Source organism: Mucilaginibacter sp. P5_A6 (assembly GCF_056400585.1).
This window is the reverse complement of sequence record NZ_JBFUKZ010000025.1, coordinates 1-57671: the sequence shown is the minus strand read 5'-3', so window position 1 is coordinate 57671 and position 57671 is coordinate 1. Positions and strand designations below refer to the sequence as shown.

Sequence of the window (57671 nt, the reverse complement as noted above, 5' to 3'; positions counted from 1 at the left end):
TGTTTCAGGATGATCTGCTTAGCACGATCTGATGTCTCATCGCCATAACCGGCTTCTTTCATTAAACGCCCGGCAATAGCAGCATGGTGCAGGGCAAGGTTTTTACGCCATTTAAGATAGGGATCACGCCCGTCCGGGTAATCTTCACGCGGGATTTCCCATCGACCGATATGCTGACTTCTGGATGCTAATAATAGTTCATCATTTGCATCGGGATCCAGTTTTAAAACCCACTCATATAATTTAACAGCAAAAAAATACTCCTGTGGCTCACTTACACCTTCCCATGTAAAACTACGGGGATCTTGCTTATTATAAGCATCAAAAAGCTCGAATGCCTTATTTAATCTACTCATTGGTTGAAAATAAGCTTTTTATTTATAAAGCCATCATAGTTTTTTCAATTAGCATAGGTTTACCTTGTGGGAAAGCCGGGCAAAATCATATCAACAAACTGCACAAAAAGTAGAGGAGTATGATGATAAAACGCTGACGTCTATTATTCAGGTAGTTGGTCTACTATTTTTCTACTTCATTTCCTGTTTGCTTAATATTGTTATCAGAAAATAATCAGGGATTTCATTTAAAATTTATATTATGCAACACACAACATTCAATCATGCGTTTATTAAGATGTTTACGCTGATTACACTATGCTTCACTGCATTTGGTTTCACAACAAAGTTCGGATTGGACAGTTACGAGATCTATCTTAATAGCAAGCTCATCCTAAAACAGGCGGTGAACCAACCATTGAGTTTAAGAGTACTACAACTGGATAAGGCAAACGACAATGACCAATTACGTATCACTTACAAACACTGCACTGTAAAGGGCGCTGGTACCAACAGGAGCATAGCCATAAAAGACGAGAAAGGGAATATATTGAAGAAATTTGAATTTGCTAATGCCACCGGTTCCGATTTAAATATGGTAATATCGGTAAAAGATCTGTTGCAGTTAGAAAGGAACAATGTTAATCATGAGCTCAGCCTTTATTATACTGCACGGGAACTCCCTAAAGGCGAAATGCTTGCATCTCTTCGTTTTAAATGATGAGATACTTTCGGGAGAAATGGCTATGCATTAGGTAGCATAATATACGGATCAGTTAGTACCTATTTGGTGAACGCTGGGTGAGTCGGGCAGATAACCAGGGTAATGATATTGAAAAACAGCCGGTTGTGCCAAAGTTTATGTTCACTCGGGCTTCACGAAAAAGCTCTTGGATTAGTTTCTGAGGGCTTTTTTATATAAAATATATGGGCATAGTTATCAGAGGTCACAACATTACGGTTTTTATATCATTTTTTAATTCGTTCAGTGTTACATTCCAGTAAAAAGCAAAATGTTTATATATGATTTCCGTCGTATTGCTAATAACTGTTTAATTTATTGTTTTCTTAAAAACAATAAATTAGTAAATAAGAAGATTTTATTAACTTAGGCTCAAAATTATAATAGTAGATTTGACCCTAAGCCATTACATATTTCAATACATGTTTTTTCTAAAAAAGTATCTTAAACCAAAACCTAAAAGGTCATTACAGGCTTTTTCATTAATGGAGGTTCTTGTGGTGCTCATCATCATCGGTATATTGGTATTGCTGGTTTTACCAAACCTGCTCCCTGTAATTACAAGGGCAAAAACCACCGAGGCCAAACTACAGCTTGAACATGTACAGATGCTGGAAAAGACCTATTTTTACGAACACTCAAAATATACCAACGACCTGAACGAACTGGGCTTTATCCAGGAGAAACTAACCACCGAAGGTAAAGACGCCCGGGCCAATTACCGGATAGAAATTTCCAGTGCCTCCAATTCGGGTTTTACTGCCAGGGCCACCGCAGTAGTTGATTTTAACCAAAACGGTACCTTTAACGTATGGGAAATGAACCAGGACAAGATCTTAAAAGAAGTTACCCCGGATTAAGGTGCTGCTGACTATACAGATTTTTCTTTTGCTGCTTTTATCCCTCATTTTAATTCAGGATATATTGTACCGGGCGGTACATTGGCTAGCGTTTCCTTTGTTGGCTGCAGGGTTATTGTATCTACATGTACCGGAACATCATGATTTTGCCATTGTGTTTCAGCAGGCTATAAATAATATATGTTTTCTTGTATTGGTGCTGGCGGTTTTAACGCTTTATTTTTATTTTAAAAAGGGTAGGTTTATCAATATAACCGATAGTTTGATAGGGTGGGGGGATGTTTTGTTCCAACTTGTTATTGCTGTTTACCTGTCGGTACTTAACTATATATTTTTTTATATAGCGAGTATGCCTGTTGTTTTATTAATGTGGATATTATGGCAATCTGTAACAAAAAATAAAAATAAATATATTCCGCTTGCCGGGTTTCAATCCTTATTATTTATTGTATTTTTAGCAGGCGACTGGTGGTATTTTCATGTAAATATTACCGATGATTACTGGCTGCTTCGTTACCTAATACCATGAACACAGACCTACAGATTGTTTTATTAACCGAACATATCCATATTCTTACCAAAGATATGGCCTGGCATTACCGTGTGCTTCCAAAGGGCAGTGCACATGGTCATGTTTGGTTATACTGTGATGATGATGTAGATACAGACGCCCTTGCCGCCGAGTTGGAAGTATTGCTGGGCATAGCGGTTTCGCTTGAGCCTATAGCTGCTGCCGATATTTCCCGGTTACTATCCAAGTATTATATAAAAGACACCACGATAAAGGGATCTGCCCAGGTTAGTGTACATCATGATGAGGATAACTTCCTGATGAACCTGATTGGGGAGGCCAAAAACCTGAAAAGCAGTGATATTCATATTGAGAGATATGAAAACAAGTGCCGCGTCAGGATCCGTATAGATGGCAATATGGTGGAACGCTACCTGCTGAAGGAAGATGACTATCCCGCGCTCATTAATAAGGTGAAGATCATGGGTAACCTGGATATAGCCGAAAAACGGCTCCCGCAGGATGGCAGGATCAATTTTAGTCACCAGGGGCACCAGTTTGATATCCGGGCCTCTGTTTTGCCCACTCTGTATGGCGAAAAGGTTGTGCTGAGGTTATTGAATAACGACGCTACCGATATCGATCTGAACAGCCTGGGGTTTTCTGCTTTCGACCTGGATAATTACCTGCAAGGAGCAAAAAGGCCTAACGGTATCCTGCTGATTAGCGGGCCCACAGGCTCCGGTAAAACCACAACCCTTTACGCCACCCTGAAGCTGCTGAATAAGGAAACCCGTAACATACTCACAATTGAGGATCCTGTTGAATATACATTGGAGGGGGTTAACCAGGTGCAGCTGAAAGAATCTATCGGGCTCACTTTTGCCGCGGCATTACGTACATTTCTGCGGCAGGATCCGGATGTGATCATGGTAGGAGAGATCCGTGATACCGAAACCGCCAATATGGCCATCAGGGCGGCGCTTACCGGTCACCTGGTATTATCAACCATACACACCAATTCTGCCTGGGGAACCGTTTCCAGGCTTATTGATATGGGCATTCCATCCTACATGGTGGCCAATACCTTAAACACAACTGTTGCACAGCGCCTTATCCGTTTATTATGTCCGCATTGCAAGCTCCGGAAGGATTTTGATGATTCCCTTTATCCCCGCCAGTTTAAGCCTTACCATGAGGTGTCCCAGCACTATACCCCCCGGGGCTGCGAAAAGTGTTACTATACCGGCTATAAGGGCAGAAAAGCGGTTTATGAAGTTATTCCGGTAGACCTTGACCTGGCAAGGGAAATAAAAAATGGTAACATGAATGTTCAGGGCCTTTTAGAAGAAAGAGGTATCCGTACCCTGGCAGAGAACGCCTTTAGTCTGTTTAGCGATGGATTAACATCCATTGATGAGATATATCCCCTTTTATTTAACTATTGATTTACTGCATGGTGAAAAAATTTACATATCTGCTTTGTTGCTTTTTTATTTTAACCGGATCATTAAAACTATATGCCCAACAGCAGGATAGGATAGAGATCATCAAACAACGACTGGATGACCTGGCCGGCAATGTTCCGGGCCTTAACCAAAAAGTTCAGCTGCTGGTTACCGGCGTTCCCATACACGAATACCTGAACGCCATAGCGCGGTCCAATAACCTGAGCATCAGCTCGGACCCTGGTATGAATTTTAGTATCTCAGATACTTTTACGGGTGTTACAGCCTCCAATATATTGGTGCTGCTGGCCCAAAAGTACAACCTGGATATTACCGTGATTGGGTCCATTATAAATATTACACCATATAAAGACCCTAACCAGTTTTTAAAGCCTCCTCCCAAGGAGATAGGGGTGAAGTATAATGCAGCTAATAACACGCTGTCGTTGTCATTAGCTAATGATAGCCTGCCGGCAGTAGCCAGGAAAATAACCCAGGTATCTGGTAAAAACATTGTGGTACCGGGTTCATTGCAAAACAAAATGGTTACCGCTTACATTGCGGATGCTCCGTTTGATGCTGCCCTGGGCAAATTGGCTTATGCCAATGAGATAAAAATGGTGCACACTGCTGACGACTTTTACCTTTTTCAACCTTTGGATGAAAATGAGGAAGTATATATAAATGGGGATAAAAATACTGCGGTACGCAAAACGTTTCGCAATGCCGGTCAGCAGGGAGTAGGTGCGGCTACCGGTTTATTTGTCAGGGTAGTTAACGGGCAGAAACTGATCTCTGCAGATGCGGTCAATTCGCCCATCATCGACCTGGTTAAACAGGCATCGCAGGAAACGGGTAAAAATTATTCTATTTATTCGGATATTAAAGGCACCATCACGCTTCACGTAAATGATGTGAGCTATGATGCCCTTTTAAGCCTGTTATTTAAAAGTACCGAGTACACCTTTCATGCTGATAACGGTATCTATGTTATTGGCGACCGTAAATTGGAAGGCTTACGTACTTTTAGGGCAATTCACCTGCAAAACCGTGCCATTGATACCATTTTAACCATGATCCCCAGCGACTGGAAAAGAGGTATCGAGATCAAAGAGTTTCGTGAGCAAAATACCCTGTTGCTTTCGGGTTCAGGTGCGCAGATTGATGAAGTGGAAGGATTTATCAAACAACTGGATGTATTGGTGCCTGTAGTAATGATAGAAGTGACCATGATAGATGTGCACAAAAGCAGGACTGTTTCTACAGGAATCTCCGCCGGCGTTTCGGATAGCGTAAAAACAGGAGGGACGGTATTGCCCGGTCTGGATTATACCTTTGGAACCCGGGGAGTAAACGATTTCCTGAACAGTGTAGGTAAAATGACCTCGCTCAACCTCGGTCATGTGGTCCCCAATTTTTATGTCAGGTTACAGGCTTTGGAAGCCAATAACAATATAGATGTACGCTCCGTTCCGAAGCTAACCGCTCTGAACGGTCATTCGGCCACTTTAAGTATTGGTAGCAAGCGCTATTATAAAAATACCACGCAAAACGTGATCCCCTCTATTCAAAGCGCGCAATCCATATTTACCAATGTTTACCAGGAGGTTAATGCCGATCTGTCAATCGCGATCAAACCCGTGGTCTCAGGCGATGACCAGGTTACTTTGGGAATCAGGGTAAATATATCCGATTTTACATCCATCCCAACTGATGGTTCACCACCGCCACAGGCGATCAGTAAATTTGAGACCAGTTTGCGGGTGCATAACGAGGATACAATAGTATTAGGTGGCCTGGAACGGACAGAAAGCGACGACAGCGGTTCGGGAATCCCCTTGCTGTCAAGAATTCCTATTTTAAAATGGATCTTCAGCAGCCGCTCCAAAACCAATTCAAAGGTGGTTACCGTGTTGTTTATCAAGTCCACTATTATCCGCTAAGCAAATGGATCTGTTAGCGCAATATTATAGCATCAGTCAGGCGGCCGGCGTCGCAGTAAATATCCAGAAGGATGGTTCCTGTGAGATCAGTTGTTGCCAGGTTATTACAGACCATAAGCAGCTCACCATCGAAAAAAAGGTTGTTGAGCTGGATGCTATAGATGTGCTTCCACGGCACCTTGATATCAAAATTCCAATCGCGTTAAATTTATCGGGGAAGGGGATCCTGTTTAAACAGCTTACCGCGATACCTGAAGATAACCAGCATGATATCTCCAGGATATTACCCGATTTGAATAGCAATGATTTTTACCTGCAACAGTTTATTTCCGGCGATCAGGTGTTTGTGGCAATGATCAGGCGAACAGTTGCAGACCATTGGATCAATATTTTGCAGCAGCAGGGGTTTACGGTACTGATGCTGAGCCTTGGGCCTTTCCCGGGGGCGCATATTTTAAACCAGCTCAATATTTATGAAAACGAGGTGGTATTTAACGGCAATAAGATCAGCCGCGATGAAGCCATGAACTGGACGGGTTTATCCCTCGATCCATCATTCACCGCTCCGTTTACCTTAAAGCTTGATTCGGAAGTTATCGATCAAAAACTGGTACTGCCTTACGCCACTGCTTTTCAATTGGTTTTGGCTGCCAAACTCGAGCTGATTAGGGCAAATGTAGAATCGCTCGAGGCGCGGTTTCAGCAAACTATCGATGCCAAAAAGTTCAAAGTAAAGGGTGCCCTGGTGCTTGGCGTTTTCTTTGTTCTTTTACTCATTAATTTTGTGTTTTTTTCCTGGCTAAATTCCGCAAACATACAGTTGAACGAAAAGGTAAGTCTCTCGGCGAACAGCAGCAGCGATATGCAGGCTTTAACAGATAAAATTAAGGAAAAGGAAACATTGCTTAATGATTTGGGATGGGATGGCGGTGTCAACAAAGCCATGTTGGTAGACCAGCTTGCAGCACTGCTTCCGGGCGAGATCACTATGAAGGAGATAGCCATTAACCCGGTAGACGACCTGGGCAACCGCAACCGGCAGGAATTAAAGTTTATAGATCACCGGATCAGGATGGCTGGAAGTTCTGCGCGGATAATTGAGGTAAATGAATGGATAGCCCGGATAAAAACGAAAAAATGGGTTAAAAACGTTCAGTTAGAAAACTATAACTATAATAATGAGTTGAGTACCGGGAAATTTAACATTATAGTAGATTATTGATATGCTTAAAAACCTGCCGATAAAAAAGAATTATATATTGATAGCCGGTATTGTGCTGTTTTTAATGATCAGCTACCAGCTTTCGTTCAGGAAAACGGTTGAAGCCTGGCTATTGCACACGCAATTAACCGGGCAGGCTGCGAAAGCCAATAACCTTGATTACCAACCCGGGTACCTGGAGCGAAAAAGCACCAACCTGGATAACATCCTTAACCTTTATAAAGCCGATACCAGTTTACTGCGCAGCAATATTATAAGCACCATAACGCTTGTGGCCGAAAAGCAAAACGTTAAACTGATAGAAGTACCAACCCAGGATGCTTTTTACCATACCGATAAATTTATCATCCAAAAATTAAACTTTGAGGGCGACTTTTTTAATTTGAATAAGTTTTTAAATCAGTTACATTCTTTAGACCAAATAGGGATCATCCGCTCTGTTGATTTTAAACTAATAACCCCAGGATCGGGCGCCGAAAATGAAAAGAAACTCACCATGCAGATTTACCTGGAATTGTCGACTGGTAAGGGGTGATAGGGGCGATTTTAATTATTACTTTTTAAACTCTTAAAAATTAATTAATAACATAACTGAATTAATTATTGATTTATTTTAATATATTATTATTAAAAATTCAATTAATTAATGAATATTAAAATGTCTTTTTTATAAGTATTATTAAAATTGTATTTTGCCGGTGCTTAAAAATAACCTTATCGCAATTTATGAAACGAATAATATTTATCACTGCTGTATCCATTTCCTGCCTTACAATCTTACTTTCCGCCGCCGTTCCCGACCTCTCGGGCAAATGGACCGGACAACTATTAACCGCCGACAGCACGGTCTATCCGTTGACCTATAACTTTACCCTGCTTGGTGATTCTGTTGCCGGTACGGCCGCGAGTCCGCTGGGTGAATTCCCAATTGACCAGGGCAAACTGGATACCGCCGGGCTCCATTTTAAAGTGACTGTGAACGGGCTGGATATCCCGCACAACGGCATTGTGTATACCGATTCCATTGGCATGGATATCAGTTTGAACGGTTCAATGGTGCACTGCACACTTACAAGGTAATATTCCACCTGAAATTCTGACGGTACAAATGGAGTAACCAACTTTAGTGTAAGAGCTAAGCTAAAGTTTTCTATATATATTTCTGAACCTTTATCGTAATTATAAATATTATAAATGAAACAACAAATTTTAACGTGGCAACGTATTTTTCGGTATTGTTTTTTTTGTTTTGTGCTTTTACAAGCCCGTTTTTCACAGGCTCAAGGTCAAACACCTGGCAATTTAAGTGGTTTTACAAAAATCACGGAAGTTTTACCTCCATCTCCCAATTCAAGTTCCTTAGGGAAGTATGGCGGATTGGACGTCGGCCTTGCCTCGGGAATGGCTAACATCAATGTGTCTTTATATGAATATAAAGCAAATCATTTAAACCTCCCAATATCGATAAACTACAGCAGCAATGGGTTTAAGGTTGATGAAATCGCCTCAAGGGTAGGTATGTCATGGGCGTTAAACGCGGGGGGAGCGATCACCAGGACCGTCATGGGGGCGGCCGACGAGAACTCAACAAGAGTTTTGCCCCCTGCTGATTTTCCGCAAAGGACGCAAAATCTCATCGACTTTGTAGAGGCTGTAAATGATGCAGATTATAATGATGCGCAGCCGGATGTGTTCTCTTTTAATTTCAACGGATATTCGGGCCAATTTATTTTAGACAACGGCATGAATCCCGTTTTGTTAAATCATGCCGCGATGAAGATCGAGAAGAACTTCAACGGAACCGACTGGAACTTCAAGATAACGACCTCCGACGGAGTACAGTACTTTTTCGGGGGCGCGTCAGCCACGGAAACAACAAACAAGTACCAGTCCAATTGTGGCAAAAGCTATCCTTCCTTTGCCGCCACAGCCTGGTACCTGACCAAGATCATACACACCGACAACGACATAATCAGCTTATCCTATTTGCCTGTCGGGTACAATTTCCAAACGGGGGTAAACGAGATAATGTACAGCTCGCTGGTTGGCCAGAACGTCCAGTCAGGGCTTTCAAACCAGCCGCCCAATTTGACGAACAGCAGCTGCATGTCATGGCTTCAGACCAATACGGTCATCCTGGATCAGATTTCTTCCAGCGCCGGAGGAAAGGTCACGATGATCTATGTGAACAGGCCCGATAACGGGGACAAGCTGCTTAGCCGGATCGAGATTTACCGCCCTGGCCAAAGCGGCCTGTTCCGCTTCATCAATTTCTCCTACCAGAACGTGCATTCCACCGCCTTTAATAACTCGTACAGCGTGCAGGATACAAGCCTGTGCAACCGCCCCTTTTTGCTCAAGGTCACAGAAGGGAACCCGCAGACCTCCGACGTAAAGGTGCACAGCTTCGCGTATAACGGCCTGGACCAGCTTCCGGCAAGGCTAAGCTATGCGCAAGACGCCTACGGCTATTTTAACGGGCATACTAATTCCACGCTTATTCCCCCTCCTTCCTATGACAGCTGGAAGCCCTATTTCAACAGCGCGACAGCTGACCGCGGCTATTATCCCGACTACAGCGCCAAGGGGCTGTTGTCGAAAGTTTCCTATCCTACAGGTGGCTCCGATACGCTGGTCTATGAGCCTAATACCACTTACCAGGCTTATCAGCCTCCAACGCCAAACGACAACGTCTACCTAACCGGGATTGGAATAGAAGACCGTGTTCCAAATACGCAAACTTCCAGTAGCTTTAATATTCCCCAGCCGGTCACCGGTTCTCTTACAGCAAGCTGCGATTATAACCCCTCTTCCGGTTATGCTCTTGATGCACTCCACAATAAATGCGTCATCAGCGTCTTTGACCTGACGGCCAACGCCTCCGTATTCTCTCAAACTTTGCAGGTAGGGCAATCCATTTCCTCCGTTGAGATATCGCTGAAGGGGGGACATGCGTACCAAATGTCGATAACGCCCTATGGCGCGGCGGCAAAAGCGTATGCAAGCCTTACTTATCCCGACAGCAACATTCCGCCGGTACAGTACTTGAACGGCGTTGTGGCCGGACTACGGATAGGCAAAATCATTACAAAATCGAGCGCCACTGACGGCAACCCACACCTAAAAGAATACTACTATTACAACTCTTCGAACCCTTCCCAATCCTCGGGAAGCGTAGTATTCGCTCCGCACTTTGAAAAGAATTTTCCGGTATTTCAGCGAAGCGAGTCAAATAGCGGGGCGGATCCGGGATTTGCTGTTTGCGCTCAGGCCGAATACGATTATTTTGCCATGTACTCCAACTCGCAGACTAACTTATATTATTATCCCACGCCGGTATATTATTCGTCCGTCATCGAGTCGGATGGCGCAAGTTTTGCAAATGGCGGAACGGAGCATCATTTTCAACTCGCGCCCGACATCCCCGGCCAGTCTATCATTGGAGATCCGATAACCAGCGCTCCTCTAACCAGTTATAGCTGGAAGAATGGCAAGGAAATATATTCCTGCCAGTTTAAGATGAACGGAACAGCCTCAATCCCCTTAAAGAAAGTATTTACGCATTACAGAGAAGACAGCAGGATAAGCAGCGAGTTTGTGTCCTATATGGTAAATAAAAAGTATTCCCCGACGTGCACGTCCACGCCCACTCCCTATCCCGATCAGTACGCGGCATATGACATTGCCACATATTCACACTTCCGCAAGTGGATGTACGTAGATACGGTGAGAACCTGGACTTATAATTCAGCGGGAACGAGTTATTTAGAGGACATTAATACGAGCGAATATGGAAATGTAAGCCATGCCCTGCTCACAACCTCAACCACGACCACGAGCGACGGCAACTTGAATGTTACAACGATGGCCTATCCCCAGGATGTTGCACTGACTGGACCCGAAGAAACGGCCAGGCAGGCCCTGATCAGCCAGTATAATATTTCTCCGGTACTCAGCCAGCATGCTACCAGGGGGGCTTCCGAGGTTTCCACAACAAAGATCAACTACATGGTGTATCCTAGCGGGCTTGTTCTTCCGCATATTTACAATGTCAAGCAAGGTACAAACGCAGCGGAGGATCGCGTGATATTTAATGGCTATAATAGCTATGGACAGCTATTATCTCAATCTGTTATAAGTGGTCCGCAAACAAGCTACATATGGGATTACCGTTCCATATATCCGATAGCCGAGGTAAAAAATGCGGACACCCTATCTATTGCTTATACCAGTTTTGAGGCAGACGGAAATGGCAACTGGACAATAGGATCGGCCCAGCGGGACAGTGTGACAGCTGCAATTACGGGGTACAAGTCATATAACCTTTCTGGCGGCGCAATAAGTAAATCGGGCTTAACGGCTGCTACCACCTACATTGTTTCTTACTGGACAAAAAGTGCCACCCCGCTTACCATTGCGGGAACAATCAGCGGCTACCCGGTTAACGGGCTAATTACCAAAGGTTGGTATTACCACGAGCACCGGGTTACCGGGGTAACAAGCCTAACATTATCCGGTACGGGAAATATTGACGAGTTAAGGCTGTACCCGTTGAATTCGCAAATGGTTACCTATACTTATACGCCTTTGGTGGGTGTGACAAGTTCGGCAGATGGCAGGAGCATGCCAACCTATTACGAATACGACGGGTTTCAAAGATTGCAGAACATCAAGGATCAGGACGGCAACATCCTGAAGAGCTATGATTACCATTACCGCCCGTAATAACCCAACCGCCAAACTTTATCACGCAAGGAGATGAACATTCACTATAAAGTATATAAAATAACCCTATCGTTTACAGTATCATTGCTGTTTACGGTAAACGCATTTGCCCAAACCGCCACGCAGAACTATGTACGCACAAGAGCGCCCCGAAAGGCCATAACCACCAATGCAAAACTTGACGCCTTAACGGCGAACAAAGATTCGGTAATGACCACCATCCAGTACGTGGACGGTCTTGGCCGACCCCTGCAAACGTTACAGCAAAAAGCATCGCCCTCTGGCTATGACATCGTTCAGCCTTTTGAGTAAGATGCCTTCGGGCGGGAAGCCATAAAGTATTTGCCCTACCGGACCACGAACACCAGCTATGGCACTTACCGGGACGACGCGCTGACCACCGGCAAAGGGGTAAGGGCATATTACAATCCTACGGGCGGAGCAGCAGAAGGACAGCAGACCAACGGCGTGGTGAAAACACCCTATCCCTTCGCGCAGACCGGGTTTGAAGCCTCGCCCCTGAACCGGGTGATAGAGCAGGGAGCACCTGGTTATGCCTGGCAGAATTTGGGCACGCCGGATGCCAATAGCGGCAAAAGCACGCTGCGCAGCATTATTTCTACCAACGAGCAGGTTACGACCTTCAGCACCACCAATATCACTACCAATGCGGGCAGCAGGAAGGTGGCTTACTATACCGCCCAGATCAATGCAAGCGGAAGCCGCTCCCTGCTCAGGGCCGGTAACACGGCAACTTATCCCGCGAACCAGCTATATGTAACCATCACAAAAGACGAAAACTGGAAACCGGGCGACGGCTGTTTTGGCACCACCGAGGAGTACAAGGACAAGGAAGGGCATGTAGTGCTCAAGCGTACCTACAATATCAATACCAGGATCAGCAGAGCCGAGCAATTGAGCACTTATTATGTATACGATGACCGGGGCAACCTGTGTTTTGTACTGCCGCCGGGCGTACTCCCGGACAACAATGCCGCCATCGCGCAGGCCAACATCGATCTCAAATGCTACCAATATCGCTATGATGCCCGTAACCGGCTTACTCAGAAGAAGGTACCGAGCAACGGCTGGGAGTATATGATCTATAACAGCCTCGACCAGGTAATTGCCACCCAGGATTCGGTACAGCGCAGGAAAGCCCCGCAGGAATGGACCATTACCAAGTACGATGCCATGGGCAGGCCGGTGATCACCGGCATTTACCAGCACCCCGGCAGCACGGCAGGGGTAAATAACCTGGCAGCCGTGCAGGCACTTGCCGACGCGGTGACCACTTACTGGGAAACGCCTGTAACTACAGGTACCGGCTATACCGCCAATGCCTGGCCCCTGTCATGGACAACCACGCTGAATGTTTCTTATTACGACGTATATACGGGTATTCCCGGTTTACCAACACCGTATGACCAGCATACCAATACCGCTTACAGCGCTAAAACCACCGGGCTTTTAACCGCCACCAAAACCCTGGTATTAAACACCACGGCCGATTACCTGTGGAATGTGCCCTATTACGATGAAGAAGGCAAGGTAATCAGGTTGTTCAGCCAGCATTACCTGGGCGGGGCAAGCCTGCTGAGCCAGTGGAACTATGACGATATAGCCACGGTATACAATTTTGCAAAACAGCCCACTTCGGTTGTACGGACGCATTATGCAGCCAATGCGACCAAAACGGACAAAGTGCTTTACCTGACCTCGACCGATAGCTATACTTATGACCACATGGGCCGCAAGCGGAACTCCTATAACCAGCTGAAGGATGGCGTCAATACAGCACAGGCCAAAATCATTGTGGCCCAAAGCTTCTATAACGAGGCCGGGCAGCTGTTAAAAAAAGGGCTGCATTCTATTAACAGCGGGGCAAGCTTTTTACAAAGTGTGAACTACCGCTATAACCCGAGGGGTTGGCTCACCAATATCAATAACCCAACACTCGCGGCAGACGGCGGGCTGACCAGCAGCAGTACCAACGACCAGTTTGGCATGGAACTGAAATATGACAGCGTTGCTACCTCCAGGCCACAGTATAATGGCAATATAGCCTCTGTAACCACCAAAACAGCGCCTGTATCGGGAACCACCTACAGCAGCCTCACCTACGATTACCGCTACGATAAGCTGAACCGGCTGAACGACGCAGTCTCATCAACAGGCGCGGCATCCAAAGACGGCCTGCACAGTGAATACGCCACTTATGACAATATGGGCAATATCACCGCGCTGGGCAGGTATGACAATGCGGGCGGCCGTACCCAGGTGGATACGCTGACCTATACCTACAGCGGCAACCGGCAAACGCGGGTAGATGACGCCGCAACCTATGCCGGCACCTGGGGTTTTAGCGACCCGGTAAAAGTGGCCAATGAATACACCTACGACGGCAATGGCAATCAGTTGAAAGACCTGAACAAAACCATCACCGGGATCAGCTACAATATGCTGAACCTGCCGCAAACCTTTACCAAATCAAACGGCAACTCGGTAGCCTACGTTTATGATGCAACGGGCAGGAAACTGCGCAAGATCTCTGTAGACGTGGTTAGCGGTAATACCATCACCACCGAATACGTTAATGGGATAGAATACGACAACGGAACAAGCGCCATCACCTTTATCCAGACCGAGGAAGGCCGGGCAAGGAAAAACGGAACAGTATATAAATACGAATACGGCCTAAAAGATCACCTGGGCGACACCCGTTTAACCTTGACCTGGGACCCGAACGATCCAACCCAGCGTACGCCCTTAAACCTGCAGCATACGGAATATTATGCCTTTGGGTATACCATACAATCTTTGCAAAATAACGTGCCAAGTGCTAAAAACTTGTACCTTTATAATCATAAAGAGTTGCAGGAAGAGACAGGGCTGTACGATTATGGCGCGAGGTTTTATGATCCGGTGGTGGGGAGGTGGACGAGTGTGGATCCGTTGGTTGAGGCAGATCAGGAAAGTACGTCGCCTTATGGTTATGTGTTTGGTAACCCAATAAAACTTACCGATCCTGATGGAAGAGCACCATGTTGTGGGGTACTTGCACAAGTTTGGGAAGAAGGCGTTGCGGCATACGCAATATATTCGGCGCTAACTGCCGCTACTGTTGTAGGCGGAGCATACCTTACGGTTAAGGTTATTGAACATAGCCAAAATCAAGTAAGTAGTGAGCCCGTCATGCAACGTGATAATACAAGGGTTACAAATGGTATGTCGTTAAACAAACCGGTTATTCTTGAAGGTAGAAAACCGGCTGCGCCAGGGAGCAGGCCAGGAAAAAAACACACACCCAGAGGTAAAAAAGAAGTAATTGATCAAAACAAAGTAAAAAATGGCGGAAAAACAATATGTCAGGGTTGTGGGATTGAAACTACTAAACCAGAGAAATCTCAAAAAGGCGTAACCCCACCAAGTACGGATACACAGGTAGACCATATTGATCCCAAAGCCAACGGTGGTAGTGGCACCAGTGACAACGGACAGGTTTTGTGTCGGGGATGTAATATTGAAAAAAGCGATAAAGTGCCAACAACACCCGCGCCAACACCGCCAACACCAACACAGAAACCCTCTAACTAATAAGGTAACTAAATGGAAAAGATAATATTTGAATATCAGGATTTAGAAGACAACTATGCTTTAGAAAGTGCGTGGGCTGAAAAACAAGGCGAGTACTATGAGTTACGCAATATACTATTCTATGCACCCGGATATTCTTGGGGTGACATAGTAAGTGTTGAAGATAGAAATGGTGAATTGTACGTAACTGACTTAATTGAAGAATCAGGTCATAGTACTATACGAATCATATTCTATACAAAGGAAGTCATTGAAGCCACAATACAGCAATTGAATAGCTTTGGATGTACTTATGAAGGAAGTAATATTGCGAAATTGATATCGGTGGATGTTCCATCCACGGTTGATTACAAGCCAATAAAAGAGTTTCTTACTGAGGGTGAAATAAACGAGTTGTGGAGTTATGAAGAGTCTTGTTTAGCTCATGAAATAGATTAGTGCAGGTCGGCATTGCCGGCCTTTGTTATTTATAAGCCAATCCCCAGCTACCGCAAGGGCGTCCTTCGCTGCCCCACTTCCCTTACCGCGCTGTCGCAAGGTTCCAACCTTGTGACCCGCATAGTGAGTATTGGATATGCAAATCCCGAATGTGCGTTTCATATGGGGTTTTGTATTTTTAACGTATGAGCTGCAATTATAAATTCAGAAACCCGGAAGGATTATATCTGTAGTTTTGCAACGATTTTTTGAATAGATGTTTTTGTAAGGCTGCAATGTGTTGATTACCTAAGGCAGGAGCATTGCGACAGCTGGGATTGTACTTCCAATAAAATGAATAATTTAAAATATAAAAAAAAACTTGAGCAGAAGCTTTTATTATTAATCAAGGTTGGTAAACTCCTTGGTTTGAGCAGTGATGACATAAATAATGCGACGGAATACATAGGGTACCTTGAATATGGGGTTGCATTTGATCTTTTGATCAACAAAATGCATGAAAATGATATAGAAATTGATGATGACGTTTATTTGCTAATCAAAGATTTGGGAATCTCAATGGTGCTGCCTATAAATGAATATTTTTTCATGCAGGAGTTGATACGATCTGAAAATAAAATACCAAAGCCGGTCAAGGACGAATTGTCAAAAATTATTGACAGTCTTAATTGAGTCATACTTATTTGTAAGGACCAACTTATTTTGCAAATCCCGGATGTTAGTTTCATTCGGGATTTGCATATTTATAACTTTTAATAATCCCAAGTGGCGCAGACATATCCGTGTGTCTTTTAAGATTTTCTTGTACTAAAAAAGCTTTTTACCAGCAACAATCCGCAATAGGGATAGCAGTGGCTACCGGCCTCGCGCCTAATGCCAGCAGGCGTATAAACGGATAGCCCGGGCCGCAGGCATTGCCAAAATAACGAACACCCCACTATTGAAACGTATTTCCCATCTGGAACATAGGTAGATACATCGCTATCATAATAACCCCCACCAGGAAGCCCACCACGATAATGAACAATGGCTCCATCATGCTGCTTAGGGAAGTAGTTTGGTATTCTACTTCTTCTCCGTATTGTTCGGCTATTTTAGCAAAAWAGTAGTCCAGCTTATTGGATTCCTCCCCAATTCTCACCAATTGGATCATTTTGGAAGGGTAAACTTTAAACTGCTGCAGGCTTTGGTGCAGGGATTTACCGTTAAGAATATCGTCCTCTACCTTTTGTAGTGAGGATTCGATGGGATACCAGCCCACCATTTGCCTGCTCAAAGCAATAGCCCTTAGCAGCGGAACGTGAGCGCTGATGAGTAGCCGCATAGAATTGCAGAACCTGCCCAGGTATATTTTTTTGATGAGGTTACCGGCCACCGGCACCCTTAACAGGAAACCCGACACAATTTTGCGGTAAGTTTCGGTTTTGCGTACCCGGTATAAAAAGATAATCAACGCCGTAAACAACAGGAAAACCGGAAGAAAATAGGTCTCCATTCCCTTTGAAATGCTGATAACCATTTCGGTTATCCAGGGCAGCTGGCCGCCAAAACGCTTCAATACATCTGCAAACATGGGCACCACCACCTTCAGCATAAAGTAAACCGCGCCAAACGACGAAAGCAGTACCATAAAAGGGTAGGTGAGTGTAGATACAATTTTGCGCCTTTGTTTGATTTTGCCCTGGTAATATTTAGCCAGGTCCTGCAGCACCTCAGAGAGCTTGCCGGTTTCTTCACCAATCTGGATACTATAAACCTCGTACAACGAAAACTTACCCGATTTTTCTAAAGCTTTGGAAAAGGCAATACCATTATTTAATACACTATCCTGGATGTCTTTAAATAATTTCCGGTCATTTTCTTTTTCCTGTTCGGCGGTAACCAGTTCAAGGCTGGTTTTTAAATTAATGCCTGCCAGCAGGAGGGAGCTTAATTCCAGGTACAGGTATTCCTTCTTCTTATCACTTAGTTCTTTACCCCCAAAACTAATGTCGCGGTTTAAAAAAGCCAGTATGCCACCTTCCTCAGTAGGTTTTGAAGGTTTGGGTGCTTTCTTTTTTTCGTATTGGCTCAGGTCAATTGTCGGCATTGGCGTTTTGTTTAAAAAGGTCAGCAGAGCTGTAAAGTTTAAAATAATGAAAGGTTATTTTTTCATTATGGGATAGCAGGTCCAGTTTAAGTTCATCAATCCTGTTACTTACGGTATCCTGTGCAACCATATTCACAGGCTGCTGTTCAAATGTCATGTGGGTGCTTTCTGTTTTTACCTTAAAGGTATCAGTAATTCCGCTTACACGTACAATGTAATTGTTGTTCAATATATAGCTGACGCTGTTTTTGTTGTTTTTCAGGAAAATTCCCGAGTCGTTTTTAATGATCATATCAGCCCGGCGGAAATCCCGCTGAAGTAGCCGGTCCAACTGCACCAGGCTGGCAGATTCTTCATTCTTAAACAGAAACGAATGATAAGAGCTGCTAACTACAGAAAATGCCGTATAAACAATCAGGATAAGTATAGCCGAAACCATCATAGCAATGGTAACCTCCATAATGGTAAAAGCATTTATTTTATTATGGTTCATACTTTTTAATCATTATTTCCCTTACCTCTGTTATTTTCTGTTGGTTCTCGTCATAGGCTGTTAAATGCAGCTCACTTAATTCAGGTTCATTTTCAACCGGTTTTAATTCGGGTATAATCCTTAAATTATCCTGGTTAAATGGTTGCTCCGGCAATTCCCGGGTTTGTTCTGCATTAAGCAGAATATTTTGAAGAATGGCAGCTGCCCGGATCTTTTTGGTGGACAACGCCTGCTGTGTTACATTGGCAAAAATCATCATGGCCATGCCAAATATCACCACAATAATAACCATAGCCACCACCACCTCGACAATTGTGGATGCGGCTACCATTCCTTTTTTAACTATTTTTCTTCCAGCCATTGCAGTATTTTTTTCTTTGGTGATGCTACCGGCATCATTTCACTGGTTAAATAATACCTGGATAGGGTAGTGGCATCAATCTTTAGGTTGATGAGGTAATTTTCATAACGGGTAAATGCACTTTGGTATATAAAACGGGTAGTAAATGCACTGCCTTTTATAGTAACGCTATCTTTTGTCGACAGCATATTTTGTGCATAAATCTGCCCGCTTATCTGTGATCCCTTACCTAAACTAATGGTTGCAGGCAATGCCGATGCTTCTTTTTCATAAGTGAAAATACAACCATCTATCCTGGTGTTTTGACCGATATTGATCTGCGGGGGAAAACCCACCATTGGCGATTTATACCGCAACAGGCCTAAACAGGAAGGATAATTAAACCTGCAATTTTTTTCAACCCCTATGGAATCTGTTGCAAACAGCTGGCAGTTACCATGAAAGCCTTCTTTAACCAAAATCGCTTTTGCAAACACCAGTACGTTATTTAATATCGCTGTACTGTCAATCGTTAACAGCGTATCAGAATACAAAATGATGTTCCCCGATATACTGGTATTCTTTAAAGTATAAGAATTTGAACCCAGGTTAACGATATAGGTTGGATCACGAAAGGAAATTTTGGTTGTATCCGCATTCCATCTCTTGTTTACAGGGCCTCTCGACTGGTTGAATAGCCGTTCCAGTGTATTTAGCCTGCCTTGATTAAGCAAGGGAAGTTTACGCTGACTATCATGCGTTTTACCTATAATAAGCCGTTTATCGCCCTGGTAGGCTTTATTATCCACATAAGCAGGTTTAACGCCTGCTTTGGGTAAATATACATCGCCGCGTACCATAGTTTTCCCGCTTACTGATACTGGTCGGTCTTCATCTATGAGGTAAATTGCAGCCCATTTTGAAGAATCAATTACAAAGGCGGTTGAAAATACTTTAAACAGGGTATCCTTTTGCTTAAAAGCCTCGGCAACACTTATATCGTATACGCCCCAGGGGATATTTTTAAGCTTAACGGAGTCGTCCTCATTATTAAATAAACTGATTGTTTTGCCCTGAGTGTACAAACTATCCTTGCTTGTAAGTAAGATATGAACACCGGAGGAAAGATTGTTTTGTAAGCGGTCGAACCTGGTTTTTACCTGGTACTGTCCGCGAAAAAAATAGGCGGCCAGAATCAGGGATGAGCAGAGTACTGCAATGACCAGGGCTATAATGATCACGATATATAAGGCCGAAGCTTTAATCATGAGTTTTGCCTGGTTTTTTCTTCTTTTTAAAAATATTGACCTTGTTAAAAAATGRTTTTGGCTTTTCCTTCAACATCTGGCCATTTTTGTAATATACGGTCCGGGTGGAATCGCGGCCTTCATAAATAATAATGGGCCCGTTAAACTCGTCCTGTTGATATTTCCCCGTTTGTTTCACACTCCCATCCGGGTTGAAAAAACTGAAATTACCCGAACGGATACCCAGGTCCCAGTTAACCAGCCGGGTCAGTATACCTTGTTCATTCCATTCTTTCCAGATTCCGTCCTTTAAACCTTTTTTAAAAACTCCCTGTGTTTTCAGGTTTTTATTGAGGTAAAATTCGGTATAACTGCCATTTAGCAGCTGCCCGCTGTAGCCTCCCTGCAGCGTATGAATCTTGTTGGCGGCATACCAGTAATATTTAAGATCGGGTTGCGCATCCGGGTTTGATGTAACAGGTATAACCTCTGCCAGTATGGTTTTATCTGTATCGGTGATCCGTATTTTGTGCAGGCCATAATCCGGCATTTTTTGAGCGAATGTCTGGAGCGTTAAAGTAAGGAATAGGAAAGTATAAACGAGTTTCATTTAGTTGGCGGGTTTGATGCGGATATATTTTGTTTTACCTTCATGATTAACCAGTACAGAATCCTTCATATTCCGAACCAGTTTTACGTGGTCAATTGTTTCACCTTCGTTCATCGTGGCTTCTTTACCATTGATATGCAGAAAGGCAATCAGCTTCTTTGAATCGGGGTTTCTTATGTATCCAGAATATTGGATAATGTCCCAATTGAAAACGGGCTTCATATTCGTTATCCCGGTTTTTAAATAGGGCCTTCCCAAAGATCGGGGTTTTATTGTATCTTTTTTTACTATTAATCCAAAAGGGTCCCTGTAATTGAGCATTAACCGGGTAGTATCTTTAGGTATGGCATAATCATTAAAAACTTCTTTGGCCGCAGGCGGCGGGATATAAGCGTCATCATTGTTTCCGCTGTACGCAGCAACTATTCTGTATATAATAATCCCCCATACAATCAGCACAACGAAGATAAGCACATACGTCAAAACTTTATTTTTTTTGATCATAACGCCTTTTTATAGCAGGGTGAAATTTCTTAAACCGCTGGCTTTGCCTTCTTTGCCAGATGTGTTTACAGCACTTACTTTCCAGTATATTTTTTCGCCGCTGCTACCCAGGTTAAAATTATAACTGGTGGTGTTTAAAGTCGCCGGGAAAGTATTGTTGTACAAAGTGGTCGAATCGCTTTTAAACACGTATAATTTATAACCGGATACGCCGGTAACCGTGTTCCAGTTAAGTTGTACCGGTAAACTTACGATACTGGCATTATTGGGTGAAACTAAACTTACCTGAGCAGGCAAAGGGATTGCATAGGTGACATACCTGATTGCCGACCATTTGGATTGTTCGGTTTCATTTTCAGCACGTACACGCCAGCCATAAACCTGTTCCTTTGGTACATTGAAACTTACCTGCTGACCCGGGACAACCTGGTTATAAACAAGGGTATTTTCGTCAATAAAATTATTGGTATCAATCTCTACCTGGTATTTGGTTGCGCTGAATAAACTGTTCCATTTAAAAAGAATAGTACTTTGGTTGCTGGTTGCGTTGTTTGCAGGTGAAGAAAGGGTTAGGGTTTGATTGGTTAACGAGGACTCCTCCACGGTGAAACTTCTTTCTGTTGAATATTCAGTTTGAGAGCTTCCGTTTTCTGCCCTTACCCGCCATTCGTATTTTCCAGGATCAAGGGTTGACGCAAATTTATTGCCATTTATTAGCGTATCTAATACTAAACCGCCAATGGAATCAAATCCGGGAGTAACTACCTGTAGCCGGTAATTCAAGGCATCTTCTACTTCGTCCCACCAAAAATTAACTGTGTATTTAGTGCTTTGGTACTGGTTTGCAGGGGCTTGCAGTTGTACCTGCCTTTTAGCGATTGATGGTTCTATGAATTCTTTGCAGGAAGTAAAAAATGCTATTAAAGCCAAAAATGCAAATAAAATATACGGAAGTGATAAGCGTTTCATTTACCACTAATTTAGAAATATTCTCATAAATCATATTAGAATTATTAATAATATTAATAGAGAGTTAAAATATGATAATGAAGTAGGTATCCATGCGGCATAACGAGGTACGGACCGATGAGCCCCCTCTAAATCTCCCCCGGTAGCCGGTAGGGGAGACTTTTTGATTTTTAAGCCCTCCCTTATGACGTATTTGCAAAGAAAGCCTTTTGTCATCGAGGCAATCGCTTTTAAAACTTTCACCATAGCGATGGGTTTCAAACCCATCGCTATTTGCCAATATGCTGTGCCAAACAGTTTTATTTGATAGATTTTTCTGGCGTTCGATCCTTTAATATTTTAAAAGCGATTGCTGCTTTTGCCATGCTGAACGTTTGAAGCATCTATTATTCGCTATATTTCTTCGCCCTGTACAGTTTGCGATTAGATCCTTCACTGCGTTCAGGATGACAAATCTTTTAAAACGTCATTTCTCCTTGCAAACTATTTACCCGCTGCCAGTTGCTCCCGGCCAACTGTTCTGCCCGGATACACTTTTAGTGCTTCCTCTAAGCAAGTCATGGCGCTTTTAAGATCCTCGTTATTAAGTACATAAGCCAGCCGTACTTCGTTTGTACCCGCACCTGGGGTACTGTAAAAGCCGGTTGCAGGCGCCATCATTACGGTTTGGTTGTTGTAGCTAAAGGTTTCCAGTATCCATTGGCAAAACCTGTCGGCATTGTCAACCGGTAACTGGGCTACCACATAAAATGCACCGCCCGGATTAGGGCAATAAACGCCATCCATTTTATTTAATGCAGCAACCAAAGTATCCCGCCTGCTGGTATATTCTTTGTTTACAGTCTCAAAATATGCATCGGGGGTATCTACCGCTGCTTCGCCGGCAATTTGTTCAACCATGCCGGGGCTTAATCTTGCCTGGGCAAATTTTAATGCCGCGGTGCGCAGTTCTTTGTTTTTGGTTATAAGGCAGCCTAAGCGGGCGCCGCAGGCACTGTAGCGTTTGCTTACGGTATCCAATACCACTACGTTTTCTTCCAGTCCATCCAGATGCATTGGCGAAATAAATGTGCGGCCATCATAACAAAACTCACGGTAAGCTTCATCCGAAAACAGGTACAGGTCATATTTTAAGGCCAATATCTTTAATTCTTCCAACTCGTGCTCCGAATAAAGATACCCGGTAGGGTTATTAGGGTTACAAATGATAATGGCCCTGGTTTTATCGGTGATCAGTTTTTCAAACTCGCTGATGGATGGTAAGGCAAAACCATTGTCAATGTACGATAGGATGGGTTTTACCACAATATCGCTCTGGCTGGCAAAACCGTTGTAGTTGGCATAAAAAGGTTCGGGGATTATTACTTCGTCGCCCGAATCCAAACAGGCCATCATAGCAATGGTAATGGCTTCAGATCCGCCGGTAGTAACAATAATATCCTCGGGTGTAATATTGTAACCCAGCTTGTTATAGTATTCTGTAAGCTTTTTCCGGTAGCTTAAAGTGCCTTCGGATGCGGTGTAGGCCCACACCTTAAAATCGATATTTTTGATGGCATTCAGCATGCCTTCCGGTGTTTCAATATCAGGCTGGCCGATGTTTAAATGGTACACTTTTTTGCCGTCCAGCTTAGCCTTGTCGGCATAAGGTGTTAATTTGCGTATAGGTGACGCGGGCATGCGCTGCCCTTTTTTAGATACTTTTGGCATATGCAAAATTAGTAAAAAAAACTGCCCTCTCTAAATCGGGTAGTGTCTCAGTTTGAAAATTAATTTATTGGCGAAAAGTATTTTTTGAATAAAATAATTTTTGTAAATTACTTTTCTTTTTATCCATTTTAAAAAATTTAGCCATGAAACAAATTACAAACAACATCCATTTTTTGGTGTTGGCTTCAGCTTTATTTCTTATTGGCTGTAATGAACCGGCAACAACTTCGGGAAAAAATGAAAAGGATACAGCATCAATTGTTACTAAAAATGACACTTCTTCCATGCCTGCCTATGATCCGGCTATGGACGCGTTAACTGTAGGCCCACAATTTACAAAAAAGCTCGGTGATACGTTGAATATAAAAATGTACGTGTTTACCGTAAAGCCTGGAGAGTCATGGGCACTACATAATCATCCCGATCATACTGTCTATGTTCTTCAAGGTGGAAAAATTGCTTTATTTATTAAGGCAGTAGGAAGGCAGGACACACTTACCTTTCCAACAGGCATGGCACTGATTAGTGGCCCACTGTCAGACTCTGGAAAAAACGTTGGCAATACAACCCTAAAAATGCTTGTGCAGGATATTTATAGACCACGCAGCAAATGATTTATTTGGTTACAAAGAAGATACAATTTGTCCAATCAAAATACATTCAACAAAAGCCATTATGCAAACTTTAAATACTACCTCTTTATGAGTGTATGTTTTGCCTTCGCTTTTTGGGAATAATTTTGAATAAAATAGAACAAGTTTATCAACTATTGCCCAATCGGGGTGCAACTCGTCAAAAATTGGCATTCCTACCAATTCAGGAAGGCTTTTATCTCTCAAATTTATGGCATCCATTTTCGTCATACATTTTAAAGGTATTTTTAATCTGTGAGCCTAACAAGATCTTCAATAGTCATAAGCCTTTTTATTAAACCTGCTTCCATTGCAGGTGGCACACGTAATGTTTATGAATCTTTACGAAGAATATATTTCAAACTGAGACACTACCCCGAATCGCTTTTAAAATCAAATTAAAACTTTCACCATAGCGATGGGTTTCAAACCCATCGCTATTTGCCAATATGCTGTGTCAGGCAGTTTCATTTAATAGATTTTTCCGGCGTTTGAGCCTCTAAATATTTAAAAGCGATCCTCTAAATCTCTCCCGAAAGGGGTGACTATTTTATTTTTCTGTGCATTAGCATTGTCAAAATAAAAGCAAAAAAAAACACCGCAAAGCGGTGTTCAATATTTTCTTTATGCCCCCCTTCCGGGGAGGGTTTGGGTGGGGCTTACCTGCTCGATGCTGGTTTAGCAACAACTTCGCCAATTATATTCAAATATTTCTCTGGTGTAACAGCGTTTGATTTAACAACTATTGTTTTGTTAAACGGCGCAGCAACAGCAGCATTATAAGTGATTTTTATTGATCCTTTATCGCCGCTTTTTACCGGAGTTTTGGTGTAATCGGCAATGGTACAACCACAGGTTGGCCTTACCTCGGTAAGTATAAGTGGCTCTTTGCCAATATTGGTAAATTCAAAAACAGTGGTAACGGGCGTGCCTTGTGGTACTTTACCAAAGTCGTGCTTTTCCTCGTTAAATTTAAACTCGGCTTTTTGGTTATCTTGTGCCGATGCAGTAAAGGCAAAACCTAAAACCACTGCGCAGATCATTAATATCTTTTTCATATGCTATATTTGATTAACACAAATATAAAAGGTTTAATGTAATAACAAAACTATTGGCATTACTTCATGTTTTAAATGTTACTATACCAATTACAGAATAGAATTTTATAATTTTACCGTCTAAACAAAATTTTATATGCCCGGAACAGCAATACGTGCGACCAGTAAATTTGATTCTGCTGAGCTCAGTTTTGATGATTTTAAAAAGATTGTGATTGATGATTACCGTATTGGCTACGAAAGCAGGCAAGCCAGTTTAATAGGTAGGAAAGAAGTTTTAACGGGCAAGGCTAAGTTTGGTATTTTTGGTGACGGTAAAGAGGTTGCGCAACTGGCTATGGCAAAGGCATTTCGTGCAGGCGACTGGCGTGCGGGTTATTATCGCGATCAAACTTTTATGTTTGCTACGGGTATGAGCAACCTTAAAGAGTTTTTTTCACAGCTTTATGCTCATCCCGATGTAGAGAAAGACCCTTCATCTGCCGGCAGGCAAATGAATTGCCATTATGCAACCCGTTTTGTAAATGCCGATGGCAGCTGGATAAACCAGGCCGAAACGATGAATTGTTCATCGGATATATCAACAACCGGCGGTCATATGCCGCGTTTGCTGGGGTTGGCTTATGCCTCAAAGCTATACCGTCAGAATAAAGAGCTGGAATACCTTAAACAATTTTCTGTTAATGGCAATGAGGTTGCTTTTGGTACTATAGGTAACGGAGCAACATCCGAAGGTGTATTTTTTGAAACCTTTAATGCCGCAGGTGTATTGCAGGTACCAATGGCTATTTCTATATGGGATGATGCTTATGCCATTTCTGTTCCGGCCAAACTTCAAACAACTAAAGAGGATATTTCAGAAATACTGAAAGGTTTTCAGCGCGAAAATGGCTCAAACGGTTTTGAAATATTTAAAGTAAAAGGCTGGGATTACATTGCGCTTTGCGAAACCTATGCCCGTGCAATAACTTTATGCCGGGAAGAGCACGTGCCGGTATTGATACACGTTATTGAGATGACGCAGCCGCAAGGCCACTCAAGCTCCGGGTCGCATGAACGTTACAAAACAAAAGAGCGTTTAACCTGGGAGGATGAAAACGACTGCCTGTTGAAAATGCGCCAGTGGATGGTAACATCGGCTATTTCGACAGAACAGGAGTTGGATGAACTGGAAGCCGAAGCAAAAAAATATGTACGTGAGTGCCAGCGCGAAGCAGCCAGTGAAGTGGTAAACATAATCAATACCGAACTGGAGGAAGCCGCGAAACTGATTGAACAATTTGCGGAAGGTGTTTCAGTTAAAGATAAGGTTGCAGATATTGTAAGCACGTTGCGTAAATGCTATGATGCCGGGCGCAAGGATATTGTATCGGCCATACGTAAAACCCTTAGGGCTACTGTACACGAAGACTCTGCAGAAAGGCAAATATTGGTTGACTGGTTAAATACCGAGAACGGCAAGAATAACGTCCGTTATAATACCAAACTTTTCTCCGATACTCCGCAATCACCTTTGTACGTTCCGGTGGTACCTGTTACCTACAATGAGGATGCAAGATTGATTGATGGCCGCGAGGTATTAAACGCCTGCTTTGATGCCAACTTTGAGCGCGATAAAACGATAGTTGCGTTTGGTGAAGATGTAGGTGCTATAGGCGACGTTAACCAGGGATTTTCCGGGCTGCAAAGCAAATATGGCGACGTGCGTATTACCGATACCGGCATTCGTGAAACTACTATAATAGGGCAGGGTATGGGGCTGGCTATGCGTGGCTTAAGGCCAATAGCCGAGATACAATACCTTGATTACCTCATATACGCCATAACTGTTATATGTGATGATATTGGCAGCCTAAGCTACCGCACTTTTGGCGGACAAAAAGCGCCGCTTATTATACGTACCCGCGGGCATCGGCTGGAAGGTATCTGGCATTCAGGTTCGCCATTGGGTATGATATTAAGTTCGATGCGTGGTTTTCATATTTGTGTACCGCGCAATATGACTCAGGCAGCTGGTATGTATAACACCCTGTTGCGCGGCGATGAGCCTGCGTTGGTTATCGAGAGCCTTAATGGTTATCGTTTAAAGGAGAAGTTACCCGCCAATGTTGGTGAGTTTACCGTGCCTTTAGGCAAAGCCGAGATCATGAAAGCGGGTGCCGATGTTACGGTTGTATCTTACGGGTCAACTTTACGCATCGTTTTAGAAGCCGCCGAAGAGTTGGAAAAGATGGGTATTCACATTGAAGTTATTGATCCACAAACATTATATCCTTTTGATACAGAGCATGTTTGTAGTAATTCGTTAAAGAAAACCAACAAGTTGCTTGTTGTTGATGAAGATGTACCCGGAGCTGCTTCGGCCTATATTATTCAACAAATAGTAGAAGAGCAAAAAGGATATTATTCATTGGATTCGCAACCCCGGACGCTGACTGCCAAAGAACACCGCCCTCCATATGGCTCCGATGGTGATTACTTTAGCAAACCATCGTTTGATGATATTGTTGAGGCTGTTTATGCTATTATGAGCGAGGCAAACCCGGCTAAATTTCCGGCGATTTACTAACAAAATAAAAACTTTATAATACCGTCATTGCAAGGCACGAATTATGAGCCCCCTCTAAATCTCCCACGGTTGGGGAGACTTTGATCTTCGGGGTTTTTTAAAGCCCTCCCTTCCGGGGAGGGTTGGGTGGGGCTTCGCAATGACGTGTTGGGGAGAGCGTTTTCTTTCAATTACAAGCACTATGAATTCTGTCAATTTTTTAACCATATCCAATATCATACAAACACGCCGCAGCATCAAACCCAATATGATGAACGGGCATAAAGCGCCAAACGGCCACATTGCAGCTTTGCTTGAGCTTGCCGATTGGGCGCCTACCCACGGTTTTACCGAACCCTGGCGCTTTGTTGTATACGAAAACCCCGCTAAGTTTTGCCAGCAACATGCAGAATTATATAAGCAAAGTGTAATCCCCGAAGATTTTAATGAAACTGTTTTTAATAATTTGCTTCACCAGGGTGATAAGGTTTCGCATATAATTATTGTTATTATGCAGCGTGGCGACTTGCCAAAAATTCCTCCCGTTGAAGAAGTTGCTGCTGTTTCCAGCGCTGTTCAAAATATATTACTTGGTGCTACTGCATTAAATATGGCTTCGTTCTGGAGCACCGGCGGCTTAATACTAAAGCCAGTCATGAAAGATTTTTTACTCCTGCGCGATGAAGACCAGGTAATAGGGGCATTGTATCTTGGTTATTCAGATCATCGTCCGGAGGGAAAAAGAAACATCCTCCTCGAAAACAAGGTAAAATGGGTGAAGTAAGGTAAATCGATTACTGATTGATAACACTAAAAGAACGGCTTAAGAAGCTGTTTAAATTTAATTTATTAATGTTTTAGACTTCTAATTAAGCACATATCCACGCGTCATTGCGAGGTACGAAGCGATCCCTGTCTTACAGAGTAGCTTTGCAAATCCGCTCGGTATAGTTTGGGATTGCTTCGTACCTTATAATGATATGATTGTAAGTTATTGATTATCAATATGTATTTTTTACACATAAACCCGTCATTGCGAGGAACGAAGCAATCCCCGATTTACAGAGTAGCTGTGCAAATCCGCTCTGTATTTTGGGGATTGCTTCGTCGTACCTCCTCGCAATGACGATCACGGGTGATTGTGGTACCCATACATGTCATTACTTTTTTTCCAGCTCGGCTGGTCGGTACTTGCAATGATGATTTGTTTTTTTATTTTTAGACAGCCTCTTAGTAAGTAAAGCTGGAATGTATTCTTTTTTTCTTTGGTTGCCCGTCATTATAATAGGAATCGTCTTTATGGCGATTCGCCGAAATAAGAAATAAATTTTTAGAGGAAACCTTTTGCTTTTTCGTCTCGTAAAACGGACTTGTATTTTCTTTATTCATAAAGAACTTTCATTTTAGTAGAAAAAAAATATTTTAAAATGACTTTTCTTTAAATAGAAAATTATACATTTGTAATTGTTCGGTACCTAATTCCGTTCAAGATCCTAAATTCTAAGCCTTTTACTGATTTTACTATTGATTAAAAATTAAACTCAAAACAAGTATGAGGAAGTATTTTTGGTGCTTAACATTAGCGGTCTTATTTTTCTCAGCAACTATAATTGGTTGGAGATCGCCGGGTTCAGGCAAACTAAAAGGAGGGGTAAATGAAAGTCTGTCTGCAAAAGAACTATTTAACCAGTATGTTAATAACCTTTATCTTGCAGCTAATTTACAGGAATCGGGGTTAGCTTTCGAAGTGTTTGAAAAAGCAGTTACCGGTTATACCAATTTAAAACTCGCTCATAAATTATCACAAAATACTGCGGTGCTTACGGTTGTTGATTTTACCAAACCGAGCCGCGAAAAACGTATGTGGATAATTAATTTATTTAGCAAACAACTCTTACTAAATACCTGGGTAGCACACGGTGAAGGAAGCGGCATGGAAATGGCAAACCGTTTTTCTGATCGTAACGATTCGCATCAAAGCAGTTTGGGATTTTACCTGGCCGATGATGTTTATATGGGTAAACACGGCCGGTCTTTACATTTGGACGGTATGGATGAAGGATTTAACATAAGTGCCCGTCAACGGGGTATTGTTGTTCATGCTGCCGATTATGTTAGCCAGGGAGCAATTAACCAGTTGGGTAGGTTGGGCCGCAGTTTTGGCTGCCCTGCTGTTTCTCCTAATGTTGCTGATTTTGTTATCAATACTATCCAGGGGAAATCGGTGTTTTTTATCAACGGTAATGATGACAGGTACACTTCAAAATACCTGGATGAAACCGCGCCATTAAACCAGGTTGCAGCTGATTCTACATCATTTGATATAGCGAAACTTTAAGTACCTTATCCAATTATAAACCTGAATGCCCGGCCTTAACCAACCGGGCATTTTTTATTTCCCCATGATTGTTTGAAGGTGAGCATAAAGCACAATATCCAATCCATATACATCGGGCCGGTATTGCAAGGTGCCATTTTCATCAGCCCAGCAGGTAACATAAGTTATGTATATAGGTGTTTTTTTAGGTAATGAGATATTTGTGGGCTCGGGGTTATCCTCGCTCATATCCTTTATTATGGTGTCCAGGTCTTCACCTTCGCCAAAAAGGTTCTTAGCCAATGCCTGCGGATCTCCCAATCGCACACAGCCATGGCTCACGGCGCGCATACTTTGCCTGAAAGCAGCTTTTGCAGGGGTATCATGAAGGTAAACGCTGCTCTTGTTCTTAAACAGGAATTTGATCGTACCCAGGGAATTATCAGCACCCGGGCGTTGTTTAAAATCATAGTCAAGGTTATCCTTTGTTATGGTCGACCAGTCAATATCTTCAGGATCCTCAACTAAGTCGCCATTTTTATATACGTCGATATTCTTGTTCGATAGGTAGTACCTGTCCCTGGCCGCTTCAACAATGATCTCCTTGGTGGCTATGCTTTGCGGTATATTCCAAACTGGGTTTACATCCACACTGTGTATTAAACTACCTAATTGAGGTGTTTCGCGCGGAAATGGTTTATCAATTTTGGCAGTATCGCCAAAGTTGATGAGCGTTTCTTTATTATCCATGTTGCGCCCCTGGCCAACACAAACCTTCATGTTTAATACAGACTTACCATCTTCAAATACATCAAGGCGGTAGTCGGGAATATTAACATACACATATTTAGGTTCATATGGTTTATTTCGCCAGCGTAAACGTTCAAGGTTTACCATTAAACAGCGCTGTGTTTCTTCTTTTGACAGCCCGGGTAATGCTTCGCCGCTGATAAAAACTTTCTGTAAGGCAATGTACTGTGGATTTTTTGGCTGAATACTATCCAGGTAATTTTTAATGCTTGCAGCTGCAAACACAGCTTTCGTCGAGGTGCTGTCGGGACGTTTTGTTGCTGTAAAATATCTTGAGTAGATTTTTTTAGGGTTAATTACTCCAAACTGCAGCGCATTGGTGTATTTTGTAAGTGTGCTTGCCGTAAGTAACTCCAATTTTGCCAGGGTAAGGTATGCCTCATCAGTTGTTTTAATCCCATTTTTATCATGAAATTTAGCAATTAAAGCTTTCAGTTTTTTAGGCCGAAACAGGTTTGAATCCAGGCCATGTTCATTAGCTTTAGTGTAATATTGAGGTATGGCATCCAGGTCGCCATTACTTAAATGGTTTAATACAAAAGTTGGTTGGTAATCATTGGCTTTATAATATGCTTCTATCACCGATTCATTGGCTAATTTCGACTTTTCGGCAGCCAGCTCTTTTTTAAATACCTCGGCATAGGCTTCGGGGTCAACATCTTTAAAAACTTTATTATGCGTTATCCTGAAAAGATCGTCGGCCATTTCAGAATGCTTTTTTTTACAGCTTTGAAAAGTGAACAATAAAGCAAACAATGAAAGCAATATAAGGGAGGGAAAGTTTTTATTTTTCGTGACGGAGGGCATAATCAAATTTAGTTAAATAAGTCTTATGATTAGCAATACCCATACCACAAAGCCTGTAAGTTTTTAATTAAATTTGAAATCGGACAATTTATCAGCAACATTGAAATAATTATGTCAATAATCTCAATAAAACACACATTTTTCTCGATTATTATAGTTTTTTTACTGCCATTTTCAGCTTTTTCTCAAGGCTTTAAACCAGTAAATAAAGACGCATCGCCCGAAGCCGTGAGCCTATTATCTTTTTTATATGAAATTAAAGGTAAGCACATTCTGTCGGGCCAACAAAATTACAACAGTGATCTGACCATATTTTCGGACAGTGCCAAAGCCATAACAGGGAAATATCCTGCCCTTTGGGGTTCTGATTTCATGCTGTGGGGAGATAAAGACCTTGGCCAAAAACTGGTGGACGAAGCTATAAAAAAATGGGCCGATGGTTACCTTGTTACCATTATGTGGCACCAGGGCCGACCAACTGATAATCCCCCATATGACTGGAAGCAAAGCATCCAGGGTGAATTGGCAGAAGCCCAATGGACAGAATTGGTAACCCCTAACACACCCTTAAACCAAAAGTGGCTGGCTGATATAGATAAGGAAGCTGGTTATCTTAAACAGCTGCGCGATGCGCATGTGCCTGTTTTATGGCGGCCATACCATGAAATGAACGGTGTTTGGTTTTGGTGGGGTGACAAAAAAGGTGAGAATGGAATTAAAAAGTTGTGGAAAATGATGTACGACCGCTATACCAACTATCATCATTTAAACAACCTGATATGGGTTTGGGGTGCAAACGGTTTACGTGATATCCCTCAGGATGAGGCTTATGACTATAAATTATATTATCCGGGAGCCAATTATGTGGATATCCTGGGATCAGACGTATACCATTTTGATTATGAACAAAAGGATTATAACGAATTGCTTAAGCTGGCCAATGGTAAAATAATATGCCTGGGCGAAACAGGAGAACTGCCCAATACAGCGGTATTGGCAGCACAACCCGAATGGGCCTGGTTTATGGTGTGGACAAGTTGGTTATGGACTGACAACACCCACGAAAGGGTGAAAGAGGTATATGGGCTACCGCAAACCCTAAACCATGATGAGGTTAAAACAATGCTCCAAAAGAAATAATGGCAGATAAATTATCAGAAGTTTGGCTACATGGGCCATTAAGTGACATGCCTGCACTGGTACAGCCGGTAGCCCATGCGCTCTTGCAGGCAAGGGAAGAGCTTAATGAATTGCTGTATGATTTTCCTGCAATATTGTTATGGAAGAACGTTTATGGGATGGCTTCACCGGGGTTTCATTTGCAGCATTTAACGGGCGTATTAGACAGGCTTTTTACTTATGCAAAAGGAGAGGGGCTTACCGAGAGGCAGTTTGAATATTTGTCGGCCGAAGGAAAACCGGATGGAGATTTAGATGTAACATCACTTGTGAAGCAATTTAACTTGCAGGTTGACAAAGCGTTGAAGCAATTATATGAAGTAGATGAATCAGCTTTAAAAGAAGTAAGGGGAGTAGGTCGTTCCCAGGTTCCTTCAACGGTAATAGGCCTTTATGTACACGCGGCCGAGCATACCATGCGTCATATAGGGCAATTGCTGGTTACTGTTAAAGTGCTTAAGAGCGAAAATCCGGTCTAAGAAAATACAGCTACAGCATCCTTAAGGTTTTTGGAAAAGTGTGTTACCATCGCATTTTGATGCCTGTTATCGGGATCGAATAAAAATGTATCGATGCCTAAGGCTGACGCTGCTTTTATCTCCGATTCAGGATCATCACCAATAATCAATAGCTCTTCGGGCTGATAATTATTAGCAGCCATGATCATCGCAAAAATATCCTTTTTAGTTTGGGTAGATACTTCAGGATCAACTATATAAATCGCTTTAAAATCTTCCTCGATATCCAATAATTTTATTTTGCTCCACTGCAGTTTGGTAAAGCCGGTAGTTACTAAAAATTTATCAATTTTAGTTTCGCTGATGTGTTTATACTCCTCATAGGGCTGCATAGGCAAGGTATACTCCAGATTTTTAAGCATATCGAGACCCTTGTTTTTTGCGGCGTCGCTAAGGTTAAACTTTTCGGCAACCTGTTGATAAGGCCTTCTTTTCATTTCCTCTTTTAGCTTTTCTACCTCCTCCAAACCTATTTCTTCTGCAAGGCTGTCAACAAATTCAAACACACGGCTAAATAAATTATCCGAAATTGAACTCACGGGATATATAGTATTATCCAGATCTAATATAATTGCCTTTTTCATACTAAATAGTTTGATCGGTTATGATAACAGCTTCTTTGTTTTTTATGTTGAATTTTTTTAAAAAATAATACCCGGTAGATACAAACAGGCATACGCCTCCTAATATCCACCATAATGTATCAAAGCCGCCGTAGGCAATAATCTGGCTTCCAACCGCCGGCGCTATGATTTGTGCTGCAGACCACGACATACTGTAAAGGCCTGCATATTCGCCACGGTTAGTGTTGGTGGTACGGCTAAGCCAAAATGTGTTCATGAAGGGCATGCTGATTATTTCGCCCAGGGTCATTAATGTTACAATGAATATAGCCACAAAAGCAGTATGAGGCAATATATTCAATAATACAAAACTTAAGCCCGAAATTAAAACACCAATCCTGATATACGTAAGGGGATCTCTTTTGCCATCAAGTTTATGTACTAATATCATTTCGATAAGAACGATGATTATTCCATTTAATGCCAGGAGGAAACCTATAAAACGCACGTTAAAATGCCATTGTATTTTATAAAATACAGGCTGCATAATAAAAAACTGGAAGAAGCAGATAGAGAACAATGTGCCTAATAATATAAATACCAGGTAAATGTGATCTGAATAGGCGGATTTTGATATAACAGCTTCCGTAATTGCTTTTACTGATTTTTTAATCTTTGACCGTGGCATCAATATCAATAGTAATAACCCGGCAAAAATATTGGTACAACCATCAACCCAAAAAAGCGAATGGTAGCTGTATGAAGCTAATAAACCACCTAATCCTCCGCCAAATGCCCAACCCAGGTTGGCAGCCAGCCGGTTTAGGGAGTAGGAGCGGGTTGTATTTTGTTCGCTGCTGTAATGCGCTATAGCGGCGGAGTTTGCCGGCCTGAAAGATTCATTACAAATGCTCAAAATAAAAGTGCCTATGCCAACACTTATAAAAGTATGCTGAAAACCTAAAATAATAAACATTACACCGCCAAGCAGCAATGACCCAACCTGGATATCATAAAAGCCAATTTTATCCGACAGTCGCCCGCCTATAAATGCCCCGGAAATAGCTCCAATGCCAAAAATAGCCATGATCCATCCAGATTGTACAATAGTAAAATGCAGCTGCTGAATGGTGTAAATGCTCATAAAGGGCACAACCATAGTACCGCTCCGGTTAATGAGCATCACCATGCTAAGGTACCAGCTGTTTTTAGATAGACCGCTATAGGCTTTTTTGTATGATTGAATAAGAAGGGTAAACATTGCCATGTAAAGATAGGCAATACCCGCCTATAGCTTTGCCATTTTACTATCAACATTAGCAAAAAAAATGAATATTCTTTGTTCTGGCCGGAAAGCTTTTAGAAGTACTTTTGGGAACTCAAAAACGGTACTTTGCATACACCGTTGACACACCTTTCAGGCACCTGCGGATCACCTTACAAGTACCTGCCATACCCCCTTTGGTTTCCCTTTGATAATCGCTTAATTATGGTTATTGTATTTGTAATCAGATGGTTATATATGAAGTAATGAATTTAAAGAGCTTTCATTTTAAATGAAACAGGGCGTTTATCTTGTTAGATAAGCGCCCTGTTTGGTTATATACAAATTTACAAAAAAATCAAATAATATCCAAGTTTTAAGACCGCGATAAATGCTGACAGAAGATCAAAATGAATAATATTTTATTAAAGTTCTCCCTTTGGCAAAATCGAATTCCTGTTTCTCAGCCAATGATCGGCCAGTACCAAGGCAGCCATGGCCTCAACAATAGGCACAGCACGCGGCACCACACAAGGATCATGGCGGCCTTTACCCGATATTTCGGCGGCGTTACCTTCACTATCAATAGTAGCCTGGTTTTTCATGATGGTAGCAACCGGTTTAAATGCAACTTTAAACTCTATGGGCATGCCATTACTGATACCACCCTGGATACCACCCGAAAAATTAGTGATGGTACTTATATCTCCTAAATGCGATTTAACGAAGATGTCATTATGTTCAGATCCCCGCATTTCGCTGCCGGCAAAGCCCGATCCAAATTCAAAACCATGCACGGCATTGATGCTTAGCATAGCTTTGCCCAGGTCGGCGTGCAGTTTATCAAAAACCGGGTCGCCTAAGCCGACCGGGCAGTTTTTTATGTAACAGCTTACTTTGCCACCTACGGTATCGCCATCCTTACGCACGCTGTCAATAAATTCTATCATTTCCTCAGCCGTAGCCGGATCGGCACAGCGAACAATGTTTTTTTCCCGTTCATCGATAAAATCCTGGATGTTGCTGATATTAACATTAGGTGCTTCTATCTTACCTACACCGCTAACATGGGCGGCAATCTCTATTCCCTGGCCTTTAAGCAATAGTTTTGCTAATGCCCCGGCAGCAACACGTGCGGCGGTTTCGCGGGCCGAGGAGCGCCCTCCGCCACGATGATCGCGAATGCCATATTTGGTTTGATAAGTATAATCGGCATGGGATGGACGGAATACATCTACATTATGGGTGTAATCCTTTGAACGCTGATCCTCATTTGGAATAAGCATGGCAATAGGGGTACCCGTGGTTTTACCGTCAAATACACCCGATAAGATCTTTACTGTATCACTTTCTTTACGCTGCGTAGTGATCTTTGACTGGCCGGGTTTACGTTTATCCAGCTCGCCCTGTATGTAATCAATATCCACCACTAATTGTGCAGGGCAGCCGTCAATTATTACCCCGATAGCTTCGCCATGCGACTCGCCAAAAGTGGTTATCCTGAATACTTGCCCAAATGAATTGCCTGCCATTTTGTTAGATATAAGATGTAATAATTAATAACGTCATTGCGGGGAACGAAGCAATCCCCAATATGCAAATCCACTCTGTAAGTATGGGATTGCTTCGTGCCTCGCAATGACGGCTGGTTTTATGGTTTGTAGTTTTTAGAATTAGACTTACGAAGTTTTAAAAACTTCGTAAGTCTTTCGCCGATTTTACAACCCGATGCGTGGTTTATGTAGTTACGATTAAAGGCCTTTCACCTTTTACCTTTCGCCTTTTACCCTTAACCTTTTGCCTTTAACCTTCTACCGTTTCCACAGTAAATCCTTGCTTTTCCAGGTCAGTCCAGAAAGCCGGATATGATTTGTCGACTACCGGGCCGTTCTCAAATTCCAGTTGAGGAATAATAAGTGCCAGCGGTGCAAAAGCCATAGCCATACGGTGATCATGATAAGTACTAATAAACATGCGTTCGGGGATAAACTTTTCACTGCAATCCAGTTTATAAACCTGGCCTTTTTCAATTAGTTTAACACCCATTTTTGCAAGTTCGGTTTGCAGCGCCAAAATACGGTCGGTTTCCTTGATCTTTAGCGTTTCAAGACCTGTAAATGTAGCTTCGTGACCCAATGCCGCACACACAACAATAACGGTTTGCGCCAGGTCCGGGCATTCCTTCATGTCAAATATTTTACGGCTTAAAGGCTTTGCTTCTTTCAATAAATGCACACCGCCATCTTTAAATTGCGATGTAATCCCAAAGTTAGCCATGATCTCGGTGATTACACTATCGCCCTGCAGGCTATAAGGTGTTAACCCGGTCAGGAATAGTTCGGCTTCATCAGCTAAAGCTGCAATGGCATACCAGTATGATGCCGCACTCCAATCTGGTTCAACGTGTAATGATGTTGTTGCAAAGTCCTGATTTGGTATTGAAATGACATTATCAGTCCAAACGTGCTGTATACTTGCACTTTGCAGCATCGCTAAAGTCATTTCAACATATGGGCGCGAAGTTAGTTCACCCTCAATGTGTAATTCCAAACCCAAAGGCAATCGGGCAGCGATGAGTAACAGGGCCGTAATATATTGACTGCTGATGTTACCTTTAATACTGATCTTACGAGTGAGCTGCCCGAAATTGCCTTTTAGTTTTATAGGAGGGTAGCCCTCTTTTTCTTCATAATCAATATGGGCTCCCAGTTCCCGTAACGCATCAACCAATACACCTATTGGCCTTTCCTTCATCCTTTTGCTGCCGGTTAAAATTACTTCATCATCCTGTATGGCATAAAAGGCAGTCAAAAAACGCATAGCCGTGCCGGCAGGGCCGATATCTACAGTGGTGAGTGGTGAGTGGTGAGTGGTGAATGGTTCGCCGCTGCCATCTGCCAAAACCTCATGATTCTTGACTCTTGATTCCTGATTCTTCCTTAAAATCCCTGCTAATAACACAGCATCAGCCGCATCAGAAACATTTTCCACCTTCACTTTACCGTTGCTTAGCGCTTCGATAATAAGTGCGCGGTTACATTCACTTTTCGACCCGGTAAGGTTTACCGTGCCATTTATATGCTTATTACTTTTACTCAGGATGATGTTTTGCATCGTTTGGTTAGTCTTAAGTCCCAAGTCTATAGTCTTAAAGTCAAAAGTCAAAAAAGAATAAACAATTTTTGACTTTTGACTTTTGACTTTTGACTTAATATTACGCGTGTGTTAGTTTTTCTGCTGCTTGTCCGGCTTCGCTGGCGTTCATGACAGCTGTTTGCCTGCTGATAGATTCGGCGTGTAAAAGTTCCAATAATTTCTCAGTAAACTCGTCGCCCAATTTTAAAGCTTTTGCATAGTTGCTACGTTTTTGAAGGATCTCGTCCCAACGGCCAACCTGTAAAATGGTAATGTTGTTATCTCTTTTGTATTGACCGATCTTATCAGCAATCTGCATACGTTCGGCAATTTTCTGTATAACTAAATCGTCAATTTTGTCGATCTGTTTACGTAACTCGGCCAGTTTATCGTTTACTTCGGCATTGCGGATCTCTGGTTTACGTAAAGCCAGGTGATCTATAATGTCGGCAAGGGCAGCAGGGGTAACCTGTTGTTTTGCATCTGTCCAGGCAACGCTTGGGTCGATGTGCGATTCGATCATTAAGCCCTGCATATCAAGATCTAATGCTTTTTGTGATATGTAACCAATCAGGTCGCGGTTACCAGAGATGTGACTTGGATCGTTAATGATAGGCAGTTCGGGAGCCAGAGTTTTTAAGGCAATAGCGATATCCCACATCGGCTCGTTACGGAAAGCTGATTTTTCGTAAGATGAAAAACCGCGGTGAATAGCAGCCAGTTTGGTGATACCGGCGTTGTTAATACGTTCCAATGCGCCAATCCATAAAGAAAGATCGGGGTTCACCGGGTTTTTAACCATTACAGGCACGTCAACACCACGTAAGGCATCGGCAATTTCCTGTACGGTGAAAGGGTTAACTGTTGAGCGGGCGCCAACCCAAAGTATATCAACACCGGCTTTTAAAGCTTCTTCAACATGTTTACCTGTTGCTACTTCAATTGCGGTTGGCAAACCTGTTTCTGCTTTAGCGCGTTTTAACCACTCTAAACCAATACTGCCGATACCTTCAAACTCTCCCGGACGGGTGCGTGGTTTCCAGATACCTGCACGTAAAGCAGAGATTTTACCGGTTTGAGCTAATAAATGAGCTGTGGCTACCAGCTGATCTTCAGTTTCGGCACTGCAAGGACCCGCAATTACCAATGGTTCTTTACCGGTTTTAATCCAGGTATGAAGCGGCTGTATGTTTAAATTTAGTTTCATCTTTTTAATTATTTGTCGGGCTTTTTAATTTTTAAGCCCAGGGGTTATTTTATATTTTTTGTTTTTAATTATTGTTGTCGATCTGCAGGATCTTAAATGTTGCGCCGGATATTGATATATCTCCGTACCCGCTCAATTCTTTGGGGTTTAGGTGTTACTGATAACTCATCTTCGTGTCTTTCATATTCGCCAAGTATATTAAAGTTTTGTGTGTATTTAAGGATCTGTCTTATAGCGCTATCATAATGTTTTTGTTCTTCCCACTCAACATCTACATAAAAATTGTATTCGTTACGCTTACCTAAGATGGGCATTGATTGGATCTTACTCATATTTAAGCCTTCTTCGGCAAAAATATTAAGCACTTTGGCCAAAGCGCCAACTTTATTACTCACCTGGAAACAAAGCGACGCCTTATTTACGTTTTTCTTCTCCATGTTATCGTGATGGGTAAGGATCAGGAAACGTGTAAAATTCCTTTTGTTTGATTCGATCCTACGCTCCAACACATCAAGTCCGTAAAGACTGGCAGCAAGAGAATTTGCAATGGCTACTGTATCGGTTAGTTGTTCGTCGCGTATGCGTTTGGCACAGGCGGCAGTATCGCTGCTTTCCACAATTTTAAGGTGCGGATATTCGTCAAAAAAATCAACACACTGGCGTAAGGCGATGGGATGGGAGGTTACGTATTTAACATCCTCAAACTTTACACCCGGCAATGCCATTAAATGTAATTGTATGGGTAAGTAAATTTCGCCCACTACCGGGAAGCCATAATCAAGCAACAGGGTATAGTTAGGCAATATGCTGCCGGCAATACTGTTTTCAATAGCCATTACCACATAATCAGCGTCCCTGTTCTTTAAACTTTCAAATGTTTGTTTAAAAGAGTTGCACTCAATCATCTGGGCATTTTCGCCAAAATATCTTAAGGCGGCCTCTTCATGAAACGAGGCACGGATCCCCTGTATGGCAACTCTTGGTTTTTCTATTTTCATAACCCTGTTAAAGCAAAAAATCCCGGCATTTTGTGCCGGGACTTTTTAAATTCTTTATGTGTGTTAAGTACATATTAGTCCCGGCTCTTACTGTTAAAGTAGAAGTAGTAACCATAAAAATATGCACTGTTAAATTTCATTGTTTTTTATTATGTTGTAAATGTACGGTAAAAAATGATTCTGTCAATAGAAAATTTTATTTTTTGTTAAATTTTGTAGGTGAACCAAATTTTATTTGCTAAAAATGGATTTTACTTACTTTTAAATACTTAATCGCGGTCGTAAATAACAGGAATTCTCAACTTGTCGGGGAATTTGCTTAAAAGATCATGTCTCGATATCAAAAGGTTTGAAAGTTTTAGGCATTGATTATTGTTAAATACAATACCGGTAACTTCAAACATACTTGATGGCCCCGAGCCTTTGCCTCCGTAAATAATTATCTCTTTAATATCCCTTTTATTGCAAAAAACAATGCTTTTTTTATCTTGCCCAAAAGAAAACCTATCATTGCCACGCGAAATTTGAAGGTATTGTTGCCGGGTTTCAAAAACCCTATAAAATATCGCTAAAATAACACCCCCAATTGCTAACATTGACAAAGCAGGAAACACGATATCCTTATTGCTTTTAGTAGCATCCAGTATAACCCCGGCAAACAATAGCACATAAATAAATGGAATGCACATAACCACGGCAATTCGCCGGGATTTTATCCCGTATTCAAAGTTACTGGTTATAAAATGGGGCTGATTCCCAATGTTAAAAAAATGCTTCTCAAATATACTTAGCTCTAATGTTTGATTAAAAAAATCGGTAACAAGCTTTGCTGCGGCTTCAATATCAGGAGCATGGTATTCATATAAATGATTATCCTTGTCGAGGTAATAAACACAGAATTTACCGCCAAAGTAAAGTCCAAGCTTTAGGTAATTAACATCGTCATCCTGTACGGTTATAGATGGCCCGGTTAGTTGAATATCTGTTAACGGTCGCTCCAAATCCCAGGGAAAGTTTTTTATTAACCGAATTGTTTCCTCCAGGTTTCTTGGTGCCTCATCAGAGAACTCGCTTTTTTCGTAAGTGTTGTGCTGAAGTTTTGATATAAATTGAGGCATAAGGTAATGTAACATTAGGGTGGTATCAAAGATAATATCCATATTGATATAGCTGGATGCTTCCTGTTAATTTTACATGGAATTTAATTGCAAAGCGCTAATCCCAATAGGTAAATGTTTCGTTATTGATTTGTATATTTGTTGTAATTGAATGCAAATAATAAAAGATATGCAGACAGCCGACATAAATAAAAAATTGGTAGACGGTTACCTTGAGCTTTTTAGAAATTTAAGTCAAAATAACAAACTCGACTTGATTTCGGGTCTGTCTAATTCATTAAAGTCTGATAAAAAGCAAAAAAGCAAAACTCTGAAATTAATAATTGGAGATTTTATTCCAGAGAAGTCAGCTGAAGTAATAATAGAAGACTTAAAAAAAGCAAGAAGTTTCACACGAGATATCGAAAGGTTTTGAAACAATACCTTCTTGATACTAATATTTGTATTTATCTTTTAAAGGGGTTATTTGACATTGCCGAAAAAATAGAGGCAATTGGTGCCGATAAATTCTTCCTTTCTGAAATAACTATAGCTGAATTGAAATTTGGAGCCGAGAATAGTGATTTCCCCGAGAAAAATACCCGAAAAATTATTCAGCTTCAGGAATGGTTTACAACGATACCCATCTTTAATTCATTAGATGTTTATGCTAAAGAAAAAGCACGATTAAAGAAAGCGGGCAAAATATTGGATGATTTTTATCTGTTAATCGGTGCAACTGCGATCCACAACAATTTAACATTAGTTACCAGGAATGTATCAGATTTTGACAGACTTAATGGCATCGAAATAGAAAACTGGGCAGTTATTTCATGAATAATTAGGTCAGCTAATATTAAGCTGCCTTTTCTTCATACTCCCGCTGCATCACCCTGGCAGTTTGCGTGCTGCCGTCATGGCTCCATCCGGGTGGGTTAAATAAATACCCAAGTTTATTTTTAAATCCAGGAGCATGTTTAACATCGTGTATCAATGCTTTCCACTCATGAAAAATAATGTTTACCGGCCCCATATTTTCCGGTTGTTTGGTAATGCCATATTTAACGGGCTCGGGCAGGTCTTCATCCCGGAAGGTGCCAAACATCCGATCCCATATAATTAAAACCATTCCCATGTTTTTATCAAGGTACGGAATGTTTGATGCATGATGTACCCGGTGATGTGCCGGAGTTACAAAGATCCACCCATACCATTTTGGCAATGGTATTTTGTATTGTGTATGCACAAGGTTGCCGTAAAACTGCGTAACCAAATAGGCATATAAAATATCCAATGCAGTAAAACCCAGTAATGCGAGGGGTAAATAAAAAAATACCCTGTATAATGGCTCAAAAACTGTTGACCGGAAACCCGTAGTAAAGTTAAACTGCTCTGATGAATGATGGGTTACATGTATGGCCCAAAAAAGGCGGCAATAATGGCCTATGTAATGCAAAACCCAATATAAAAAGTCCTGGGCCACAATTAGCACAAACCAATACAACCAAACATTGTGTATTTGAAATAGGCGGAATTGGTAAGTAAAACTGAGTATAATAAATGTGCTTCCTTTAACTACCAGGTTGGTTACAACCGCAAGCGAGGTAAGATAAATATTGGTAAGTGTATCACGTGTTTGATAATAATGCCTGTCCTCCCAATAGCTTAAACCCATTTCAACCAGGGTTAAAACAACCAGCAGGCAAAGTATTACAAGCGCACTTATTTCAGATTTATCTAAATGGTCCATTATAAATTAATGTAATACAATAAACTATCACAAAGTTCGGCTTCTGTGCAGATATTATCAATATTACATTGACCTATATTGGTCAGCAGGGTGCAATTTATATTACCGCTTTGGTTTTTCTTGTCCTTTTTCATGATCTCCAGTAAAGCATCAAATGTTGATTCCTTAATGGTATAACGAGGGTACAAACTATTCAATGTTTCGGTAATCTCCTTCAACTCTTCGGCAGGCAGCCCGGTTTTTTTATGTGCAAGATATGATTCGCAGATCATGCCTATAGCTATTGCTTCCCCATGTGATAAATGATCATCATCATTGATCAATGAATAGGTTTCAACAGCATGACCTATTGTATGACCAAAGTTTAGCGCCTTGCGGATCCCTTTTTCGTGCGGATCCTCAATGGTTATCTTGTTTTTTATCTCTACCGAGCGATGAACCAGTGCAGCCGATGGCTTATTTAGGTCACTTGCTTTAAGCTGATGCCAGTAGTCTGCATCCTGGATCAGTCCATGTTTTAGCATTTCGGCCAGGCCCGAGAGTATTTGTCTTGGTGGTAAAGTTTCTAAAAAACTCAGTTCAATAAATACCGCTTTGGGTGGCGTAAAGGTGCCAATGATATTTTTGATGCTATCGATATCGATCCCTGTTTTACCACCTACCGATGCATCAACCTGGGATAGTAGGGTAGTGGGTACATGTACAAAATCAATCCCGCGTTTAAATGTAGACGCGGCAAAACCGCCAAGGTCGCTGATAACGCCGCCACCTAAGTTGATTAACAGGCTTTTGCGGTCGGCGCCAAAATCAATCAGCATTTTCCAGATGCCTATGCAAAAATCAATGTCCTTGCTTTCTTCACCGGCGTTTATCTCAATGATATCAAAATTGTCCTGGTCTTCAATTTTACTTTTTACAAGGGGTAGGCAATGCTCAGCAGTGTTTTCATCAGTTAAAATAAAAAACCTTGAATAATGACCTTGCTTTACAAAATTAGCAAGTTCATCAATGCTGTTATCAAAGTAAATGGGGTAATTGTCGCTTTGAATAGTAGTCATAATTTAAATAACCATGATTTTATTTCMTCTGAATTCAACCAGGTCACCTCGTTTAACTTTAAGGCGTTTACGGTAATCCACCTGGCCGTTATAGGTCACTTCACCCTCACTTACAACTATTTGTGCTTCGCCACCGGTTGATACCAAATGGGCAGCCTTTAGTAATTGTATCATCGGGATATAGTCGCCTGTTAACTTAAATTCAATCATGGAGGGGCAAAAATAAACTATTCGTGGAATAATGAGTTATCATTTTATAATTTTGCACATGCTTTCTAACGAAACTAATAACAAATCCACACACGCTAAGCCTTCTTTTGAAAATACAGAAATCGCTTTTCGTCATTCATCTAATACAGACCTTAGCCGGGCTTACTGGTTGTTCAGGATAATTAATGTTAACTTTTTAGTAAAGATCGGTCCGCCGGTAACCAATTTTGCAATAAAAATAGGCTTGCCAATTAAGGGCATTATCAAGGCTACCATATTTAAACACTTTTGCGGTGGCGAAACCATTGCGGAGTGTGATAACACGATAAAAAATTTATATAGCGGCGGAGTAGGCACCATATTAGATTACTCGATAGAAGGTGAAGATGATGAGGCCGTTTTTGACAGCACCCGCGATGAGATCATCAGGACAGTTGTAAGAGCAGCTAAAGACAAAGCCATCCCTTTAACAGTATTTAAAGTAACGGGGGTTGGCCGTTTTGCCTTGCTGGAAAAGCTGGATGCACGGCTACCACTTACACCCGAAGAAGAGAAGGAGTGGGAAAGAGTTCAAAGCAGGGTATTGGCCATTTGCGATAAAGCGCATGCCAGCAATGTACCGGTAATGATAGATGCTGAAGAAAGCTGGATCCAGGAAACCATTGATTTGCTGGCCTTAACCATGATGACGCAGTTTAACACCAAAAAAGCCATTGTTTATAATACCTACCAAATGTACAGGCATGATAAACTGGCGTCGATATTAAACGACCATGAGATAGCAAAAAGCGAAGGGTTTATTTTGGGAGCCAAAATTGTGCGCGGCGCATATATGGAAAAAGAGCATAAGCGCGCTTTAGAAATGGGTTACAATTCACCAATTCAGCCTGATAAAAAATCAACCGACCTTGATTATGATTCGGCGCTTGATTATTGCACCAGCTACATTGATCAGATTGCCTTTATAGCCGGTACCCACAACGAAGAAAGCTGCCGTTTATTGGCCGAACTGTTAGATGCCAAAGGCATTGACCATAAACATCCCCATGTATATTTCTCGCAATTGTTGGGAATGAGCGATAACCTGAGCTTTAACCTGGCCGATGCCCGGTACAATGTTGCTAAATATGTGCCATATGGCCCAATAAAAGCGGTTTTGCCATACTTGTTTCGCCGGGCACAGGAAAATACCGCTATAGCCGGGCAAATGAGCCGTGAGCTGAGCCTGATAGTAAAGGAACGGAGAAGAAGGGGCAAATAAACAGGATGGAATCCAGAGCCAAAATAAAAATAAAAAGCTGCTAATTATTTAGTGGCTTTTTTTTGTGCAGTTTTTTCACCTGGCTGTCCAATACCCCTTGTTTCATTTGTTATTGGGGTATAATTCATATATTTATTAACCCGGCAGCCAACCGGCAGCCAATTAAAACCAATACAAAATGAACGAGTTCTTAATCCTGATGCGTTTGGACCTGGTAACCAAAGAAGCGCAGCCATCACCAGAGCAATTGGAGGGATACATGAAAATGTATCATGATTGGGTAGGCGGCATTGCTGCTCAAAACAAATTTGTTGGTGGTACGGCCTTATCAACAGAAGGCAAAGTTTTAAAGTTTAACAATGTGATAACCGATGGCCCTTTTGCCGAGGTTAAGGAATCAATTGCCGGTTTTGTAACTATAAAGGCGAAAGACCTTGACGAAGCCGTAAGCATGGCAAAAGCCTGTCCGATATTATTGGGAGAAGGCAACAGTGTTGAAGTGAGGCAAATAACGGGCGGTCACTCCAATGCTTAAAATCTTCCGATAGCGATGGGGGGGCAAACCCCATCGCTATATAAACATGCCTGGTACATTATTGACGCTATGTACAACGACCAACTAATACCGCATTTATTCAGAACAGAGTACAGGAAAATTGTAGCTGTGCTTTGCAACCGTTTTGGTTTCGACCAGGTAGAAATTGCTGAAGATATTGCCAGCGAAACCTTCCTTACGGCCACGCAGGCATGGGGACTGGGTGGTGTGCCGCCAAACCCACCAGCCTGGCTTTATAATGTAGCCAAAAACAAGGCTAAAAACTATCTGCAGCGAAATATAACCTTTGAAAGCAAAGTATCCGCCGAAATACTCAATAGAACCCCTGGTTATTACGAAACGGAGATTGACCTATCGCCACAAAATATTAACGACAGCCAGTTGCAGATGATGTTTGCAATTTGCAATCCAATAATTACTGTTGAGGCGCAGATTGGCCTATCGCTACGCATCCTTTGCGGTTTTGGGATCCAGGAGATAGCAGACGCGTTCCTTAGCAACAAGGAAACTATTAACAAACGGCTATTCAGGGCTAAAGAGAAACTAAGAGAACTAAAAATAAAGATCGAATTCCCTGCACCAGCCGAAATTGATGAACGTTTAGCTCCTGTACTGACAACTATTTATTTGTTGTTCAACGAGGGATATTACTCCATTAGCCAGGATAAAACGCTCCGGAAAGAGCTTTGCCTTGAAGCTATGCGTTTATGTACTATGCTTGTGGAAAATCAAAATACCAATAAGCCCCAGGTGAACGCACTGCTTTCGCTCATGTGTTTTCATGCTTCCAGGTTTGAAGCCCGGTTTAATAAAGATGGAGAACATATTTTATATGAAGAACAGGATATAAGCCTATGGAATATCGATTTAATCAGCAAAGGGGTATATTTTTTAAGTTGTGCCGCAAGCGGTAATAAATTGTCAAAATATCACCTGGAGGCCGAAATAGCTTATTGGAGCACTCAACGGGCAGATACTAATGAAAAATGGGAAAATGTTTTACAGCTTTATAACCGATTGCTGCAGATAGAATACTCACCTGTTGCGGCGCTTAACCGCACATATGCGCTTTCAAAAGCAAATGGGAAGGAAGAGGCAATTATTGAGGCCGAAAAGCTGGAGTTAACAGGTAACCACTTTTACTTTGCGTTGCTGGGCGAGCTTTATACCGGTATTGACGACTTGAAAGCGCATGAACATTTTGCGAAGGCCCTTTCGCTTGCAAAATCAGACGGGGCTAAGCGAAGTATTATGAAGAGGATGGAGGAGTTATGAGCAAATTATCTCATCAGTAATTAAGGCTCATTTGTATAAAGGAAACTTTTCGGTCCGAATTTTGTTTATACAGCTAAGCTGGTCATAAATACATTATAACCGGTAATATAAACATAAATACCATGAAAATACATCATTTAGTACCGTTGATACTTATTGTAGCAACGGTAACTCAAAGTTGCGTGAGCAATAAAAAATATAAAGAGTTACAGGGTAACTACACCCAATTACAAAACAGTACCCGTGACCTTAGCGTAAAATACCAAACAAGTGAACAAGCCCTTGCTGTTTCAACCGGCAGGGTAAAAAGCCTGGAAGAACTGATCGCTTCAGAAAAAGCGAACTCGGCAGCCTTGCAGGATGCCTTAAATAAATGTTTGGCGGGTAATAACCAGGGAGGTGTAAATATTGCAAAACTGGTAGATGAGATCAATGCTTCCAATAAATACATCAAGCACCTGGTTGAAACAAAAAACAAAAGCGACTCGCTTAACATGGTGTTAACCAACAACCTTACACGCTCCTTAAGCAGGGAAGAAATGCAGGATGTGGATGTGAAAGTGCTGAAGGGAGTAGTTTATATATCGTTATCAGATAACATGCTTTACAAATCGGGTAGTTATGAGATCTCTGATAAGGCAGGAGCAACGCTGAGTAAGATAGCCAAGATCATCTCGGATTATTCGAGCTACGATGTACTGATTGAAGGTAATACCGATAATGTTCCTATTAAACAAACTAACATCCGTAACAACTGGGATTTAAGTGCATTAAGGGCATCATCGGTAGTTCAGGCCTTGCAGAACAATTATAATGTTGATCCCAAACGTTTAACAGCAGGTGGCCGGGGCGAATTTAACCCTGTTGCCGATAATGGCACACCATCTGGTAAAAGCCAAAACAGGCGCACCCAAATTATCATCACACCTAAGCTCGATCAGTTTATGGATTTGATAGGTAAAGCGCCGGCTACGACAACAGCGCCTAAGCAATAAAGGGTTTAACGTATTTCTTAAATAAAAGGCCTTGGCGATTTCGCTGAGGCCTTTTTTATTTAAGTATACCTGGTTGCTAAATGAGCTAAGTGTAATTGTATATACATAATTGAAATCAAGTTGTAAATTGCGATTGAAATTCTTAATTTTAAATTTCTGTAGACCAATTAACCAATTTTAAGCCAATGTTCCGGAAGTTATATTATGTATGGCTCGTGATAGCAGCCTGTGCTTTGTATACGCTTCATGCCTGCAATTCGTCTGGCCAGGGTGATGCCGAACAAGTACCCGATATCATTAGCTATAATTTTAATATCCGCCCTATATTATCTGATAAATGTTATAAATGTCATGGTCCTGATGCCACTCACCGCGAAGCTGATCTGAGGCTTGATATGCCCGAAAGCGCCTATAAAGCACTAAAAGATAATCCAACTGCCCATGCCCTGGTTTCCGGCGATCCGTTGATGTCTGAAGTATATCGCCGTATATCTACAAAAGATACGGCCGAGCAAATGCCGCCGCCATCATCAAACCTTAAAAAGTTAACATCCTTTGAGGTTGCTCTGATTAAAAAGTGGATAAAACAGGGCGCTAAATACGAAAAACACTGGGCCTTTGTTCCTCCGCGCGCATATCCAATTCCACAGGTAAAAAATACGGCATGGCCTAAAAACGCTATAGATAACTTTGTACTCCAAAAACTGGAACAAAGGCGCATTGATCCAAATCCGGAGGCTGATAAGGAACGGCTGCTGAAGCGGGTATCCCTTGATCTTACCGGCTTGCCGCCAAACCTGCAAATGATGGACAGCTTTTTGGCCGATAAAAGCCCCGACGCTTACCAAAAGGTGGTTGATAAGTTAATGGCAAGCCCTCAATATGGCGAGAAAATGGCCCTGCACTGGCTTGATGTTTCACGCTATGCCGATTCGCATGGTTTCCAGGACGATAATTACCGCACGCAATGGCCATGGAGGGATTGGGTGATACATGCCTTCAACGAAAATATGCCGTATGATAAATTTATAACCTGGCAATTAGCAGGCGACCTGATGCCGAATGCAACTAAAGAGCAATTGCTGGCAACAGGCTTTAACCGCAACCACAAAATTACTGAAGAGGGCGGTGTAATTGATGAAGAGTACCGCGTAAGCTATGTTACCGATCGTACAAATACTTTTGGCAAAGCTTTGCTGGGCATTACATTGGAGTGCGCCCATTGCCACGATCATAAATTTGACCCCTTTTCGCAAAAAGAGTATTACCAGGTGTTTGCTTTTTTTAACAATGTAAAGGAGGTGGGGCTTCAATCAACCGTTGGCGGGCCCGAAACCTATGCCAAGCGGCCTATGATGCAAATCAGCAATGAGGATGTTAAAAAAATCCTGACGTTTATAAACAAGCAGGATACTGATAAACTTATCGTATCTGTAATGACAGATAGCGACAAGGTACGGCCAACCTATGTCCTTAAACGCGGCAATTATGATGCCCATGGCGATGAAGTTGAACCAGGAACTCCAAAATCGATATTACCATTTACGGCTAACTATCCAAAAAACAGGCTCGGTTTGGCCGATTGGATGTTCAATAAAAAAAATCCCCTCACTGCAAGGGTGTTTGTAAACCAGGTATGGCAGGAGTTTTTTGGCAAGGGCATAGTGAAAAGCTCGGGCGATTTTGGTATGCAAGGCGATCTGCCTTCGCATCCCGAACTGCTTGACTGGCTCTCTGTTGATTTTATGGATCATGGCTGGGATATTAAGCGATTGGTGAAACAGGTGGTTATGTCGGCCACATACCGCCAATCCGCGGTAATCAGTTCTGAAAAGTTAAAGACAGATCCCGAAAATACTTTGCTATCGCGTAGCCCACGTTACCGCCTGCCCGCCGAGTTTGTTCGCGATCTGGTGTTGGCCAGCAGCGGCTTGCTTAACCGCTCTATTGGTGGGCCCAGTGTAAACCCTTACCAGCCGCCCGGCCTTTGGGAAAACGCTACATCGGGCCGCGGGATATTGGCTAATTATAAACAGGTGCATGGGGCCAACCTTTATCGCCGGGGCATGTATACGCTCATTAAACGTACTGTACCTCCGGCGTCATTAGGAATATTTGATGCCAGTAACCGCGATCAGTGCGAGGTAAAACGTTTACGCACCAATACGCCATTACAAGCGTTGGTGATGCTTAATGATCCTACAGTATTAGAATCCGCACGGGTTTTGGCTGCCAGGTTGTTGCAGGATAAAAGCCAGCCTAAAGATAAAATAATCAAGGCCTTCCGCTTAATTATGTGCCGGCATCCGCAGGAAAAAGAATTAGCCATACTAACAGCTTATTATAACGATGAGTTAAATGGAATGAAAAAAAATGATGCCGGAAAACTACTAAGTGTAGGCGAATACCACGTACCGGCAAACCTGGATAAAATAACCCTGGCAGCTATGATGAAGGTGGTTGATACTATTTATAATTTAGAAGAAGCGATAACAAAAACCTGATCGGCATGGAAAAAGATTTTTTAGAGAGCAGGCTGAATATAAACAGGCGCAGGTTTCTTTCAAGATTAAGCCTTGGCATTGGTAGTGTGGCATTAGGATCGTTACTTATTCCGGATCTTTTTAGCGGCAGCGGTGGCGAGAGTGAAGCCGATTTTATACCGGGGATACCCAACTTTGCACCAAAAGCTAAAAGGGTTATCTACCTGTTCCAGGATGGAGCGCCGTCGCAACTGGAGTCATTTGATTATAAGCCGAAACTACGGGAAATGATGGGGCAGGAGCTACCGCCTTCGGTGCGCGGCAACCAGATATTGACAGGGATGACCGCCAAACAGGCCTCATTCCCGCTTGTGGGCTCATTTTACGATTTTAAGCAATACGGCGAATCGCGGGCATGGGTAAGCGACCTGTTCCCTCACATTGGTAAAATTGCCGATGATATTTGCATTATCCGCTCCATGAACACCGATGCTATAAACCATGATCCTGCGCTTACTTTTTTACAGACCGGAGCGCAACAGGGTAATCGCCCCAGTATGGGTTCATGGGTAAGCTATGGTTTAGGCAGCGAAAACAAAAACCTGCCGGCATTTACCGTGTTGTTATCAAAGGGTAAGGGCAATGGCCAGGGTGTTTACTCTAAGCTATGGAGTAACGGTTTTTTAGATTCCATTCACCAGGGTGTACAATTTAGCAGCGGCGAAAACCCGATTTTGTACCTTAACGACCCGGACGGAATGGACCGGCACGAGCGACGTAAAATGCTGGATAATTTGGCGGCCCTTAATGATATCAATTATAAAGAATTTGGCGACCCCGAGATAAATACCAAAATACAGCAGTACGAAATGGCATACCGCATGCAAACCGCTGTTCCCGAAATTATGGATGTATCCAAGGAATCAGATGATATTGTGAAAATGTACGGCCCGGATTGTTTGATTCCTGGTACCTATGCAGCCAATTGTTTACTGGCAAGAAAGCTATCCGAGAACGGCGTGCGCTTTGTACAGTTATATCACCAGGGATGGGATCAGCACAGCAATTTGCCGCAGGAAATGGCCGGGCAGGCGAAAGATGTAGACCAGGCATCGGCTGCATTGGTTACCGACCTTAAGCAACGTGGCTTGCTAGATGAAACACTGGTAATTTGGGGAGGTGAGTTTGGCCGTACTAATTATAGCCAGGGTAAGCTTGAAAAAGCTAATTATGGCCGCGACCATCACCCACGCTGCTTTAGTATCTGGATGGCCGGTGGCGGTATTAAACCCGGCATAGTTTACGGCGAATCGGATGATTTTGGGTATAATATAGTTAAAGATCCTGTTCACGTACATGATTTTCATGCTACCATCCTCAACCAGTTGGGTATCGACCATGAAAAATTAACCTTTAAAAGTTTGGGTCGAAGATATAGGTTAACCGATGTTGCCGGGAAAGTGGTGAAGGGAATAATAACCTAACACAGTTTGGATTTTTTAGAATGGACGGGATTTCGAAGCATCCGGTACCGGGAGTATTTTACAAGAAATTAACTAACCAAAGCACCATTGCTTAATATATGAAAGGCAGCCATAAGGGTTTTGCAGACGGAGCATTATTTGCACTAAATATTTTCATTGTAGTTTTACTGATAGCCGGCAATAGCCTGGTAGTACCTCAATGGCTGCAGCCAGTAGGCAGGATGCACCCATTGATACTGCATTTCCCCATCGTGATACTCATATTGGCAATGGTGATGGAATTTTTTCGTTTCCGCGCTGAGTTTGTAAATGAAAAACTATATCAAAACTTTACCAATTACCTGTTGGTGTTAGGGGCTCTTTTATCGTCAATAACAGTTGTTATGGGCTTATTGTTGTCTAAAGAGCCTGGTTATGAGGGTAATACTTTGCAATGGCACAAATGGTTTGGCGTATGTGTGGCGTTTATGGGTTATGGGGTCTACCTTATTCGCAACACGCCCCAGTATACAGCAACACAGGCCAAAACAGGGGCTTTGGTAACGGTGTTTTGTTTAATAGTTGCCGGGCATTTTGGTGGCAACCTTACCCATGGCGAAGATTTTGTTTTTGGGCCGATAATGGATAAAGAGAAAAACAATGTCCCGATTGACAAGGCATTGGTTTACCAGGATGTGATAAAACCCATTTTTGAGATGAAATGCCAAAGCTGCCATAACTCCGATAAAATGAAAGGTCGTCTTATACTTACTACCCAGGCGATGATACTAAAGGGGGGTAAAAGCGGGAAACTTTTTGTGCCCGGCAATCCGGCAATGAGTTTACTTCTTCAGCGGGTGCATTTGCCCGAAGGAGAAAAAAAACACATGCCGCCTACAGGGAAACCACAGCTTACAGATGAAGAGAAAATGCTCCTTTATCTTTGGGTAAAAAGCAATCCCGATTTTAAGAAAAAAGTTATTGATCTGCCTGTAACAGATTCATTAAGAGTAATTGCATCAACACTGTTAAAGCCTGCAGAAAGCATCGAAGAGGTTTATGATTTTGCGGCTGCTGATGATAAGGATATTAAAAAGCTGAACAATAATTATCGGGTTATTTATCCGCTGGCTAATGAATCGCCGGCCCTGTCGGTTAATATATACAATAAAAGCACTTATAACATTCAGGTTTTAAAAGAGTTAAGCCCCATTAAAAAACAGGTTGTGTCTCTTGATCTTAATAAAATGCCCGTAAAGGATGCTGATCTTAAAGTTATAGCAAAGTTTGAAAACCTTAGCCGGCTTAACCTTAATTTCAGTGATGTTACTGGCAGTGGGTTAAAAGAACTGGTGGCTCTAAAATACCTTAAAAGCCTTTCGGTTGCAGGTATAAAATTAAGACCTGCGGATATAAAACAGTTAACGGCCATAAAAAGCTTAACAGAGCTGGCTGTTTGGGACACCGGTTTAAAAACTCCCGATCTTATACCCTTGCAAAAAACAAACAAGCAGCTTAAGCTCTTAACCGGGTTTAAGGATGATGGAAAAGCCATAAAATTAAGTAGTCCACAGTTAAAAAACACGGCTGTTGTATTTAAGCAAAGCTACCAGCTCCAATTGAGCAATCCTATAAAAGGAGTTGATATCCGTTATACTACTAACGGCAGTGTTCCGGATAGCATTCGCGCGGCGTTGTATACACCCGGCCTAATATTTACGCAAAGTACAGTTGTAAAAGCCAGAGCCTTTAAAACAGGATGGATAGGAAGCGATACGGCACAATTCAATATTTATAAATGCGCTTATACGCCGGATAGTGTGGCCTTTTTAAAATATCCGGATGACAAATACAAAGGCGATGGCCCAAAAACCGTAATTGATAAAGAACTGGGAGGAAACAGTTTTGGTAATGGTAAATGGATTGCATCGCAAAAAGATATAGAGATGCTGATGTGGTTTAATAAACCCGCAGATTTGCATTCAGTTAACCTCAATGTGATGCGTAACACTGGTTCACAAATATTTTTACCTGATAAAATTGAAGTATGGGGAGGGTCGGATCAAAAACACTTAAAACTTTTAGGATATACCACCACGGCAACCCCGTTTAAAAAGGATGCATTTGCTGTTATGAGCCTGGAGTGTAAGCTAAAAACAGTTCGGTTGATATCTTGCTTAAAATTAGTAGCCAAACCACTTAAAAATGTGCCTTCCTGGCATCCGGCTAAAGGAAAGTCGGCATGGGTGTTCATTGATGAGGTTTTTGTTAATTAAACATAATAACCAGCATGATAAATACATCAACCGCTATCAATGAACCAGTAGCAGGCATATTATGGGTATTGGACGTGAGGTAACAGACCTGTGCATAAGACTGCAAAAAAGCTGCTAAAAAAATGCCTCGTTCATAAGCCAGAGAAAATATTAATAAGCTGTTGGTAGTGTTAAGTTTTACTTGCCATTTATAAGTTTTGCCATTCCAAAAGCAGCACCAGCAGCTAATGCCCCAATAACAACCACTTTTAACGCACCGCTTAATGCGGGCTGCCCTGTAAGCTTGCTTTTAAAATAACCAAAAATAAACAGGCAAATTAAAGTTACAGCGCAGGAATAATTTAAAGCTTCCTGCGCATTATCTATTACAAGGTATGGTGATAAAGGAATAATTCCTCCCGCTATATACGAGAACCCTATTGTTAAGGCACTTTTTGTGGCCCTGTTAGGGTTTGGTTCTTCCAAACCAAGCTCATATTTCATCATAAAGTCTACCCATTTTTTTTTATCCTTTGATAGTTCATCAGCAATTTCATCCTGCAAATGCGCTGACAAGCCGAATTCTGCAAAAACTTCTTTTACTTCAGCTTTTTCCTGTTCGGGTACTAATTCAACCTCGTTATACTCCCTTTTTAGTTCTGAATTATAATGATCAACTTCGGTACGCCCGGCTAAGAAGCCTCCAAGGCCCATTGCTATTGAACCGGCAACTATTTCTRCTATGCCGGCTGTTACCACCAGTCCCGATGAAGTTATGGCCCCGCTAAGTCCTGCCGCCAGGGCAAACGGAACGGTTAAACCATCAGACATGCCTATAACAACATCCCTGATGATTTCTGAACTGGTAACGTGATGTTCTTTGTGCATTATGGTAATATTAATAGTTTGGCTTTTTGAATCCGTTGCTTTAAATATTTAAATCAAACATCGGTAAAGCAATCCATTATTTAAAACCAAGGCTTAACGAAACACACACGACCTGTATTCTGTTTATAATAGTACCTTATCTCTAATTCATGCAAACAAACCATAATGACTGATACTGCTCCACATAATTATTTATTCCAATATGGGCTATCAATAGGTGTCTTTCTTGAAATTCAAAAAAAAGTATTTTAATGATTTAATATTCAGTAGTTTAAGTTGTGGATAGTTCACTGGTGTCCAATATGTAAAAGTAAGGCGTTTAGTAATCAAAAACCTTATGGTCAGTAACTACATTTGCCACTTTTACGTATAATTACATTGTCTATATCATATAAAACGAATAGCAATGCCTGATATCAGGAATAATCATCCTCTCAAAACAAACAAATTAATGTCTTTCGGCTCACGTTTTTAAAAAACAGCTCCGCAAATGGGTCTTAAAAAGATTCAAACTTTATAGTAAATATTAAAGTTCTCATATTAAGCTAAAATGTAAATGAATACAAACGCCGATCAAAATAAAACAACTAATATAGGATTAGCACTATCAGGTGGTGGAGTACGTGCTGTGTCTCATTTAGGGGTTATGCAAGCCCTAACCGATTATGGCATTAGGTTCTCCCATATATCCGGCACAAGTGCTGGTGCAATTGCCGCCGCCTTTTTTGCTGAAGGGTATGCTCCGAAAGATTTTTTACAGATGCTTAAACAAACCAGCCTGCTTAAATTGCTGCGCCCCTCATTTGGTAGCACGGGTTTGATCTCTATATTAAAAACACGCTTCTTAATAAAACACTATATTYCACACAATTCCTTTCAAAAACTTAAAATTCCTGTTACTGTTACGGCCGTTGACCTGGGTGAAGGAAGGCTGGTTTACTTTAATGATGGTGAGCTCGATATGGCGATTTTAGCATCATGCTGTTTGCCGGGCATTTTCAAACCCATTGTGCTTAACAATCACATGTATGTAGATGGCGGGGTGCTCAATAATTTTCCGGTTGAACCATTAGTGGGTAATTGCGACTTTATTATTGGTTCGTCCTGTAATCATTTACAGATAGTTACAGAGATTAAATCTTTTGGTAACCTGATTGACAGGGCCGCTATGATCGCAATCAATTCCACCCTTAATACCCATAAAATTTTATGTGATGTTGTAATTGAGCCACATGGATTGGGCGGCTACGGCATATTTGACATGAATGCTGCCGAGGAAATTTATATGATTGGTTATGAAGAAGGTTTAAAAACTATTAATGGGAACGAAAAGCTGAAAATGCATTGTTTGGATAAAAATAAAAAAGGCTGACAAATAATAAATTAAATTGCTTCGGTAAACTGGATTATCAAAGTAATCCACTTGATTTACTAATAATTACATTAAAACGATGTAGAGGAAGATCGCCCTTTGCTCATTGGGTTAAGTGAATGCTTTTACGTAGTTCTGCTGCTCATAAAACAATGTTGGCTTAAGCCGAAAGTTTAATAAGGTTTAACA

51 protein-coding genes and 1 pseudogene (1 of these 52 running past the window's edge) are annotated in these 57671 nt (G+C 42.0%); 29 read left to right on the top strand and 23 right to left on the bottom strand.

Going from position 1 to position 57671, the window contains the following annotated elements; all coding sequences use genetic code 11:
• On the bottom strand, window positions 1-356 hold the 5' portion of the coding sequence (locus AC1DO4_RS22675; protein WP_477419847.1) for a DUF4202 domain-containing protein. The gene continues 235 nt to the left of window position 1, outside the view; only the first 356 of its 591 coding nucleotides appear in the window; its start codon is at window positions 354-356; its stop codon lies off the left edge, out of view.
• Between the two features lie 241 nt (window positions 357-597).
• Here AC1DO4_RS22675 and AC1DO4_RS22670 point away from each other — a divergent pair, with 241 nt between their 5' ends.
• From AC1DO4_RS22670 to AC1DO4_RS22610, 13 genes and pseudogenes are all read left to right on the top strand, one after another.
• A complete protein-coding gene (locus AC1DO4_RS22670; protein ID WP_477419846.1) occupies window positions 598-1056 on the top strand; it encodes a hypothetical protein in 459 nt (152 codons plus the stop codon).
• A gap of 443 nt (window positions 1057-1499) precedes the next feature.
• Window positions 1500-1937, top strand: coding sequence for a type IV pilin protein (locus AC1DO4_RS22665; protein WP_477401858.1), 438 nt, complete (start codon window positions 1500-1502; stop codon window positions 1935-1937).
• A gap of 115 nt (window positions 1938-2052) precedes the next feature.
• Window positions 2053-2466 carry a hypothetical protein gene (locus AC1DO4_RS22660; RefSeq protein WP_477419845.1) on the top strand — a complete coding sequence of 138 codons (414 nt, stop codon included), beginning with the start codon at window positions 2053-2055 and terminating at the stop codon, window positions 2464-2466.
• The gene (locus AC1DO4_RS22655; RefSeq protein ID WP_477419844.1) at window positions 2463-3896 is read left to right on the top strand and encodes a GspE/PulE family protein; all 1434 of its coding nucleotides are present in this window, start codon (window positions 2463-2465) and stop codon (window positions 3894-3896) included. The genes AC1DO4_RS22660 and AC1DO4_RS22655 overlap by 4 nt, the downstream gene beginning before the upstream one ends.
• Window positions 3897-3904: 8 nt before the next feature.
• Window positions 3905-5839 carry a type II secretion system protein GspD gene (locus tag AC1DO4_RS22650; RefSeq protein WP_477419843.1) on the top strand — a complete coding sequence of 645 codons (1935 nt, stop codon included), beginning with the start codon at window positions 3905-3907 and terminating at the stop codon, window positions 5837-5839.
• A gap of 4 nt (window positions 5840-5843) precedes the next feature.
• On the top strand, window positions 5844-7061 hold the full coding sequence (locus AC1DO4_RS22645; RefSeq protein ID WP_477419842.1) for a hypothetical protein: 1218 nt from the start codon (window positions 5844-5846) through the stop codon (window positions 7059-7061).
• Between the two features lies 1 nt (window position 7062).
• Window positions 7063-7596, top strand: coding sequence for a hypothetical protein (locus AC1DO4_RS22640; protein ID WP_477419841.1), 534 nt, complete (start codon window positions 7063-7065; stop codon window positions 7594-7596).
• Between the two features lie 191 nt (window positions 7597-7787).
• The gene (locus AC1DO4_RS22635) at window positions 7788-8141 is read left to right on the top strand and encodes a hypothetical protein (protein WP_477419840.1); all 354 of its coding nucleotides are present in this window, start codon (window positions 7788-7790) and stop codon (window positions 8139-8141) included.
• Between the two features lie 1095 nt (window positions 8142-9236).
• Window positions 9237-11786: a hypothetical protein gene (locus tag AC1DO4_RS22630; RefSeq protein ID WP_477419839.1), complete on the top strand. Its 2550-nt coding sequence runs from the start codon at window positions 9237-9239 to the stop codon at window positions 11784-11786.
• Between the two features lie 33 nt (window positions 11787-11819).
• Window positions 11820-12344: pseudogene (locus tag AC1DO4_RS22625) on the top strand (DUF6443 domain-containing protein); the annotation flags it as partial.
• A gap of 540 nt (window positions 12345-12884) precedes the next feature.
• Complete coding sequence (locus tag AC1DO4_RS22620; RefSeq protein WP_477419888.1) at window positions 12885-15383, top strand: RHS repeat-associated core domain-containing protein; 2499 nt, start codon at window positions 12885-12887, stop codon at window positions 15381-15383.
• Between the two features lie 12 nt (window positions 15384-15395).
• The gene (locus tag AC1DO4_RS22615; RefSeq protein ID WP_477419838.1) at window positions 15396-15821 is read left to right on the top strand and encodes a DUF4265 domain-containing protein; all 426 of its coding nucleotides are present in this window, start codon (window positions 15396-15398) and stop codon (window positions 15819-15821) included.
• 333 nt (window positions 15822-16154) lie between these two features.
• Window positions 16155-16493 (top strand): MafI family immunity protein, encoded by a 339-nt coding sequence (locus AC1DO4_RS22610; RefSeq protein WP_477419837.1) that lies wholly within the window; start codon window positions 16155-16157, stop codon window positions 16491-16493.
• A 265-nt stretch (window positions 16494-16758) separates the two neighbouring features.
• Here AC1DO4_RS22610 and AC1DO4_RS22605 read toward each other — a convergent pair whose 3' ends face one another.
• The 8 genes from AC1DO4_RS22605 to AC1DO4_RS22570 form a co-directional block, all read right to left on the bottom strand.
• The gene (locus AC1DO4_RS22605) at window positions 16759-17910 is read right to left on the bottom strand and encodes a type II secretion system F family protein (RefSeq protein WP_477419836.1); all 1152 of its coding nucleotides are present in this window, start codon (window positions 17908-17910) and stop codon (window positions 16759-16761) included.
• A complete protein-coding gene (locus AC1DO4_RS22600) occupies window positions 17897-18403 on the bottom strand; it encodes a PulJ/GspJ family protein (protein ID WP_477419835.1) in 507 nt (168 codons plus the stop codon). Before AC1DO4_RS22600 ends, AC1DO4_RS22605 begins: the two co-directional genes overlap by 14 nt.
• A complete protein-coding gene (locus AC1DO4_RS22595; protein ID WP_477419834.1) occupies window positions 18393-18764 on the bottom strand; it encodes a hypothetical protein in 372 nt (123 codons plus the stop codon). Before AC1DO4_RS22595 ends, AC1DO4_RS22600 begins: the two co-directional genes overlap by 11 nt.
• Window positions 18746-20011 (bottom strand): hypothetical protein, encoded by a 1266-nt coding sequence (locus AC1DO4_RS22590; RefSeq protein WP_477419833.1) that lies wholly within the window; start codon window positions 20009-20011, stop codon window positions 18746-18748. Before AC1DO4_RS22590 ends, AC1DO4_RS22595 begins: the two co-directional genes overlap by 19 nt.
• Window positions 20004-20600: a toxin-antitoxin system YwqK family antitoxin gene (locus AC1DO4_RS22585; RefSeq protein ID WP_477419832.1), complete on the bottom strand. Its 597-nt coding sequence runs from the start codon at window positions 20598-20600 to the stop codon at window positions 20004-20006. The genes AC1DO4_RS22590 and AC1DO4_RS22585 overlap by 8 nt, the downstream gene beginning before the upstream one ends.
• Window positions 20601-21104 (bottom strand): hypothetical protein, encoded by a 504-nt coding sequence (locus AC1DO4_RS22580; protein WP_477419831.1) that lies wholly within the window; start codon window positions 21102-21104, stop codon window positions 20601-20603.
• A gap of 9 nt (window positions 21105-21113) precedes the next feature.
• On the bottom strand, window positions 21114-22073 hold the full coding sequence (locus tag AC1DO4_RS22575) for a fibronectin type III domain-containing protein (RefSeq protein ID WP_477419830.1): 960 nt from the start codon (window positions 22071-22073) through the stop codon (window positions 21114-21116).
• Window positions 22074-22556: 483 nt separating this feature from the next.
• Entirely contained in the window at window positions 22557-23783 is a 1227-nt protein-coding gene (locus AC1DO4_RS22570; RefSeq protein ID WP_477419829.1) for a pyridoxal phosphate-dependent aminotransferase, read from the bottom strand.
• Window positions 23784-23926: 143 nt separating this feature from the next.
• Between AC1DO4_RS22570 and AC1DO4_RS22565 the strand changes: the two genes are divergently transcribed.
• Window positions 23927-24397: a hypothetical protein gene (locus tag AC1DO4_RS22565; RefSeq protein ID WP_477419828.1), complete on the top strand. Its 471-nt coding sequence runs from the start codon at window positions 23927-23929 to the stop codon at window positions 24395-24397.
• A gap of 9 nt (window positions 24398-24406) precedes the next feature.
• Here AC1DO4_RS22565 and AC1DO4_RS22560 read toward each other — a convergent pair whose 3' ends face one another.
• Together AC1DO4_RS22560 and AC1DO4_RS22555 are read right to left on the bottom strand one after the other, a co-directional pair.
• Window positions 24407-24637 (bottom strand): hypothetical protein, encoded by a 231-nt coding sequence (locus tag AC1DO4_RS22560; RefSeq protein WP_477419827.1) that lies wholly within the window; start codon window positions 24635-24637, stop codon window positions 24407-24409.
• 437 nt (window positions 24638-25074) lie between these two features.
• The gene (locus tag AC1DO4_RS22555) at window positions 25075-25473 is read right to left on the bottom strand and encodes a DUF1573 domain-containing protein (RefSeq protein WP_477419826.1); all 399 of its coding nucleotides are present in this window, start codon (window positions 25471-25473) and stop codon (window positions 25075-25077) included.
• Window positions 25474-25609: 136 nt separating this feature from the next.
• Here AC1DO4_RS22555 and AC1DO4_RS22550 point away from each other — a divergent pair, with 136 nt between their 5' ends.
• The 3 genes from AC1DO4_RS22550 to AC1DO4_RS22540 all read left to right on the top strand — a co-directional run bounded on the left by AC1DO4_RS22550 (window position 25610) and on the right by AC1DO4_RS22540 (window position 30359).
• Window positions 25610-28042: an alpha-ketoacid dehydrogenase subunit alpha/beta gene (locus tag AC1DO4_RS22550; protein ID WP_477419825.1), complete on the top strand. Its 2433-nt coding sequence runs from the start codon at window positions 25610-25612 to the stop codon at window positions 28040-28042.
• Between the two features lie 181 nt (window positions 28043-28223).
• The gene (locus tag AC1DO4_RS22545) at window positions 28224-28805 is read left to right on the top strand and encodes a nitroreductase family protein (RefSeq protein ID WP_477419824.1); all 582 of its coding nucleotides are present in this window, start codon (window positions 28224-28226) and stop codon (window positions 28803-28805) included.
• A 768-nt stretch (window positions 28806-29573) separates the two neighbouring features.
• Window positions 29574-30359, top strand: coding sequence for a murein L,D-transpeptidase catalytic domain family protein (locus tag AC1DO4_RS22540; RefSeq protein ID WP_477419823.1), 786 nt, complete (start codon window positions 29574-29576; stop codon window positions 30357-30359).
• Between the two features lie 54 nt (window positions 30360-30413).
• On the opposite strand, the gene AC1DO4_RS22535 is transcribed toward AC1DO4_RS22540, so the two are convergent.
• Window positions 30414-31853, bottom strand: coding sequence for a L,D-transpeptidase family protein (locus tag AC1DO4_RS22535; protein ID WP_477419822.1), 1440 nt, complete (start codon window positions 31851-31853; stop codon window positions 30414-30416).
• A gap of 213 nt (window positions 31854-32066) precedes the next feature.
• Here AC1DO4_RS22535 and AC1DO4_RS22530 point away from each other — a divergent pair, with 213 nt between their 5' ends.
• Complete coding sequence (locus tag AC1DO4_RS22530; protein ID WP_477419821.1) at window positions 32067-33095, top strand: glycosyl hydrolase; 1029 nt, start codon at window positions 32067-32069, stop codon at window positions 33093-33095.
• On the top strand, window positions 33095-33613 hold the full coding sequence (locus tag AC1DO4_RS22525; protein ID WP_477419820.1) for a DinB family protein: 519 nt from the start codon (window positions 33095-33097) through the stop codon (window positions 33611-33613). The genes AC1DO4_RS22530 and AC1DO4_RS22525 overlap by 1 nt, the downstream gene beginning before the upstream one ends.
• Here the strand turns inward: AC1DO4_RS22525 and AC1DO4_RS22520 are convergent.
• From AC1DO4_RS22520 to AC1DO4_RS22490, 7 genes are all read right to left on the bottom strand, one after another.
• Complete coding sequence (locus AC1DO4_RS22520) at window positions 33610-34236, bottom strand: HAD family hydrolase (protein ID WP_477419819.1); 627 nt, start codon at window positions 34234-34236, stop codon at window positions 33610-33612. The genes AC1DO4_RS22525 and AC1DO4_RS22520 overlap by 4 nt on opposite strands.
• Before the next feature lies 1 nt (window position 34237).
• Window positions 34238-35476, bottom strand: a complete 1239-nt coding sequence (locus tag AC1DO4_RS22515; RefSeq protein ID WP_477419818.1) for an MFS transporter — start codon at window positions 35474-35476, stop codon at window positions 34238-34240.
• 428 nt (window positions 35477-35904) lie between these two features.
• Window positions 35905-37011, bottom strand: a complete 1107-nt coding sequence (gene aroC, locus AC1DO4_RS22510; RefSeq protein WP_477419817.1) for a chorismate synthase — start codon at window positions 37009-37011, stop codon at window positions 35905-35907.
• A 271-nt stretch (window positions 37012-37282) separates the two neighbouring features.
• A complete protein-coding gene (gene aroA / locus AC1DO4_RS22505) occupies window positions 37283-38593 on the bottom strand; it encodes a 3-phosphoshikimate 1-carboxyvinyltransferase (protein ID WP_477419816.1) in 1311 nt (436 codons plus the stop codon).
• A gap of 100 nt (window positions 38594-38693) precedes the next feature.
• Window positions 38694-39821, bottom strand: a complete 1128-nt coding sequence (locus AC1DO4_RS22500; protein ID WP_477419815.1) for a chorismate mutase — start codon at window positions 39819-39821, stop codon at window positions 38694-38696.
• 92 nt (window positions 39822-39913) lie between these two features.
• On the bottom strand, window positions 39914-40819 hold the full coding sequence (locus tag AC1DO4_RS22495; protein ID WP_477419814.1) for a prephenate dehydratase: 906 nt from the start codon (window positions 40817-40819) through the stop codon (window positions 39914-39916).
• Window positions 40820-41088: 269 nt separating this feature from the next.
• Complete coding sequence (locus AC1DO4_RS22490; RefSeq protein WP_477419813.1) at window positions 41089-41937, bottom strand: PH domain-containing protein; 849 nt, start codon at window positions 41935-41937, stop codon at window positions 41089-41091.
• Window positions 41938-42106: 169 nt separating this feature from the next.
• Here AC1DO4_RS22490 and AC1DO4_RS22485 point away from each other — a divergent pair, with 169 nt between their 5' ends.
• Together AC1DO4_RS22485 and AC1DO4_RS22480 are read left to right on the top strand one after the other, a co-directional pair.
• Complete coding sequence (locus tag AC1DO4_RS22485; protein ID WP_477419812.1) at window positions 42107-42352, top strand: hypothetical protein; 246 nt, start codon at window positions 42107-42109, stop codon at window positions 42350-42352.
• Window positions 42349-42753 carry a PIN domain-containing protein gene (locus AC1DO4_RS22480; protein ID WP_477419811.1) on the top strand — a complete coding sequence of 135 codons (405 nt, stop codon included), beginning with the start codon at window positions 42349-42351 and terminating at the stop codon, window positions 42751-42753. Before AC1DO4_RS22485 ends, AC1DO4_RS22480 begins: the two co-directional genes overlap by 4 nt.
• Before the next feature lie 19 nt (window positions 42754-42772).
• On the opposite strand, the gene AC1DO4_RS22475 is transcribed toward AC1DO4_RS22480, so the two are convergent.
• The 3 genes from AC1DO4_RS22475 to AC1DO4_RS22465 are packed head-to-tail and all read right to left on the bottom strand — an operon-like array spanning window position 42773 to window position 44934.
• Window positions 42773-43666, bottom strand: a complete 894-nt coding sequence (locus AC1DO4_RS22475) for a sterol desaturase family protein (protein WP_477419810.1) — start codon at window positions 43664-43666, stop codon at window positions 42773-42775.
• Window positions 43666-44724 carry a 3-dehydroquinate synthase gene (gene aroB / locus AC1DO4_RS22470; RefSeq protein WP_477419809.1) on the bottom strand — a complete coding sequence of 353 codons (1059 nt, stop codon included), beginning with the start codon at window positions 44722-44724 and terminating at the stop codon, window positions 43666-43668. The genes AC1DO4_RS22475 and aroB overlap by 1 nt, the downstream gene beginning before the upstream one ends.
• A gap of 3 nt (window positions 44725-44727) precedes the next feature.
• A complete protein-coding gene (locus tag AC1DO4_RS22465) occupies window positions 44728-44934 on the bottom strand; it encodes an RNA-binding S4 domain-containing protein (protein ID WP_477419808.1) in 207 nt (68 codons plus the stop codon).
• Between the two features lie 58 nt (window positions 44935-44992).
• Between AC1DO4_RS22465 and AC1DO4_RS22460 the strand changes: the two genes are divergently transcribed.
• The 7 genes from AC1DO4_RS22460 (at window position 44993) to AC1DO4_RS22430 (ending at window position 55243) form a co-directional block, all read left to right on the top strand.
• Window positions 44993-46195 (top strand): proline dehydrogenase family protein, encoded by a 1203-nt coding sequence (locus AC1DO4_RS22460; protein WP_477419807.1) that lies wholly within the window; start codon window positions 44993-44995, stop codon window positions 46193-46195.
• A 178-nt stretch (window positions 46196-46373) separates the two neighbouring features.
• Window positions 46374-46730 carry a YciI family protein gene (locus tag AC1DO4_RS22455; protein WP_477419806.1) on the top strand — a complete coding sequence of 119 codons (357 nt, stop codon included), beginning with the start codon at window positions 46374-46376 and terminating at the stop codon, window positions 46728-46730.
• 15 nt (window positions 46731-46745) lie between these two features.
• A complete protein-coding gene (locus AC1DO4_RS22450; RefSeq protein WP_477419805.1) occupies window positions 46746-48026 on the top strand; it encodes an RNA polymerase sigma factor in 1281 nt (426 codons plus the stop codon).
• A gap of 122 nt (window positions 48027-48148) precedes the next feature.
• On the top strand, window positions 48149-49021 hold the full coding sequence (locus AC1DO4_RS22445) for an OmpA/MotB family protein (protein ID WP_477419804.1): 873 nt from the start codon (window positions 48149-48151) through the stop codon (window positions 49019-49021).
• 185 nt (window positions 49022-49206) lie between these two features.
• Entirely contained in the window at window positions 49207-51525 is a 2319-nt protein-coding gene (locus AC1DO4_RS22440) for a PSD1 and planctomycete cytochrome C domain-containing protein (protein WP_477419803.1), read from the top strand.
• A gap of 5 nt (window positions 51526-51530) precedes the next feature.
• Window positions 51531-52988, top strand: a complete 1458-nt coding sequence (locus tag AC1DO4_RS22435) for a DUF1501 domain-containing protein (RefSeq protein ID WP_477419802.1) — start codon at window positions 51531-51533, stop codon at window positions 52986-52988.
• 98 nt (window positions 52989-53086) lie between these two features.
• On the top strand, window positions 53087-55243 hold the full coding sequence (locus AC1DO4_RS22430) for a DUF2231 domain-containing protein (protein WP_477419801.1): 2157 nt from the start codon (window positions 53087-53089) through the stop codon (window positions 55241-55243).
• Window positions 55244-55420: 177 nt separating this feature from the next.
• Here AC1DO4_RS22430 and AC1DO4_RS22425 read toward each other — a convergent pair whose 3' ends face one another.
• Window positions 55421-56110 carry a VIT1/CCC1 transporter family protein gene (locus AC1DO4_RS22425; protein ID WP_477419800.1) on the bottom strand — a complete coding sequence of 230 codons (690 nt, stop codon included), beginning with the start codon at window positions 56108-56110 and terminating at the stop codon, window positions 55421-55423.
• A 556-nt stretch (window positions 56111-56666) separates the two neighbouring features.
• On the opposite strand from AC1DO4_RS22425, the gene AC1DO4_RS22420 reads away from it, so the two are divergent.
• Window positions 56667-57482 (top strand): patatin-like phospholipase family protein, encoded by an 816-nt coding sequence (locus AC1DO4_RS22420; protein WP_477419799.1) that lies wholly within the window; start codon window positions 56667-56669, stop codon window positions 57480-57482.
• The last annotated feature ends 189 nt before the right edge of the window (window positions 57483-57671 follow it).

Coding starts and splice junctions, on each gene's coding strand:
- AC1DO4_RS22670 (WP_477419846.1), top strand. CDS start 598: ATGCAACACACAACATTCAATCATGCGTTTATTAAGATGTTTACGCTG.
- AC1DO4_RS22665 (WP_477401858.1), top strand. CDS start 1,500: ATGTTTTTTCTAAAAAAGTATCTTAAACCAAAACCTAAAAGGTCATTA.
- AC1DO4_RS22655 (WP_477419844.1), top strand. CDS start 2,463: ATGAACACAGACCTACAGATTGTTTTATTAACCGAACATATCCATATT.
- AC1DO4_RS22650 (WP_477419843.1), top strand. CDS start 3,905: ATGGTGAAAAAATTTACATATCTGCTTTGTTGCTTTTTTATTTTAACC.
- AC1DO4_RS22645 (WP_477419842.1), top strand. CDS start 5,844: ATGGATCTGTTAGCGCAATATTATAGCATCAGTCAGGCGGCCGGCGTC.
- AC1DO4_RS22640 (WP_477419841.1), top strand. CDS start 7,063: ATGCTTAAAAACCTGCCGATAAAAAAGAATTATATATTGATAGCCGGT.
- AC1DO4_RS22635 (WP_477419840.1), top strand. CDS start 7,788: ATGAAACGAATAATATTTATCACTGCTGTATCCATTTCCTGCCTTACA.
- AC1DO4_RS22630 (WP_477419839.1), top strand. CDS start 9,237: ATGATCTATGTGAACAGGCCCGATAACGGGGACAAGCTGCTTAGCCGG.
- AC1DO4_RS22620 (WP_477419888.1), top strand. CDS start 12,885: ATGATCTATAACAGCCTCGACCAGGTAATTGCCACCCAGGATTCGGTA.
- AC1DO4_RS22615 (WP_477419838.1), top strand. CDS start 15,396: ATGGAAAAGATAATATTTGAATATCAGGATTTAGAAGACAACTATGCT.
- AC1DO4_RS22610 (WP_477419837.1), top strand. CDS start 16,155: ATGAATAATTTAAAATATAAAAAAAAACTTGAGCAGAAGCTTTTATTA.
- AC1DO4_RS22600 (WP_477419835.1), bottom strand. CDS start 18,403: ATGAACCATAATAAAATAAATGCTTTTACCATTATGGAGGTTACCATT.
- AC1DO4_RS22595 (WP_477419834.1), bottom strand. CDS start 18,764: ATGGCTGGAAGAAAAATAGTTAAAAAAGGAATGGTAGCCGCATCCACA.
- AC1DO4_RS22590 (WP_477419833.1), bottom strand. CDS start 20,011: ATGATTAAAGCTTCGGCCTTATATATCGTGATCATTATAGCCCTGGTC.
- AC1DO4_RS22580 (WP_477419831.1), bottom strand. CDS start 21,104: ATGATCAAAAAAAATAAAGTTTTGACGTATGTGCTTATCTTCGTTGTG.
- AC1DO4_RS22575 (WP_477419830.1), bottom strand. CDS start 22,073: ATGAAACGCTTATCACTTCCGTATATTTTATTTGCATTTTTGGCTTTA.
- AC1DO4_RS22570 (WP_477419829.1), bottom strand. CDS start 23,783: ATGCCAAAAGTATCTAAAAAAGGGCAGCGCATGCCCGCGTCACCTATA.
- AC1DO4_RS22565 (WP_477419828.1), top strand. CDS start 23,927: ATGAAACAAATTACAAACAACATCCATTTTTTGGTGTTGGCTTCAGCT.
- AC1DO4_RS22560 (WP_477419827.1), bottom strand. CDS start 24,637: ATGGATGCCATAAATTTGAGAGATAAAAGCCTTCCTGAATTGGTAGGA.
- AC1DO4_RS22555 (WP_477419826.1), bottom strand. CDS start 25,473: ATGAAAAAGATATTAATGATCTGCGCAGTGGTTTTAGGTTTTGCCTTT.
- AC1DO4_RS22550 (WP_477419825.1), top strand. CDS start 25,610: ATGCCCGGAACAGCAATACGTGCGACCAGTAAATTTGATTCTGCTGAG.
- AC1DO4_RS22545 (WP_477419824.1), top strand. CDS start 28,224: ATGAATTCTGTCAATTTTTTAACCATATCCAATATCATACAAACACGC.
- AC1DO4_RS22540 (WP_477419823.1), top strand. CDS start 29,574: ATGAGGAAGTATTTTTGGTGCTTAACATTAGCGGTCTTATTTTTCTCA.
- AC1DO4_RS22535 (WP_477419822.1), bottom strand. CDS start 31,853: ATGGCCGACGATCTTTTCAGGATAACGCATAATAAAGTTTTTAAAGAT.
- AC1DO4_RS22530 (WP_477419821.1), top strand. CDS start 32,067: ATGTCAATAATCTCAATAAAACACACATTTTTCTCGATTATTATAGTT.
- AC1DO4_RS22525 (WP_477419820.1), top strand. CDS start 33,095: ATGGCAGATAAATTATCAGAAGTTTGGCTACATGGGCCATTAAGTGAC.
- AC1DO4_RS22520 (WP_477419819.1), bottom strand. CDS start 34,236: ATGAAAAAGGCAATTATATTAGATCTGGATAATACTATATATCCCGTG.
- AC1DO4_RS22515 (WP_477419818.1), bottom strand. CDS start 35,476: ATGTTTACCCTTCTTATTCAATCATACAAAAAAGCCTATAGCGGTCTA.
- aroC (WP_477419817.1), bottom strand. CDS start 37,011: ATGGCAGGCAATTCATTTGGGCAAGTATTCAGGATAACCACTTTTGGC.
- aroA (WP_477419816.1), bottom strand. CDS start 38,593: ATGCAAAACATCATCCTGAGTAAAAGTAATAAGCATATAAATGGCACG.
- AC1DO4_RS22500 (WP_477419815.1), bottom strand. CDS start 39,821: ATGAAACTAAATTTAAACATACAGCCGCTTCATACCTGGATTAAAACC.
- AC1DO4_RS22495 (WP_477419814.1), bottom strand. CDS start 40,819: ATGAAAATAGAAAAACCAAGAGTTGCCATACAGGGGATCCGTGCCTCG.
- AC1DO4_RS22490 (WP_477419813.1), bottom strand. CDS start 41,937: ATGCCTCAATTTATATCAAAACTTCAGCACAACACTTACGAAAAAAGC.
- AC1DO4_RS22485 (WP_477419812.1), top strand. CDS start 42,107: ATGCAGACAGCCGACATAAATAAAAAATTGGTAGACGGTTACCTTGAG.
- AC1DO4_RS22475 (WP_477419810.1), bottom strand. CDS start 43,666: ATGGACCATTTAGATAAATCTGAAATAAGTGCGCTTGTAATACTTTGC.
- aroB (WP_477419809.1), bottom strand. CDS start 44,724: ATGACTACTATTCAAAGCGACAATTACCCCATTTACTTTGATAACAGC.
- AC1DO4_RS22460 (WP_477419807.1), top strand. CDS start 44,993: ATGCTTTCTAACGAAACTAATAACAAATCCACACACGCTAAGCCTTCT.
- AC1DO4_RS22455 (WP_477419806.1), top strand. CDS start 46,374: ATGAACGAGTTCTTAATCCTGATGCGTTTGGACCTGGTAACCAAAGAA.
- AC1DO4_RS22450 (WP_477419805.1), top strand. CDS start 46,746: ATGGGGGGGCAAACCCCATCGCTATATAAACATGCCTGGTACATTATT.
- AC1DO4_RS22445 (WP_477419804.1), top strand. CDS start 48,149: ATGAAAATACATCATTTAGTACCGTTGATACTTATTGTAGCAACGGTA.
- AC1DO4_RS22440 (WP_477419803.1), top strand. CDS start 49,207: ATGTTCCGGAAGTTATATTATGTATGGCTCGTGATAGCAGCCTGTGCT.
- AC1DO4_RS22435 (WP_477419802.1), top strand. CDS start 51,531: ATGGAAAAAGATTTTTTAGAGAGCAGGCTGAATATAAACAGGCGCAGG.
- AC1DO4_RS22430 (WP_477419801.1), top strand. CDS start 53,087: ATGAAAGGCAGCCATAAGGGTTTTGCAGACGGAGCATTATTTGCACTA.